A 57671-nucleotide genomic window follows, 5' to 3' on the forward strand; every position below is an offset into this window, starting at 1 on the left:
TATCTAGGGGGCATTGGAGCCCCCCTAGACAGCGTGTCGACTTTGTCGACACGCTGAAAGTAGGAGGCTTCTAAAATGGAAGCCTCCTACTTTTAAAGAGAGAAGAAAAGAGCGAATGATTAACGACGGTTGGTCGAAGCGTTTACGATAAAAGCGTCCAGCACGACCGCCGCGACAAGGATCGCGCCCTGTACGACAAGGCGGGTCGAGGTCTCCGCGCCGATCAGGTACATGCCGTTCGCGAGGCTGCCCATCACGAGCGAGCCGAGCAGCACGCCCCAGATGTTGCCCTTGCCGCCGGTCAGGCTGGCGCCGCCGAGCACGCACGCCGCGATCGAGTTCATCATGATGCTGTCGTCGATCGAGGAGATGGAAACGCTTTGCACGCGGGAAGCCGCGATCAGCCCGGCGAACGCGAATACCGCGCCCGAGATGATAAAGGCCGCCCATTTGGTGTTTTTCACGCTGATACCCGCGCGGCGCACGGCTTCCGGGTTGCTGCCGAGCGCGTACAGATGCACGCCGAAGCGCGTCTGCGTGAGCAGGTAGGAGAACGCGGCGAGCAGCACGATCAGCAGCAGCACCGAAAGGTTCAGGCCCTTATAGCGCCGCATGATCTCCAGCACGGCCACGCCGCCGACGAGCACCGCGCCCGTGGGGATGATGACCTTGTTCACAAACTTGACAGGCAGATTATTTTTGCGCGCCTGCGTGTAGGACTGATAGGTAAGGATGAACAGCACCGCCGTGCCCGCCGCGAGCAGCACATAGGACAGCCAGTTCGGCAGGTAAGTGGTGGTGAACACGGCCAGCGAGCTGTTCATCAGCGAAATCTGGTTGTGCTCGCGCAGAATGACCAGCAGCAGGCCTTCCAGCGCCATCTGCGAGCCCAGCGTGATGATGAAGGCCGGGGCCGAAAACTTGGTGACGATCCAGCCTTGGAGAAAGCCCACGACCGCGCCGGTCAGGATGCAGGCCGCGAAGCCCGCGAGAAAGGGCAATTCAAAGATGACGCAGATCATCGCGCCGACGGAGGCGCTCACCGCGCTTGCCGCCGCGCAGGAAAGGTCCAGCTCGCCGTGCAGCAGCACGAGGAACAGGCCGATGGACATCACGCCCATGTTGACGATCTGCACCGAAAGGGTGGTCAGGTTGCGCGAGCTGAGAAACGAGGGATTGATCGCCGTGAAAATGACCCAGATCACGACCAGCGCGAAGATGACCGGCAGCATGCGCAGCGGGCCGTTCAGAGCTTCCATCACGCGCAGTTTTTTATTTGGTTTGATCTCTGTCGTACGGCTCAGAACGACACTGTCTTTTGTAGTTTCCGCCATGATTACTCCTCCAGCAAAAGCAAAGTTTAGCCGCCGGCCCGCCGATCGGCGGACCGTTATTATTTTAGGGTCTTGGCGACCTCGTCGATCGCTTGCTGCGTGGCGACGCCCGCGTCGACGATCTCCGCCTTGAGGTTATCCTGAGTGATCAGCAGCGTGGGCACCAGAATTTGCGGCAAGCCGTCGGGCGAATCGTTATCGTACACACGGTCGGCCATGTCGGCGGGGCACTTGCCGTCGCGCAGCCAAGTGGCGCAAACCTCGGCGACCTTTTGGGCCTGCGTTTCGTAGTCGGGCAGTACGTCGGCCGCCTGCCAGCCCTCCTGCACGCGGGCCAGTCCCTGTACGGTGGAGTCGCAGCCGCCGAGCAGGGCCACGTCGTGCACCATGCCCTGCTCCTGTAGCGTCGCGACGACGCCGGTCAGCAGGTCGTCGTTCATGCTGATGACCACGTCTACGTCATTGCCGGTCTGCGTCAGCATTTGCTCGGTAACGGGCTGCGCGCTGGCCGCCGTCCAGTCGTTGGTATCGGCTTCAAAGACGATTTCGACCTTGCCCTCTTCCGCCCACTTGTCGAGCGTTGCATGGTAGGTATCCTTGAGATCGTTATAGAACGGGGAGCCGGTCGCGCCCCAGATACCGGCGACCTTGACGACGCCGTCCGCGTTCGGCAGAATGTTTTCCTCCATGTATTTTAGGTACTGTTCCGCGATGGCGGGGAAGGGGGTGGTGACCATCATTTCGCATTTGCCGCCGTAGGGCGTGTGCGACAGCGCGCAGAAGGGAACGCCCTCGTCGTTGAGCAGTTGCAGCGCGCCCGCCGCGCTGAGCTCCTCGGCCGGGGCGTAGACCAGAAAATCACAGCCCGCGGTGATCGCGCCTTCGATTTGCTGCAACTGCTTTTGCGCGTCGCCCTCCGCGTCCAGCACCTTCAGCTCCATATTGGGCGCGTAGGTTTTCAGCCACTTTTCAATGAAGGGCGCGTCAAAGTTGGGCCAGCGGGAGATGGTGCCGTCGGGAATGGCGAAATAGACCGTGCCCTCGCCGTCGTAGATCACATCGCCTTCGGCCGGTTGCCCGCCGCTCGGCGTGCCGGACGGCACTGCGGTACTTCCCGCCGCGTCCGGCGCTTTGCCGGAGGAACAGCCGGTCAGCAGTAACGTGCAGGTAAAGCAGAGCATGGATAGCAGCGCGAGCGCGCGATGGAACTTTTTCATGAGAAGCCTCCCTTTCTTTTTAAGACGAATGGATACCCGTAATGTGCGCGACCAGATCGTCGCGCGTAAACGTGCCGCCTTCCAGCACGCTTTCGATCTCGCCGATGCGCAGCACGACCGCGCGGTCGGCGGATTTGACGACCTCGTCCAAATCCTGCGACACGACCACGACCGCGTGTCCGGAGTCCCGCAGCGAGCGGGTCAATTTGGATACCTGCTTGCGCTGGATAACGCCGAGCGCGGCGGTCGGCTCGTCGAGCAGCACCACCTTGGAGGGCAGCAGCAGCGCCTTGGCAATGGCGACCGCCTGCCGCTGGCCGCCCGAGCGCGTGCCGACCGGGGCCGAGGGGTTGGGCACGTTGGAGCCGATCTCCCCGAACAGGTCGCGCGTCCGGCGCTCCATGCTCTCGTGGTTCAGGCGCGCCGCGCGGGTCAGTTCGTTGCCTAAGAAAATGTTTTGGAACGCGTTTAAATCGTTGCAGAGCGATAGGTCCTGATATACCGTGAAAATGCCCATGCCCTGCGCCTGCTTGGGGGTCGCGATGCGGACGGGCTTGCCCTTGAAGAGGATTTCGCTTTCCGCGTTCGGCATGACCGCGCCGGAAAGAATGTTGACGAGCGTCGATTTGCCCGCGCCGTTGTCGCCGACGATAAACAGCAATTCGCCCTCGTGAATGGACAGGCTCACATCGTTTAAGGCGCGCACGCCGCCGTAATCCTTAGTCAGGCGCCGCAGCTCCACGATCGGTTTTTCATTTCTCATGCGCGTCTCCTATTCTTCGTCGAGGAAGGTGTTCGAGCCCGTGATCTCCGCGACGACGCGCTCGGTCGTGATCTCGGCCCGCTGTATTTCGGCCACTTTTTCGCCCAGACGGAATACGACCACCTTGTCGCAAATGGGGAACACTTCGGCCAGATCGTGCGAGACCACCACCACGCCCACGTTTTTTTCGCGCAGGCCCATGATGAGCTTGGAGACCTGCTGCCGCTGCTTGAGACCAAGGTTGGCCAGCGGCTCGTCCAGCAGCACCACGTCGGGCGCGCCGAGCATGGCCCGCGCGATGGCGACCGCCTGCCGCTGCCCGCCGGAAAGCGCGCCGGCGTTTGCGCGCACGCTCTGTATTTCGATGCCGAGCTCGTCCAGACACTGCTGGGCGACGCGCTCCATCTCGGCCTCGTTCAAACGGCCCGCGCGCGTGATCTCGCGCCCGAGGAACAGGTTCTGCACGATGTCCAGATTGTCGCAAAGCGCCAAATCCTGATATACCGTCTGAATGCCCAGCTCCACCGAATCGAGCGTGTTGTGGATCGAAACCGGCTTGCCGTTGAACCGGATTTCGCCTTCCTCGGGGATGTTAACGCCCGATATGACCTTTAAAAAGGTCGATTTGCCCGCGCCGTTATCGCCCACCAGCACGGTGACTTCGCCGCGGCGCACCTCCATGTCCACATCGATCAGCGCCTGCACGCCGCCAAAGTATTTCGAGATGTGCCGGAGCGATAAAAGCGGCGTGTCGACATGGTCGATGTCGAGGACCGTCGTATGTTGTGCTTTCATAAGTACTGCTGTTCACCTCCAGCTTTCTCACAGCGTTTGCGGGGCGGTCACTTCCGGTCCTTTTTGGGCACGGTGGTAAATTTGGTTTCGCCGAGCAGCACCTTAATGTCGATATCCGCGCTCGGATAGCCCGCGATCAGCACGGCCTGCGCGTGGATGCCGATATCGCCGGTCTGGACCACGGCCTTGCAGCGGTCGCGCAGCTCGTAGTATTCGGGCGCGTAGTTGATCTGGCGCACCTTGTTTTCACCGAACAGCTCGACCAGCGTGCCGTAATCCTTGGGGTTTTGGTCTGGCATATCCTCGGTGATGATCGCGCCCTCGAAATCGCCCGCTTCGGCAAGCGTGCGGACCACATCCTCAAACGTGGGCGAGCCGGTCACCACCTCAAGGTCGAGGTATTCCACGCTCTCGTCCAGCGGGTACAGCGCTTTGGAACAGGTTCCGCTGCCGGAATCCGCGATAAACAGCATTTCGCCGTGCCGGATCGATGCGACGATTGCCGCCAGTCTCTCGTTTAAAATTCTTCTTTTCATGTGAGGTGCCCCCTTAAAAATTTATAATGCAAATGGAATAACGTTTTCATGCCGCCCTAGGCGTCGCGATCGATCGCGAGCACGCGCGCCGGATTGTCCACATTGAACAATCGGCAGGTGTGCGGCTCCAAACCGGCTTCCGCCAGATAACGCTGGAAATCGGTCAGCACGTGGCTGTAGCCCCAGCCGCCGTATTTGCGCAGAAAGTGCTTGAGCCCCTGATCGTGCGACAGCAGGATACGGTCGGCAAAGCCGCGGCCACACAGGCGGCGAATCGCCACGGTGCGCTGCAGATCGGTCGGCAGCACCCAAGAGCCTTGCTCCTTTTTGTAAACGGTCGTGTTGCCGCACAGCTCAAATTCCAGATAGCAGCCCCGGTTGCCAAGGCTTACGATGTAGTCCACGCCCTCGTCAAATTCGATATCCTTATGCGCGAGCGCGAAATCCAAATGACCTAGGATAATTTTATCCGGTGAAACGCCTTCTTCCTTTACCAGAATATCGAGCACCTCGTGTCCGCGCCGCGCGCCGGGGTCAAGGTGGATGGTAATGGCAAGTCCGGTCTCGCGCTGGGCGCGCGCTGCGGCGCGCAGCACCTTAACCTCGTCCTGTGTCATAAGGTAGCTCGTGCCGATCTCGCCGATGACGCCGGGGCGGATATCCGTGCCGTCCAGCCCGTTTCGGATTTCCGCAATATACTGCGCGGCAAGCTGGTCGGCCGAGGCGGCGCGCACATAGTCCGGCAGGGTGGGATCGATGTAGTGGCCCGTGCCGCAGATGATGTGCAGCCCCGTTCGGCGCGATACCTCGGCGAGCCGCCGTACATCGCGGCCAATGCCTTCAAGCGTTACCTCGGTGATCGTGCGGCCGCCGGCGGCTTTGAAAACGGCCAGCTCCTCGAGCGCGGTGTCCATGTCGGTCAGCCGGCATTCGTCGCGGTTGGCGTAGGGATTGACGCGCATGGACCATAGGTTTTGCAGCGTGACCGGCTCCTCCATAAAACGACGTTCCGCTTCGTTTTGCGGCGGCAGCAGAAAACAGGTGAAGTCGCAGAAAATGTGCTCGTGCGTCAAGGTTGGGCCAAGCGCGCTGGGGGATACCGGCCCCCGTACGGTCATTGCATGTGCCATGGTCATTCCTCCTGTTTTTTTGTCTTGCATGCACAAAAAAAGCCACAGATCCCCTTCATCTTGTCCGATGAAAGCATCCATGGCTTATCACTTTGTCCGCCGGCGCGGCAGTCTTGACCGCGCCTGACGCTCTATGCACTTTTGTTATGGCTATATTAACACCACCCGTCTTTTTTGTCAATGATTTATATCTCATTTAATTTAATGGATATAATATTTGGTGAACCTGCATGATTCACGGGTTTTTAACTTGTTTAAAACGTTCATACAGTTGCGGCGCCGTTGTCCAGCGGCAGGGGGGACAGGCTGGCGCGGCGGGGAAAGCGCACGTTTGCCTCAGTGCCGTGCGGCGAAGCGGGCAAATAGGTAAGCGCGCCGTTTAATTCGCGGAGGATGCTGGTGATGATGCTCATGCCCACGCTTTCGGCCGCGTCCGCCTGAAAGCCCTCCGGCAGGCCCGCGCCGTTGTCCGCGACGGAGAGGATGACCATCGTGCCGGTATTGCGCAGCGTGATCCGCACGCGGCAGCCGCTTTGTCCGGGTAAAAACGCGTGGCGCACACAGTTGCTGATCAGCTCGTTTGTGACCAGCGCGATCGAGATCGCGTCGTCATAGGGCACGCTGGTCTCCTCAAGCTGGGTGTCGAGCGTGATCGACAGGCCGTGGTAAATATGCAGGATCTCAAGGATGAGCGTTTTCAGGTTGACCACATTGCGCCCGAACCAATCCTTGCACAGCAGCGCGTGCACCGTGGCGATGCACTTGATGCGGTGCATCGCTTCGTCCAGTATTTCGCCCACGTTGGGGTCGGGCGCGGCGAGCGCGTCCGCCTTTTGCAGATACAGCAGGTTGTGCACCATTTGCAGGTTGTTTTTGATGCGGTGGTGGGTCTCTTGCAATAAAACGGAGTTGCCCATCAGGCGCGAGGTCTCGATGGCGACGGCGACCTCGCGCGCGTACATTTTCAAATAGATCGGCGCTTGCGGCGCGGGCACGCGCCCGGCGGAAAACATCACCTGAATCAGCGCGTTCTTTTTTCCGTCCAGCCGCACCGGGTAGCAGAATATATGTCGTATCGCATCGCTTTTGGAGAAAAGCGCTTCAAATCGCGCCTCGCCCGCGCGAAATTGCAGCACGCCCTTCTGCTGAAGCAGCGCCAGCACGTCGGTGTGCGGCAAAAGGGGGAGCGGCGGCGCGCCGTCCCCGCTGGAGATCACGTCCACCACGTTCATGCGCGATTCGTCCACCAGATACAGCACCGAGCAATCCGCGCCGAGCGCCTTGACCAGATCGCCCGCGATGTGCTCCAGCACGCGCTTGAGCTCGCCGTCCGACTGCATGATATCGTCGATATTGCTGATCGCCTGCAACACGGAAAGGTCGTCCTCCTCGGTGCGCGATTCGATGAGCGGCTCCCACCCGGAAAGCAGGTAGGCGATTTCGCTGGGGTTTTTGCGCACTTCCTCCGTGGGAAAGGTGCCCTTGATCGTGCCGCCGTCCAGAATGGAGATGCGGTCGCCCAGCCGGAGCGCCTCCTCAAAGCTGCTGGTCATATAGATCACGCCGCAGCCCGCTTCGGTGAGAAAGCGCAGCACCTTGGGGAGCAGCCCGCGGCTTTCGCCGCCCAGATAATTGATCGCGTCGAAAAACACCGCGACAGGGGGCGCGATCGCGCATAAACGCAGCATTTCCACGGTTTTGCATTCGTCCACGCTCATCTGCGACGGGCTTTTGGACAGATCGAGCGAAACGCCCACCCGCCGCATCAGCTCCGTGCACTGGTCCAGCGCGCCGCGCTTGACGCAAAAGCGGGGCTTGAGGCTGGCGATCAGGATATTTTCCGCGACCGAGATAGAAGGGCAGAGCATGGGCGCAAGGCCGATAAACTGAATCTCGCGCTCCAACCGGCGGCGTTTTTTGTAGGGTTGGCCCAAAATATCGTAAGCGCCCGACAGACCGAGCACGTCTCCGCACAGCAGGTCGCAAAAATTGCGGTGGTCGTAAATGTAGGTGCCGAGCAGCACGTGCGTTTCGCCCGGCCTTAGGTCGAAGCGGAGGTTTTGAAGCCGCCGCCCGCCGTGCGCGAGCGAGGAGAGGTTTTCCATGCGCAGCAGCGGCGCGCGGCTTTTTTTCTGCGTCCCCCTTGTCATTTGATCAGCTCCTCGCGGCGCAGGATATCCTGCGCGACCAGTACCAGCTTGCGGTTTTCGTTCCGGCTTTTGCGCTGCAAAAAGCGCATCGCGTCCTCGTCGCCAATGCCGAATTGATCCATCAAAAGCCCCTTGGCGCGTTCGATCACCTTGCGCTCGGAAAGGCGGTTGATGGCCTGATCGCGCTCGCTGATGGCGGCGCGCTGCTCGGCGTAGCGCGCGTAGGCGATGGACAGCGCGGATTCGATCTCGTATTCATCCACCGGCTTTTGCAAATAGCCGAACACGCCCGCCGCGCTGACGCGCTCGGTCACCTTGGAATCGCGGTAGCCCGTTATGACCACCGCCGGGATCTGAAAAACCTTTTGCACGGTCTCGATCGCGGTAATGCCGTCTATTTCGGGTAGGTTCACGTCCATCATCACGATATCGGGCCGCAGTTCCAGAATACGTTCGATCGCAAGCTTGCCGTTGCCGGCCGTGCCCACCACCTCGTGTCCGATATTGGCTACCATCTTCTGAAAACCGAGCCGCACGAGCGGCTCGTCCTCTGCAATAAACACGCGCACGGTATTTGCCTCCCCCCTCAAGTCAGTCTGTTTCCAGCGGCCTGTCCTCCCGGCGCAGCGCGCGGGCCGTGGCCGAATGGGGACAGTGTACGAGCCCCGCGGGCGGGCCTTCGTACAGCACCTGCCCGCCGTTTTTGCCGCCCTCCGGCCCCATGTCGATCACCCAATCCGCCCGGCGGATCACATCCAGATCATGCTCCACCACAATGGCGGAAGCGCCCCCCTCGATCAGGCGGGCAAGCAGCTGCATCAGCTGCTCCACATCCGCCCCGTGCAGGCCGGTGGCCGGCTCGTCCAGCAGCAAGACGCCGCCCTCGCCGCCCAGATGGCTGGCCAGCTTGACGCGCTGGCACTCGCCGCCGGAAAGCGTGCCGGTCGGCTGGCCGAGCGTCAGATAGCCAAGGCCGACGTTTGCCAGCATACGCAGCTTGGCGCGGATTTTGGGGCTTATAAAAAATTCCATGGCCTCGTCCACCGTCAGCGCCAGCACCTCCAGAATCGTTTTGCCGCCAAAGCGGTGGGAGAGCGCTTCTTCGCTGAACCGCGTGCCGCGGCAGGCTTCGCACGGCTGGGTCACCGGGTCCATGAAGGCCATTTCGGTGGTGACAAAGCCCTTGCCCTTGCAGACCGGGCAGGCCCCCTTGGAGCTGTAACTGAACAGCGCCGCATCCACGCCGTTTTCGCGGGCGAACAAGCGGCGTATCTCATCCATTATGCCCAAGTAGGTCGCCGGGGTCGAGCGGGAGCTGGCGCCGATCGGCGCGCTGCTGATGTGCTCGGCCTGCGGGTACAGGCGCTTCAGTTCGCCGCAGACGAGCGAGGTCTTGCCCGACCCGGCGAGCCCGCTCACCACGGTCAGCACGCCGAGCGGGATATCGACCGATACGTTCTTGAGATTGTGCAGCGTCGCGTTCCGAATGTGCAGCCAGCCCTTTGGTTTTCGCGGACAGGGATTGAGCGGCGTTTTCTTGCGCAGGCTCAGCCCGGTCAGGCTGTCCTGCTCCATAAGCGCGCCGACCGGCCCCTGAAAGATCACCCTGCCGCCGCCGGTACCGGCGGCGGGCCCCATGTCGATTACCTCGTCCGCCATGCGGATCACGGCCTTGTTGTGCTCCACCACCAGCAGCGTGTTGCCCCGGTCGCGCAGGCGCAGCAGCAGGCGGCCCAGCCTCGTAACGTCCGCCGGGTGCAGCCCGGCGGAGGGCTCGTCAAAAATATAGGTCAGCCCGGTCAGGCTGCTGCCCAAATGGCGCACCATTTTCAGCCGCTGCGCTTCGCCGCCGGACAGGGTGCGGCAGGGGCGGTTCAGGCTCAGGTAGCCAAGGCCCATATCGGTTATGCTGTGCAGCACGCGAACCAGCCGCCGCGCGAGGGAAGCGCCCACCGGGTTTTCCAGCCGTTCCAGCACGGCGGAAAGGTCGCCGATCTCCATTTCGCCCAGCTCGTGGATGTTAAAGCCGAAAAGGCGGCTTTCGAGCGCAGCCGCGTTCAGGCGCGCGCCGCGGCAGGCGGGGCAGGCGCATTCGGTGGTGAAATCGCGCAGGATGCGCTGCGCGGCCTTGCTGCCCGCGTTCACGTCCCGCTTGAGGTATAGCCGCTCGATGCGGTCGAGAAAGCCCTCGTAGGTGAGCGTGTAATCGTTCCAGACCTTGCCGGTCGTGTTGCGGATGGGCACGATCACGCCCGAGCCGTGCAAAAAGTCCTGCCATTCCCGCTCGCTCCACTGGCAAAGGGGCTTGTCCGGGTCCAAAAGGCCCGAATTGGCGTAAAGCTGCCACTGATAGGCGCCCACCTGATGGCCGGGGAACAGGATCGCGCCTTCGTTTAGCGATTTCTCCGTATCCAGCAGCTTGGCGAAATCAAAGCGCACGGTCTTGCCAAGGCCGCTGCACACCGGGCACATGCCTGAGGGATCGTTAAAGGAATAGGCGGAGGACGGCCCGGCGCTCGGCGTGGCGCAGCGGGAAAAGAGCAGGCGCAGCAGGGGCGCCAGATCGGTCATGGTCGCCACGGTCGAGCGGATATCGCCATGAAAAGGCTTTTGGTCGATCACGATCGAGGTGGTCAGCCCGTCGATCATGTCCACGGCGGGCATTTCGTAGTGGGGCAGGCGGCTGCGCAGATAGAGCGGGTAGGTGTCGTTCAGCTGTCTCGACGCTTCGACCGCGATTGTGTCGAACACCAGCGAGGACTTGCCTGAACCGGATACGCCGGTAAAGACCACCAGCCTGCCCTTTGGAATGGAAAGGCTTATGTGCTTCAAATTGTTTTCATGCGCGCCCGAAAGGACGATCGCGTCGCGTGCGCGGGGCATACCGCATTCCTCCTTATCTGTCGGCGTTTCATTAAAAATATTATAGCACGGCTCGAATGGTGCGTAAAGCGCTTGCTAACTATAATTTTTCTAAATATAAAAAATATTATTTTAAGCATTGACAAATTGAGTGAAACGGCTTATCCTGATAGTGGAGGGCGTTCCTCAGGCGCCTTCGATCTCTTTCGTTTTCCTGCCTTGCCCGCCGGTGGGCGCGCCAATGTTATTTTGTTAAGGGAAACGCATAGGAAAAAAACAAGGGATTCACCGAGCTAGTAGGGCGCGAGAAGGTGAATTGGCCGAAGGCCAAGAGAAGCTGGTCTGGACCACGCTCTCGACGCGCCGTCTCGAAGGGACGTAACACTTTCTGAGAAACCATGTCCCTTCTCTCGGCCGTACCGGCCTGTTTGATGCTCTCACTTATCCCGGTGCTTCGCTCTCGGCGCGCCGAGGGCGTCGCGCCCTACTTTTTCTGTGTTTGCGTTATTTTTTTGTCTTGCCTGACCTTATATGAATAACATTGGTGGGCGCGCCTCTCCCTACATACATGCGGCGTTTTAAGATCCGGCTGTCCTCCGGGTCGTTCGCCGGCCGGGCAAGGGAAACGCAGAGCCAAGCGGCCGCAGACATACGCTGTCTGCGGCCGCTTGGTTTTATATCGGGGGACTGTTAAACGATAAAGGGGAACAGGGTGGAATCAAGCGTCAGCCGGATTAGGCCGAGCGCGTAGTTTTCAAACGTGTGGCCGTCGGTACGGAGCTCGGGCAGGTGCTGCGGGCCAAGCACCTTGCCGCACAGCGCGCGGATCTCCTCCGCGTCCGCGTCGCCAAGGCTGTTGCTCAGCAAAACAACGCTCGCCGGGTTGATGGTGCAGCAGATGGTTGTGAGAATCTGGGAGGCGAACCGCAAAAACGCGGGCCGGTCGTTCAGCAGGCGCGCCTGCTCGTCCGGCGAAACGCCGAAGGCCTCCGCCACATGCCAGACCGAGCCGGACAGCATGGTGGAGCCGGTCAAGGAGTGGCCGTTTACGATAAAGCCGCTGCCGACATAGCCGCTGGTCTCCGGGAAGTAGATGGCGGCGAAATCGCCGCGTCGCTCGGCCTGTTCGTGGTAAAGGTAATAGGTGATGATGTGCATATCGTTCTTTACGATCACCTGCACGCCGAACCGCTCGCTCAGCGAGCGGACAAAGTCGGCCTTTTCCAGCCCCTTGATGTCGCAAAACTCGATCACGCCGTCGCTCACCACGCCGGGAATGCCGATGCCCACCGTGCGGATGAGCGGGTCCGCCGCGATCCGCTCGGCGACCAGCTCCTCGATGGTCTGCTGGGACAGCTCGCCGGGCGTGAGCTGCCGCTGTTCGATCACGCCGCCAAGCGCGTCCGCCACGGCGAGGTCCAGCGAACCGTGGTCCGCGTGCGTGTATACGCAAATACTCAGCACGTGCAGATAGTCCCGGTTGTAGGAGAACAGATCGGAAGGACGGCCAATGCCCGCGCCGATCTGATCGACCTTGAGGATTTCCTTTGCCTCAAGCATTTCATTCAGGGCGGTCGAGCAGGTGGCCATGCTCAGATCGGTCTCCTTGACGATGTCGGCCTTGGTGCAGGTCTCGTGCTTCTGGATGGCCTCGCGGATGCGTTCCTTGTTGCGCTGGCGGATTTCGATTGCGCTGGTAATCATTTGTTCTAACCTCGATTCAGCGGGCGGCGCGCAAGCCAAGTTCGCGCCGCCCGCATTTCAATTTATTGTGCAGCAATGGGTATTAAAATATATCATATTATAATAATATAATATCCTAAATCTCCCTTCTTGTAAAGCCTTTTGAAAAAATTGCCCGCCGGATGAAAATAGATATTGCTTTATTTTGGTTGATAATATAAACTAAATAAAATACAAGAAAAGAATTGCGTGAAGCAAGGCATGGACAGGGGGAGAGCGACGTGCGCGCAAAGGTAAGAGAAATGACGAAGGGCAGGCCGATCAGCCTGATCTTCTTTTTTTCGCTGCCGCTGATGGTGGGCAGCGTGTTCCAGCAGCTCTATATGATCGTCGATTCGATCATCGTGGGCCGGGGCGTGGGCGTGCAGGCGCTGGCCTCGCTCGGCGCGGCGGATTGGATCAACTGGATGCTGCTCTGGGCAATTCATGGGTTCACACACGGTTTTTCCGTCTTGGTGGCCGAGGTGTTCGGCGCGGGCGACCATAAGCGCCTGCAAAAGGTCATCGGCCAGATCGTGCTGCTCAGCCTTGCGGTCGGCGTGGTGCTAACCGTGGTGGGGCTGCTCGCGATCGATCCGCTGCTTCGCCTGCTCCAAACGGAGCAATCGATCATCGGCGGTTCCCGGCAGTACTTACAGGTGTTGTTCGTGGGCACGATCATCGTGTTGGGGTACAACATGTCCGCCGCGATCCTCCGCTGCATGGGCGACAGCCGCACGCCGCTGGCCGCGATGGTGGTGGCGGCGGTCGTCAACATCGGGCTGGACCTTTTGTTCGTCCTGCAATTCCATATGGGCATTTTCGGCGCGGCGGTCGCAACGGTCATCGCCCAGCTCTGCTCGCTGCTGTATTGTCTGGCCGCCATGCGGCAGCTTCCGGCCTGCTGCCTGTCGCGCGAGGAGCTGCGGCCCGACAAGCCCCTGCTGCGCCGCCTTTTCAGCCTTGGCGCGCCCACGGCGCTGCAAAACGCCGTGATCGCGGTGGGCGGCATGGTCGTGCAGTTTGTGCTAAACGGCTTCGGCATTGTGTTTGTCGCGGGCTTCACGGCCACCAATAAGCTGTACGGCGTGCTGGAAAGCGCGGCCATCGCGTTCGGCTACGCCATGACCGCGTATATGGGGCAGAACCGGGGCGCGGGCCGCACCGACCGGATCGACGCCGGCATACGGGCCGTTGTCACGCTTTCGGCGGTGATCTCGGTCGTGATTTCGGTTTTCACCATTGCATTTGGCAAGGGGCTGCTCAGCCTTTTCGTTTCCGCGGAAGAAAAAAACGCGGCCGAGGTGATCGAGATCGCCTACCATTATCTGTTCATCATGAGCTGCCTTCTCATCATCCTGTTCCTGCTGCACGCCTACCGTTCCTCGCTGCAAGGGCTGGGCAACATGCGGGTGCCGATGGCGTCCGGCGTGGTCGAACTGTTCATGCGCATCGGCGTGGCGCTGCTGCTGCCGCCGCTGATCGGCAGGGAAGGCATCTTCTACGCGGAGGTAGCCGCTTGGACGGGCGCGGCCGTGTTTTTGGTGGCGTATTATTACACGCATATCCGGCGGATCAAGGCTGGGATCGATGCGGAGCGTAAAATTATAAAGGAATAAAAATAATATTTGAAAAAATATGCCGCAACGCCTTGACACTGCCGCGCGGCGGTGATATCATGCAGTTAAACGGAAGGAAAGGAGCGCGGGAGACTGCTCTTCCGCAACATGCATGATGGGCAAGAACATACTGATCCTGACCGCCAGCGCGCGGCAGGGAGGAAACAGCAACCTTATGGCGCGGGCGTTTCGGGAGGAGGCCGAGCGCGCGGGACATACCGTGGAGGTGTTTGACACGGCGGCGCATCGCATTTTGCCCTGCCGCGCCTGTGACCAGTGCTTTTCGGCCGGGCGCGCCTGCGTCTTTGCGGACGATTTCGCGCTGCTCTCGCCCCTGCTGGAATGGGCGGACACGCTGGTTTTGGCCATGCCGCTTTACTGGTATACCTTCCCGGCCTCGATCAAGGCGGCGCTCGACAAGCTCTATGCGTTCATCGTCGGCGGCAAAACGCTGCCGATCAAGGAGGCCGTGCTGCTCATCTGCGGCGAGATCGCGGAGGAGCGGGTGTTTGAAGGCGCGGTGCGCTCGTACGAGCTTATTTTGGAGGACCGCGGCTGGAAGGACAGCGGCCGTCTGGTCGTGCCCGGCGTGAACAAGGCGGGCGAGATCAAGGAAACGGACGCGCTGGACCGCGCGCGGGCGCTGGCCCGTTCGCTGTAAGGGGGCGGGACAATGAAAAAGAATGTTTTGGTGCTGACCGGCAGCCCGCGTCCGCACGGCAACAGCGACCTCATGGCCGATGCGTTCATACAGGGCGCGCGTGAAGCCGGGCACGAGGTGACGAAGTTCGACTGCGCGCATCATCGCATGGCGGGCTGCATCGCCTGCGACGTTTGCTGGAGCCACGGCTCCGCCTGCGCGGTTCAGGATGATTTCCAGCAGCTGATCCCGCTGCTGGAAGCGGCGGATGTACTGGTTTTTGCGTTTCCGCTTTATTGGTCGTCCATGCCGTCGCAGATGAAAGCGCCAATCGACCGGCTATACGCCTATTGCGCGCCGAACTGCCGCACGCCGCTGAAAGCAAGCGAAAGCGTGCTGCTCGTCTGCGGCGAGGCGGAGGACGAATCCTACTTCCGCGACGCGGTACACATGTACAGCGATATGGCGGACTATTTCAAGTGGCGGCAGCGGGGCAATATTCTGGCGCCCGGCGTCCGCGAAAAGGGCGAGATCGAGCACACGGACGCGCTTGCCCGCGCGCGTGCGCTTGGGGCGGCGCTGTAATTCAAAAAACAAAGGAGCGCTGTAGCGAAAGCTGCGGCGCTCCTTATTTGGGCTTCCCCCGACGAGGGGAAGCTGGCACGGCGAAGCCGTGACTGAAGGGGGGCGTAAGGGTGGGCGGCCATGATGTGCGTGCATTCTTGGTGGCTCGCTTTGCTCGCGATTTAATGCGCGGCGGTAGCCGCGGGGGAACGATGCGCCGCCCGGCGCGGGGGCCAAGGGGAAGGGAACACCTTACGGTTTTCCCTTCCCCTTGGAACTCCATTCTTTTCCCTTCTCCTGTATGGGGGCGGCACGAGCCGCCCTTTTGTCATATAAACAATTTGTCGCGGTGCCGGATCGGGTGCCGGGGGATTCAGTGGACGGGTTGCTTTGCTCGGCCGGACCGGCCTAGTTTCGCGCGCCCACATTTGCTGGCGCTCCGTTTAGTTGGTGGCTCGCTTTGCTCGCGATTTCATGCGCGGCGGTAGCCGCGGGGACGATTGCGCCGCCCGGCGCGGGGGCCAAGGGGAAGGGAACACCTTACGGTTTTCCCTTCCCCTTGGAACTCCATTCTTTTCCCTTCTCCTGTATGGGGGCGGCACGAGCCGCCCTTTTGTCATATAAACAATTTGTGGCGGTGCCGGATCGGGTGCCGGGGGATTCAGTGGACGGGTTGCTTCGCTCGGCCGGACCGGCCAAGTTTCGCGCGCCCGCATTTGCCGGCGCTTCGCTTTCGGCGGGCTGGGTCAGCCCGCCCTACGCCGGCCAAGCGTCCCCGCTTGTAGGGCGGAGTGACCCACTCCGCCGCTCGGCATGCTAAACTACAGTTGCTCCAATGCGCTGCGCACCATAGCGGTGACAATTTGAATTTGAACAGGCGTTGCGCTCTGCCATAGATCCGAAAGTACGCCAAAATCGCTTAGTTCGTTTTCTATCAGCACTTCGGTAAGTAAGTAGGTTGGCGATACTTTAAGTTCGTCGCATAAGCTGATAAATACCGGCAGACTGGGCGTCTTTCGCTCTGCTTCGATTTGGCGAAGATAAGTCGCATTGATGTGACATAATTCCGCTAATTGTTCGCCGGTCAGTCCACGGCTGATTCGCGCTTTTTTCAAGCGTTGCCCCATCAATAGCTTCATGTTTTGCCCTCTTTTTAGCTTTATTGTAGCTTCATTATAACCTGTTTTGTATCTTTCATGTTTCGTGATATGGAAACATTGGGCTGTCATGAGAAACCGAATATAAAAAACGCGGCCGTTGGGCGGGCTGCCCCAGCCCGCCGAAAGCGAAGCGCCAAGACAAGTGGGCGCGCGAAACTAGGCCGGTCCGGCCGAGCGAAGCAACCCGTCCACTGAATCCCCCGGCATCCGGTACGGCACCGTCAAAAATTGTTTACATGACTAAAGCGCGGCTCACACCGCCCCCAAGCAGGAGAAGGGAAAAGAATGGAGTTCCAAGGGGAAGGGAAAACCGTAAGGTGTTCCCTTCCCCTTGGCCCCCGCGCCGGGCGGCGCATCGTTCCCCCGCGGCTACCGCCGCGCATTAAATCGCGAGCAAAGCGAGCCACCAAGAATGCACGCACATCATGGCCGCCCACCCTTACGCCCCCCTTCAGTCACGGCTTCGCCGTGCCAGCTTCCCCTCGTCGGGGGAAGCCCAAATAAGGAACGCCGCTCAGGTGTTCGTCCCCGCGCCGGGCGGCGCGTTCGTCCATCGCGGCTACTGCCGCGCATTTTATCGCGAGCAAAGCGAGCCACCAAAAAAAGGGCACGCCGCAAAAACACGGCGTGCCTTTTTCATACAGTTGCTTACATATCCTTCATTTGCTCCGCGACCTGCGCGCGGAAGTTGGACAGGAAATCGCCCATGCCGTCGGCATGTTCGTACAGGCGCTCCTTGGGGGAAACGTCGCAGAAGCCGTAGGTCTTCAGGCGGGTGAACTCGGCGCAGGAGTAGCCCGCGCCCTCGTTGCCGATGCCGGTGCCCTTGCAGCCGCCGAACGGCTGGTCGTTATGGCGCAGCGCGCTGGAACCGTTGACCCATACCGCCGAGGATTCCACGTGCTCGGTGTAGTAGAAGGACTTCTTCAGGTCCTTGGTGATCACGCACGCGGACAGGCCGTACTGGCTCTGGTTGGCGATCGCGACAGCCTCTTCGTCGGTCTCAAAGGTGATGATCGGAACGACGGGGCCGAATACCTCCATATCGCACGCGATATCCATGTCCTTGGTCACGTTGTCCAGAATGGTAACGTCCATTTCGGGGCCGTTGCGCTTGCCGCCGTAAAGGAGCTTCGCGCCCTGATCGATGGTGTGCTGGATCTGCTTCTCGACGCGCTCGGCCGCCTTGGTGGAGACCAGACGGGTCAGCTGCGCTTCGGGATCGGTCGCGTGGCCGCGCTTGAGGGTGGAAACAAAGTTCACAAGGCACTTGACGAACACATCGTGCGCCTTCTTATGTACGATGGTGCGCTTGGGGGAGGCGCAGACCTGCCCGTTGTTCTCGTTGATGCGGCCCCAGCACAGGCACTCGATCGCCTTGGCGATCAGCTCGGGATCGTTCGCGGCTTCCTCGGTGATGATGAGCGGATCGTTGCCGCCCAGCTCCAGAATGACCTTCTTGATGGTGGGCGCGGCGTCGTGCATCATCTCGGCGCCGGCTTCGGTGCTGCCGGTCATGGCGATGCAGGCGACCTTCTTGTTGGTCAGCAGGTTTTCGGTGCAGTCCTCGCGGCTGCCGGTGACGAATTGCAGCACGTCCTGCGGCACGCCGGCTTCGATCGCCAGATCAATCAGCTTCTTGACGCAGCAGGGGGCCGTGGTGGATGCCTTGACGATCATGGTGTTGCCCATCAGAAGCGCCGGAACGACCTTTTGCAGGGTCAGCTCGACCGGGTAGTTGAAGGGGATGACCGCCGCGACGACGCCCAGCGCCTCGTGACGGACCATGACTACGTGATCCTCGTAGCCCTCGGAGCTGTCGCACAGCACCTCGCCGTACATGTGCTTGCCCACTTCGATGTTGGCGCGGCCGATCTCGGCGGCGTAGGTGGTCTCCGCGCGGGACTGAAGAATGGGCTTGCCCATTTCGCAGGACATGTAGTTTGCGATCTCCTCGCGGTTCTGGTCGATCAGGTCGCAGAACTTATAAAGGATCTGGCCGCGCTCGAACAGCGGCACCTTTTCCCAGCGGGGCTGCGCCGCGTAAGCGACGTCTACCATTTTCGCGATCTCCTTGCCGTCGTAGTGCGGCACGCTGCCCACTACCTTGCCGGTCGATTCATCGATGATTTCCATCATGCGCATGATTTTGTTCCTCCTATTTGACGATTGTAGTATGGTGGAGCGACGTTTGACCGCCGCTTTTTATTAGCTTTAATTTAACACATAAAATAAAGTCTGTCAATGAATATTTATAGGTTATTTTAAAAATCGAAGAAAATATGCCTTTGTTATTAAATTGTTTAAAATAAATGTTGACAAAAGTCGGCGCGGGTGCTATAAAGAGAATATACGGAAAGACAATGTTATTCAGTTAAAGCATTTTCGTAAGTTTGTCATCCTGAGCGAAGCGAAGGATCTCGCGCGAACGCGCGGAATCTACCGAAAATCGCGCGTCCGCGCGAGATCCTTCGTCACCATGTTCCTCAGGATGACAATGGGGTAGCTTAACTTCATGACATTGGACGGAAATATCCTTCTATTCTAGTTTCGACCTATTCTTCCTTTTTTCTTCTTCTCTCGGGAAAGCGCCGCAGGCAACACGTCCTGCGGCGCTTTTCTATTATTCAAAAATTTTCACGGGGATCTGTAGCTTGACCAAAATATTGTTGTTGCAGTAATCAAAGATCGACATCTTGGCGATGACCTCGCCAAGGTATGGGCCGACGATCTGGTAGCGCTTATCCCGGATGAACTGCAGCAGCTTATCCAGCCCGATACATTCCGAGCGGCCGTCCATGGCGATATAGTTGCGATAGATACAGGCGTAGGTGCCGGCCTGCACGATCGTATGGGGAATGCTCGCCTGCATGGGGCCGTCGATCAGAAGCAGCGCGCCGCCGCACAGATAGTCTTCCTCCAAAAGCGCTTGCTGCGTAATGGTGCAGCAGGCCTGATTGAGCAGGGAAGCGGAAAGGTTGTTTTCCTGAAGCGCCTCCTTGATCTGCACCAGCACCTTGGACCAAGGCGAGCCGTCGCAATAGCTTTGCCGCAGGTCATACGGTTCGATCTCAAACGCCAAAGCCGCCCGCTTGGGGATGAACTCGATGAACGCGGAATCCAGAACAGGGGGATTGCGCATGTGGGCGCAGCTATTGAGCTGCTTGATCAACAGGTCGCGCAGCGTGGTATCCGCCGTGATCTTTTCATTGAGCGTGTCGATCCGCTCGCTGAGCAGCGCTTCAAACACCGAAAGGTTCCGCTCGTCCAGCATGGATTTGATTTGCCGGAGCGACAGACCCACGGATTTCATTTGAATGATCTTTTCCAGCCGCGCGAACTGGTTGCGTGAGTAATAGCGGTAGCCGTTATAGTCATCCACGTTTTGCGGTACCAGCAGGCCCATATCATGATAAAGGCGCAGGGTGCGCCGTGAAATGTTGAAAATCTCCGACATATCCCCGATACTGTACCGGTCGTTTTCTCTTGAAAAGTACTGATCCACGGAGATGCCCTCCTTCACAAGAATGACGGTCGGAACGATCCCGCCTGACAGAAGGAATCGTTTTGGACATAAGGTTATATATAGCCTAGTAATAGATTAGCATTATTTCCCGTTTCAGTCAAGCGCCGGACGAATCGTAAAACCTTGACGTTGCGGTAGGCCATAGTTAGCCTTAGATATGATGGAAAATTTGATAAACCGCTGGAAACAGCGGTTTTTTTATGCTCTTTTCACAAAAAAAGCAGGGCTATATTTAGCTATTGACCCTATCGCAGGGGGAGTAGGTACAATGGCACTATAAGCAAAGCAGGGAAACGCCGATAACGGCGGCACGCTTTCTGCAATGCCGTTCAACAAGGATAAGGAGGCATACAAAATGAGAAACACCAAATTTGACGGGGTCATGACCGCGCTGATCACGCCGTATAACAAGGATGGCTCTGTAAACGCGGAAATGCTGAGGGCGCACACGGACTTTGTGATCGAGGGCGGCGTGGACGTCGTGATCGCGTCGGCCGGCAGCGGCCAATACGTCAACATGAACGCAGAGCAGCGCGCGTTTACCGTAAAAACGGTCGTGCAAGCGGCAGCGGGCCGCGTGCCGGTGATCGGCGGCGTGTTGGAGCCCGGCTTCGCCGAAGCGGTCATAAACGGCAGAAACGCGCTCGACGCGGGCGCAAACGCGCTGCTGGTGCTGCCGCCCTATTATGTAAGCGTTACGCAGCAGGGTATTTACGATTATTTTCAGGCGCTGTATCAGGCGCTGCAAGCGCCCATGATCGTATATAACTATCCCGGCCGCATCGGCACAAACGTCATGCCGGAAACGCTCGCGCGCATGCTGCGGGAGATTCCGGGCGTGATCGGCTGCAAGGAGTGTTCGGATTATACGCAGTTTTTAAACGCGGTGCGTCTGGCGGGCGACGACGGATCGATCTACAGCGGTTCCGATCTGGCGTTTGCCGATCAGGTTCTGGCGGGGGCGCGCGGCGGCGTGATCGCGGCATCCTGCGTGCTGCCCCGCGAATATGCCGAGATCTACAAGCTGGCTCGGAGCGGGGAATCGCAAAAGGCGCACGCGCTCATCTTCCAGTATTTCGGTCTGGTAAAGGCGCTGTTCGGCAACGGCATGCACCCCTCGCCCCTAAAATACGCCATGCAGCTGATGGGGCAGGAGACCGGCGCATGGACCGTGCCCGTGAACGAACCGGACGAGGAGACAAAGGCGCTTTTGCGTGCCGAGCTGGAAAAGCACGGCATGCTCGCGTAAAGGAGGAAAAATAGGATGAATCAGTTGCCTACCCTTGGTTTTGTCGGTACCGGCGCGATCACGACCGCGATGGTCACCGGTTTTTGCAGCCGCGCGGCCGATGTTCCGTACCCCATCGTCGTTTCGCCGCACTATGAAAAAAACGCCGCCAAGCTGAAGGCGGATTACCCCGACCGCGTCACCGTGGCCGACAGCATTCAGGCCGTGGTGGACGCGGCGGATTGGGTCGTTCTGGCCGTGCTGCCCGAAGCGGGCGAGGAGGTTTGCCGTTCCCTGCGTTTCCGCCCGGCGCATAAGATCATCAACGTCATGTTCGATAAAACGGTGGAGCAGATCGCCGCTTGGATCAACTGCAAGGTGGATACCATGCTGCATATGGTGCCGTTAACGTTCAACGCCTTTACCGACGGCCCGATCGTGCAGTGTCCGCCAACACCCGAGGCGGCGGAGATTTTCGGCCACATCGGCAAGGTCATTTCAGTCGAAAAGCGGTACCAAGCCGCCGTGTTCGGCGCGATTACCGGCTGCGTGACCTCCATGTTCGCCGTCATGGATCAGCTGATCGGTTGGGCGCAGTCCGAAGGGCTGAGCGCCGAGCAGGCGACGGGCTATGTGACCAATTTCTTTGCCGCCGTTTGTCAGGAAGCGATTCGGCAGGATCGCACGGGCGTGCATACGATGGCCACCGTCTCAACGCCCGGCGGCATCAATCTGCAAAATTTAGAGCTGATCGACGCGGCGGGCGGCATCAAGGCGTGGGCCGATGCGATACGGCCGGTTTTTGCCCGCACGGTCGGCGACATCCCCAAAGACTGATAGGAAAGGCGAGGGAACACATGATGCATACCATCGTACTGATCGAACCCACCATCCACCCGGCGGGCGTTCAGCTTCTTCAAGAAAAGGCCCGTGTGGTCATGGCGCCGGACGGCGGGGAGCAAACGCTGATTCGCGTCATTCAGGAAAGCGGGGCGCAGGGGCTGCTGCCCCGGATCGAACCGATCACCCGCCGAATCATCGAAAGCTGTCCGACGCTCAAGGTCGTCGCGGAGCCCGGCGTCGGTCTGGATAATATCGACGTTGCGGCGGCGACCGAACACGGGGTGCAGGTCCTCCATGTACCGGATGGCAACTATACCACGGTGAGCGAGCACGCCATGCTGTTTCTTCTCGCCTCGGCGCAAAACCTGATTCGCGCGGATGCGAATGTGCGACGCGGCAACTGGCGGTACCGCGACACCAATTTGCCAAGCGACATTGCCGAGAAGACCCTGCTGATCGCCGGTTTTGGGCGGATCGGCCGCGAGGTCGCCCAAAAAGCGCAGGCGTTCGGCATGCGGGTGCTCGCGTATGACGCGTTCGTGCCTGCCGGCCAGATGCTGGAAGTGGGCGCGGAAAAGGTGGAGGTGCTGGAGGACGGCCTTGGGCGGGCGGACTTTGTCAGCATCCATCTGCCGCTGACGGCCGAGACGCGCGGCCTGTTTTCCACCGCCCAGTTTGAAGCCATGAAGCAAAGCGCCTATCTCTGCAATCTGGGCCGCGGCCCGGTCGTCGATGAGGCGGCGCTCTATCGGGCGCTCGTCGGCGGGCGCATCGCGGGCGCGGCGCTCGATGTTTTCGATCCCGAACCGCCGTTTGCGGAAAATCCGCTGTTCCAGCTCGACAATGTGATCCTGACTCCGCACAGCGGCGGCGATACAAGGGAATCGCGCGAGCGCCTCGCGGTCAGGGCGGCGGGCGCGCTGCTCGCCGCGCTGGACGGAGAAACGCCGCTGGTCAACTGGGCAAACCGCCGCGACATGGAAGCGCGCTGAAGCCTTCCCACACGCGCGGCCGACAGGGTCCCGACAACCATTAGGAAAAGGAGTATTCGCATGAAAAGATTTCTTTCTCTGCTTGCCGCCGCCGCGCTCTTCTCCACAATGCTTACCGGCTGCGGTCCTCAAACGGGCGTGCCGTCCGGTACGGGCGGCGCGGACGCGAACACAGATGTGGCGGTGCAAAGCGAAACCACCGGCCCGGCGCAGCCGCTCGCAGGCGCGAGCGTGGTGCTCAAACTGAGCCACGGCGATAACGACACCAGCATGCTAAAAAACACATGGAATTGCTACGCCCGTGTGTTCAAAAAGTCCATCGAACTGTATTCCGGCGGCGAAATGACGCTTGAAATCTATCCAAACGATTCGCTTGGCAGCACGACCTCGTGCTTGGAGCAGTGCTCGCAGGGGACGATCGATATCGCGCTGTCCGCCTCGGTCGGCGCGTTGGCCGGTTGGGTGCCGAACGTGAGCGTGTTCGATATGCCCTACCTGATCGAAGACATCGATGTGTGCAATCTGGTATGCGAGGGCGAGATCAAGGACGAGCTGAGCGCCCAGCTGCAAAGCGCCGCGAATATGCGCCTGCTCAGCCTGATCCAGACCGATTTCCGCAACCTCGATACGTGGAAAGCGCCCGTGCGTTCGCTGGCCGACATGGCCGGCATGAAAATGCGCGTGCAGGAGATCGATCCGCACATCGCCATGGTGGAAAGCTGGGGCGCGGTACCGTCCTCGGTCGCCTTCACGGAGCTGTATTCCGCGGCCTCGACCGGCGTGATCGACTGCTATGAAAACTGCAATTACACCCTGTTCATGAACAACCTGTACGAAACGGTCAAATACATCACCGAGACCAAGCACGCCGCGAACGTTTGCATTTGCGCCATGAACGAGGATTCTTGGAACAAGCTGACCCCGGAGCGGCAGGATATCATCCTGCGCGCCGAGATGGACGCGCGCCGCGCCACCAGCGGCGTGGTGGCCGCGAACAATGTGGATAACCTAAACGTTTTGGAAAGCAGCGGCATCGAGATCGTTTCGCTTACCGATGAAGAGCGCGCGGCCTTCCGGGACGCCTGCTTTGAAGCCGGCAAGGCGGCTGTGATGAACAAGGTGGACCCCGCGTTCTACGACCGCTTTACCAAGGCCTATGACGCCGCCGCCATGCTGATGGGACGCGCGTGAGCGGCCGCCGCTTTGTGAGGATTACGCTATGGATAAAATCAATAGGGTGCAAAGCGCGATCGCCCGCGTCTCGCTGGCGATCGCCGCGGCGGGTCTTTCCACCATCGCGGTATCGGTTTTTCTTTCGGTGCTGTGCCGCTATGTGCTGAAGATCAGCGCGATGTGGGTGGAGCAATATACCCGGTACATGCTGATCTGGGTCGTGTTTCTGGCGGCCAATGTGCTCATCTACAAAAACACGCTCATGCGGGTGGACTTTGCGGACAAGATCTGGCCGAAGGCGTTTCTCCGGGTGCGCGAAGGGCTTTATACCGTGCTGTTCGTCGTCATCCTGTGCACGCTGACGTGGCAGGGCTGGCTGCAGGCGCAAAGCTACTGGGGCGTTCCCGTGACCGGGCTGCCGGTGGATAAGTTCTGGGTCTACCTGTCCGTGCCCGTCGGCTCGTTTCTGATGCTGGTGCAGTATTTGCTGAATTTGGCGGCGCTTTTTTGCGCACACAAAAGCGGAGGTGCGAACGAATGAGTATGCAACTGATTCTGGTGCTGGTGATCCTGTTCGGCCTGCTCCTTGTCGGCTCGCCGGTGGTCATGGCGATCGGCACCGCCGCGATGAGCTACTTTGTGTTCAAGCCGGACATGCTGGGCAACCTGATGATGTACGCCCACCGGCTGTTCACCGGCATGGATAGCTTTATTTACATCTGCATTCCGCTGTTTATGCTCTCCGGCGAGCTGATGGGCCTGACCGGCCTGATGGACCGCGTGGTGGACTTTTGCCGCATCTTTGTCGGCCGCCTGCGCGGCGGCGTGGCGTATGTCAACGTGCTGGCCAGTATGCTGTTCGGCGGTATTTCGGGCTCCGCGCTGGCCGATATCGCCGCGCTTGGGCCGATTGAGATCTCCATGATGGAGGCGGACGGCTACGAGCGGGATTTTGCCGCCGCGCTGACCGCGACCTCCGCCATACAGGGGCCTGTGATCCCGCCGTCGATCCCGGCGGTCATGTTCGCCAGCCTGACGGCGGTTTCCGTGGGCGGCATGTTCATCGGCGGCGTGGTGCCCGGCATTATGCTGGGTCTGGGCCAAATCCTCGTGATCTTCTTTCTGGCGCGTAAGTTGCATTTTCCCAAGAGCGATGTCCGTTACAGTGCGAAAGAGGCGCTGCTTATCACGCTCAAATCCTTTTCCGCCATTTTTATGATCGTGATCGTGCTGGGCGGCATCATTTCGGGCGTTTTCACCGCGACGGAAGCCTCGGCGATCTCGGTGGCCTACGTGCTGCTGCTCGATCTGCTGGTCTACCATAAGCTGAAGCCGCGCGATTTGTGGTCTTCCCTCAAAAACGCGGCGACCGGCTCGGCCTCGATCTTTCTGATCATCGGCTTTACCTCCATTATCAGCTGGATCTTGACCATGGAGAGCGTGCCGCTGATGATCAACAACTGGGTGGCCGCCGCCAATATTTCGCCCTATCTGCTGCTGTTTCTGGTCAACCTGTTTTTCCTGTTCAACGGCATGTGGATCTCGGATTCCGCGCAGCTCGTGCTCTTTGCGCCGATCTTTGCCCCGATCTTTCAGCAAATGGGCATTCATCCGATCCACTTTGGCGTAGTCATGGTCGTAAACGTCATGATCGGCCTGATCACGCCGCCCTTTGGCGTGGGCCTGTACACCGCCGCCAGCGTCAGCGGCTGCGAGCTCAAGGATATCGTAAAGGCTTCGCTGCCGTTTACCGCGTCCTGCATCGTGGTACTCCTGCTGATCACCTACATCCCGAATCTTGTTTTGATGCTGCCGTGGCTGGCCGGGTATATTTGATCCTTCTACAAAAGGCTCCCTGTTTCTAAAACAGGGAGCCTTTTGCAGTTTTCAAATATTAATATGAATATATAGACAAATTCAAATGAATGGATCAAGTTAATGGAAAAAGAGCCATCGATTAATGGACAATATGCATAAAATAAAAGCAAAAACAATGAGATAATATACGAAAATGCGAGTGATGGGTTGACATAATTCATATTATAAAATACTATATAGGCACAACGTAACATTAATAAAATTTGAACGGAGGAATGTTTCATGAAACCGCTATTTCAGAATGTCCGGTTCGGCGCGCACCCGATCTGCTGGTGCAACGACGACATGCTCGACCTTGGCGACGAGTACTCCTTTGAAAACATCATCGACGAGGCGGCGGAAGCGGGCTATACCGGTATAGAGCTGGGCCGCAAATTCCCCAAGGAACCAAAGGCGCTCCGGCAGGCGCTGGACGCGCGCGGCCTGCAGTTGACTTCCGGCTGGTGCGATACCATGTTCGCCTGCGCCGAGCTGCGCGACAAGTATTTCGACATGTTCCGCGAAAAGGCGAAATTCCTGCGGGATTGCGGCTGCGACGTCGTCGTCGCGGCGGAGGGCACGGGCTCGCGCTGCTGGGACCCGCGCGAATACCGCGCCAAAAAGGGCGTGGAAAAGCTGGACGACGAACAGTGGAAGCTGTTTTTGGACGGCCTGAATGAAGCCGGGGATTTTGTAAACAGCCTTGGCATGAAGCTCGTCTACCATGTGCACACAGGCACCTGCTGCGAGACCTATGAGGAGACCCAGCGCCTCTGCGCCGGCACCGACCCGGACAAGCTGCACCTGCTGGCCGATACCGGGCACCTGCACTACTGCGGGGTCGACCTTGCGCGGTTCTTCCATGATTTCGCGGACCGCATCGCCTATGTGCACTTGAAGAACATCCGCGAGATCGTGCTCGACGTGGTGGAGGATTATGACATGGATTTCAATTCCTCGGTCAAATGCGGCATCTTCACCGTGCCGGGGGACGGCGGCATCGATTTTAGACCCATCATGCAGATCTTGGCGGACAAGGGGTACGAGGGCTGGATGATGGTGGAGGCGGAACAGTACCTGCCCAGCCCCAAGGCCCTGCACTTTATGAAAATGGCGCGCGCATACCTGCGCGAGATCACCGGCGTTTGACGAAAACGGAACCGATAAAAAGGAGGCTGGAAAAAATGAATGTACTGGCAATCGGCGCGCACCCGGATGATATCGACATTTACGCGGGCGGCACCATGCTGCGCTATGCGGAGCGCGGCGACACGGTAAAATTCTGCGTTGTGACGAGCGGCAACATCGGCCATTACGACTATGACCGCGCGGAGCTGGCCGCGAAGCGTAAGGCGGAGCAGCTGAACTCTGCGGCGGTCGCGGGCGCGGAGACCCTGTTTCTCGGCATGGACGAGCGCATCGTGGACGACAACCCGACGCGCGACGCGATCGTGAACGCGATCCGCTGGGCCGATCCCGATGTGATCTTCACGCATTGGCCCGACGATTCCAGCGTGGACCACCATGTGATCGGCACGATCGTAAAGCAGGCGCTGCTGTGCCTGAAATGGAAAAACCAGAAGACCGAGTACCCGCCAATCAGCAAGCTGCCCAAGGTGTTTTTCTGGGAGCCGAACGGCGGCTTCCACTACCAGCCCGAGCAATATGTCGACATCACGGATCAGATGGAGCGCAAGCGCGCTATGCTGGCCTGTCACAAATCGCAGGTGGAGCTGGAACAGGACTATATGCACGCGATCGAGGCAATGGGCATGTACCGCGGCTTGCAGGCGGGCTATGCCTATGCGGAAGGGTTCAAGGCGCATCTCTCGTTTGAGAATCCGCCTGACTATAAGCTGCTGCCCTAGGGCGGCGCGCCGAACCGGGAAAGGAAAGAAACAAACCGCGTGATCGAAGGAGGGAACCCACATGAAAAAAAGACTATTGGCATTGGGACTGAGCTTGGGACTGATTCTGGCGTGCGCCGGCTGCGGAGGCGGCGACGGCGCGGGCGACGCGCCGCAGGGCGAACCGCAGGCCGACGCGCCTAAGGCTGCGGAAAAGCTGCTGCTCGGCGTATCGCTGCAAAACACGGGCGACGTGTTCGACCGTATCCTGTACGAAGGCATGATGGCGTACGGCGAGGAGCATAAGGACGAGATCGACCTACAGATTCTAAACGCCCAAGGCGACGTCAACACCCAGTTGACCAACGTCGATCAGCTGATCAACTCCAAGGTCAAGGCGCTGGTGCTGTGGCCGCGCGACGTGGACGCGCTCACGCCCGCGGTGGAGGCGGCGAACGCGGCCGGCATTCCGGTGGTCTGCGTCAACACCCGCACCAACGGCGGCGCGTATACCTATGTCGGCTCGAACGATGAGGAGGCCGGGCGCATTCAGGGCGAGTGGCTGGCCGAAAAGCTGCCGGAAAACGCGAAGTACTGCTATCTGATGGGGCCGATCGGCCATTCCGGACAGATCGGCCGGAAAAAGGGCATGCAGGCGGTTTTGGCAGAAAAACGCCCGGATATCGAGCTTTTGGCCGAACAGACCGCCGAGTGGGACCGCGCGAAAGCGATGAATATCACGGACGACTGGCTCAAGAGCTTTCCCGAGGTGACCGCGATCGTCAGCCAAAACGACAACATGGCGCTCGGCGCGATCGAAGCCGTGCGCACGGCGGACAAGCTCGATTCCATCCTCGTCACCGGCACCGACGCGACCGAGGAAGCGTGCGCCAGCATCAAGGCGGGCGATCTGGCCATGTCGGTCTACCAGAACGCGCACGATCAAGGCTATTTCAGCGCCGACGTTGCGCTGAAGCTCGCGCGGGGCGAATGGACGAAGGGCGATATGGATATTCCCTTTGAAGCGGTGGACGCGGAAAACGTCGACCAGTACATTGTGCAGTATGAGGCCGCCGAGTAACGGCAGGTCCGGCGGCGCGCCATGGAGACGGCCTCGAATGGAGGGAACGGCATGACCGATCAAGCTGATGTGATACTCGAGCTGAAAAATATCGAAAAATCCTTTCCGGGCGTTCGCGTGCTCAAGCAGGTGTGCTTTACGCTGCGCAGGGGCACGGTGCACGCGATCGTCGGGGAAAACGGCGCGGGCAAATCGACGCTGATGAAGATTCTGAGCGGCATGTATCAGCCCGACGCCGGAGAGATCTGGCTGGAGGGCGAGCGGGTGCGCATCGCCAATGAAAGTCAGGGCATCGCGCGCGGCATTTCGATGATCTATCAGGAGCTCAATTCGGTGCTCGATATGACCGTGATGGAAAACGTGTTTCTGGGGCGTGAGATCACGCGCTTGGGGCTGACCGACAAGGCCGAAATGCGCCGCCGGACGCGCGAGGCCCTCGCGGGGCTGGACATGGCCATCGACCCCGATACGATGATGCGCAGCCTTTCGGTGGCCAGCCGCCAGATGATCGAGATCGCCAAGGCGGTCTCGCGCGAAGCCAAGATCATCGTCATGGACGAGCCGACCTCCTCCATCTCGCAGCGCGAGGTGAGCGAGCTGTTCCGGCTGGTGCGGAAAATGAAGGCGCGCGGCATCTCCGTCATTTATATCTCGCACCGGTTGGAGGAACTGCCCGAGATCGCGGACGAGATCACGATCATCCGCGACGGCGCGTGCGTTTTTGGGGGCGCGGCGAACGCGGTGACGGAAGGCGAGATCATCCGCCACATGGTCGGGCGCGAGCTGAACGACCTGTTCCCCAAGACCGAGGTGCCGATCGGCGAGGAGCTGCTTCGCGCCGAGAATTTTTCCAGCGCGGGCGTGTTCCGTCAAATCAGCTTTTCCGTGCGCCGCGGCGAGATACTCGGCTTTTCCGGGCTGATCGGCGCGGGCCGCACCGAGGTGATGCGCGCGATCTGCGGGCTGGACCCGTGCGATTCGGGCAGCGTGTTTCTGGCGGGCCGCCAAAAACGGATCAAAAACCCGACGGACGCGATCAAAAGCGGCATCGCCATGATCTCGGAGGACCGCCGCCGGTACGGTCTGGTGGTCATCCGCAGCATCCGCGAAAACATGATGCTCGCGCATATGAGGGCGTTTGCCGGCAAGCTGGGCCTGCTGAACAAGCATAGGGAGACCGGCGTGATCGGGGAGCAGATCGAGCGGCTGCACATCAAAACGAGCGATATCGAACTGCCCGCCTCGACCATGTCGGGCGGCAACCAGCAAAAGGTGGTGCTCGCCAAGTGGATGGTCCGGCCGCCGCAGGTGCTGATCATGGACGAACCGACCAAGGGCATCGACGTGGGCGCTAAGTATGAGATCTACAAGCTGATGTGCGAGCTGGCCGGGGCGGGCATGGCGATCATCATGATCTCCTCCGAGCTGCCGGAAATTCTGGGCATGAGCGACCGCATCATCGTCATGGCGGATGGAGAAAAGCGCGGCGAACTGACGCGGCGCGAGGCCACACAGGAAAAAATCATGGCTTTATCAGCGGGAGGGAGCAGGAAATGAAAGCGAAACTCGGTGGTTTGAATTTCGGGCAGATGTTCCGAAAATGCGGTATTTACGTGATTCTGGCGCTGTTTATCATCATCAGCACCATCCTGCGGCCCGATGTGTTCCTGACCAAAGCAAACCTGATCTCTATTTTGGTGCAGATCTCCATGACCACGATCTTGGCTTGCGGCGAATGCGCGCTGATCTTGGCCGGCAGCGTCGATCTGTCGGCGGGCTCGCTGGTCGCGCTCACCGGCACGGTCATGGTGGGCATGTATGAAAGCACGGGCAGCATTCTGGCCGGCCTTGCGGCGGCGCTGGTCATCGGCGCGGCGATCGGTCTGGTCAACGGTTTTATCATCACCCGGTTCGCGCTGCCCGCCTTTATCGTCACGCTGGGCACGCAGATCCTCTCGCGCGGCCTTGCGCTGGTCTACGCCAACGGCATGCCGATCCCGGTCACGGGCAGCTCGTTCCGCGTGCTGGGGCAGGGCAAGCTGTTCGGCCAGATCCCGTACCCCATTTTAGTGTGCATCGCGGTGGTTCTCTTTTCGCTGGTGCTGGTCAACCGCACGGCCTATGGCCGCTCGCTCTACGCCATCGGCGGCAATGAGGAAGCCGCCAAGGCCTCGGGCATTAAAACCGCGCGCGTGCTCACGGTGGCGCACGTTTTCATGGGCCTGCTCGCGGCGATTACCGGCTATATCCTGATGAGCCGCACCAACGTCGGCCAGCCGTCCGCCGCGCTCAACTATGAGTTCGACGCGATCATCGGCGTGATTCTGGGCGGCACCAGCTTTTCCGGCGGCATCGGCACGGTCGGCGGGGCCGTGGTCGGCTGCGTGGTGATGGGCGTGCTCGCCAACATCATGAACCTGATCAATATCTCGCCCAACTGGCAGTATGTGGTCAAAGGCATCATCATTCTGTTCGCCGTGGTGCTCGATGCGACGACCAAAAAGCTGAGCCTTCGCGCCAAAGCCTGATTTTCCAAAGGAGTGTAAGCAATGAAAATGAAAGCGGTATATATGCACGGCCCGATGGACCTGCGGATCGGGGAGCGCGAGCTCGAACCGCTCCGCGAAAACGAGGTGCGCATCAAAATCGCGCGGTGCGGCATCTGCGGTTCCGATCTGGGCTGTTACAGCGGCAAAAGCAGCGAAGGGCGGTACGATATCGCGCCGTATATCCCGGGCCACGAATACGCGGGCACGGTGGTGGAGACCGGCCCCGCCGTGCGCGACCTTGCGGTGGGCGACCGCGTGACCGGCGATTGCAGCATGGGCTGCAACGCGTGCGAAAACTGCAAAAACGGCAAAATGCCCTCCGCCTGCCTGCACGGGGACGAGGTCGGCTTTCGGCCCTATACGCCGGGCGCCATGGCCGAATACCTGACGCTGAAGGAAGGCAACGTGCATCGCCTGCCACCTGATTGGCCGTTTGAAATGGGTGCGTGGGTGGAAACCTTCTGCGTGGGTTATTTCAGCATTTGGGGCGGCAACGGCCATTTGGACGCCGCGGAGGATGTGCTGATTATCGGCGCGGGCTCGATCGGCCTGTGCGCCGCCATGACGGCCAAGGCTTCGGGCGCGCATGTGATCGCGGCCGATCCGCTCGCCTTCCGCCGCGACGTCATCCTGCGCTACGGCGCGGATGAAGCGCTCGACCCGACCGCGCCCGACTTCGCCGAACAGCTTAAAGGGCTGACGGGCGGCACGGGCCCCAGCTATGTGGTGGAAGCCTCCGGCACGCCCGCCGGCGCGGAAAACGCGGTAAAGCTGGCGGCGGACGGCGCGCGGGTGCGGCTGGTCGGCATGTGCGAGCGGGATATCACCATCAAGCCCACCGATCTGATCTTTAAAAACCTGAGCGTCAGCGGCTTTAACGGCACCAAAAACGCCATGGTGCGCACGATCAAGTTCATGGACCGTATCCGGGACAGCTATGATTTCGCGGCGCTCAATACCAGCTTCTATCCCTATGAGCAGGCCAAGGCGGCGTTTGATTACGCCCTGCAAAACGCGGGGAGCGAGATCAAGGTGATGCTCACGTTCGACTAGGGCGACGGCCGAAGCCCTGTTCCGTACTGCGGCTCCAATCGCGTTACGAGCGGCGAATATGCCTGAAAACGCCCCAATTTGTGCAGAATATTGCGTGCCTTGCTTGAAAGTGCGCCGGTAAATCGGTATAATAAATGGGGACATCATGAATAAATGGAATAAAGTTTGAGGGTAACCGAAAGTGAAAAGAGTAACGCTGAAGGAGATCGCGGACAGGCTGAACGTGTCCGTCAATACGGTTTCGCTGGTGCTGCGCAACCAGCCGGGCATCAGCCGGGACACGCGGGAAGCTGTACTGAAAACAGCGGAGCAGCTCGGTTATCAGCCGCGCGCCGTGGCCGCGTGGAGGAATGTGCTGATCCTTTCCAACATCGAAAATACGGGCGACACCTATTTTTCTAACGAGTTTTTCAAGCAGATCAAGCTGGAACTGGAGCTGAACGGCTGTATCGCCGTTGCGCTGCACAATTTAAACGCGGTCAGCATCGAACGCATGCGCGAGGTGATCGACGAAAAGGGCGTCGAGGGCATCGTGGTGATCGACGAGATCGGCGAACAGCACGCGCTGCTGTTGCAGCAGCTTGGGCTGCCGGTCGTGCTGTACAGCTTTTATTTTCCCAAAATACCGTTCAGCAGCGTGATGGAGGACAATATCAGCGCCATGAGCCTGATCGTGTCGCATCTGCGCGCCAAGGGGTATGCGCGCATCGGCTTTATCGGCAGTTTGGACAGCAGCAAATCCTTTGCCGAGCGCTGGCTGGGCACCATGCTCGCGCTCAAGGCGGAAGGCATGGAGGTGGACATGCGGCGCATGTTTATCGACCATACCTACAGCGAATGCTGCGACGTCGGCTTTTTAACGCAGCTTTTTACCGCCAGCCCGCTGCCGGACGCGCTGCTTTGCGGCAACGATAAAATCGCCATGGCCAGCATCAAGGCGCTGGGGCGGCTCGGCTACGCCGTGCCGCGGGATATCGGCGTGGTCGGGTTCGACAATTCCGAGCTCGCGGGCCTGTGCATGCCGACGCTGACCACGGTCGATAACAATTCGCATTTGCAGGCGCGCACGGTCGTGCGCCGCCTGACCTATATGATGGACAGCGAGCGGCCGGTTCCGGTGGAACGCATCATCACCCCCGTCGCGCTGGTGCTGGGGGAATCCTGCTAAACTTCTCTTTTTCTCTTTCTCTTCTCTAGGGCGCGCGGCGCGGCGGCTTTTTGGGCCCCCGCGCCGCGCGCCCAATGTCATTAAGTTAAGAATGAGCAAGTAATAACTGGGCAGCAAATACCCTTTGGGCTCCCCCCGACGAGGGCATATGCGTAAACTTAAGCAGCGTATGCATAGCGCGCTCTTTGGGCTTCCCCCAACGAGGGGAAGCTGGGCCGCGCGAAGCGCGGGTCTGATGGGGGGCGTAAGAACCATTGGCATTGATGTGCGCAGTAACCTTCCAATGCGCTATTCGTTACGCCCCCCATTCGTCACGCGCCTACGGCGCGCGCCACCTTCCCCTCGTGGGGGGAAGGCCAGAAAACGGTCTTTGCCCCCGCGCATTGCTTAAGTTTACGCATATGCCCTCGTCGGGGGGAGGCCAAAGGGTGGTGCTATGCCGTATTGGAGTCGGTTATTCTTCATTTAATGACATTGGCCGCGCCCCACTATTTTCCGGTGGAAAACTCCATACGGATTTCATAAAACCGTGCTATACTGGTCGAAGAGCGAGGAGGCGATCGCGTGAAGCGGATTTTGGTGGTAGAGGACGAACTGGAAATACAGGAGCTGCTGCTGGCGTACCTGCGCAGCGAGGGCTACGCGGTTACCCCGGCGGGGGACGGCATGCAGGCGGTGGACTTTTTTCGCCGGGAGCCGTTCGATCTGGTGCTGCTCGACGTGCTGCTGCCCAAGATAGACGGCTTCGGCGTGTGCGAGCTGATCCGGCGGGAATCCCGCGTGCCGGTGATCATGCTCACCGCGCTGGACGGCGAAGCCGAACAGCTGCGCGGCTTTGATCTGGAAATAGACGACTATGTGACAAAGCCCTTTTCCATGCCCGTGCTGCTGCGCAAGATCGCGGCGGTGCTGCGCCGCGCGGGCGGGCAGACGGAGAGCAACCTGCTGCGCTACCGCGACCTGCTGCTCGATCTGGACGCGCGCGAATGCACGTTTCAGGGCGCGCCGGTCGAGCTGACCCAGCGCGAGTTCGACCTGCTCTGCGAGCTGGTGGGAAAGCCGGGCCGGGTGCACACGCGCGAGGTGCTTTTGAGCCGCCTGTGGGGCTATGACTTTTTGGGCGACGAGCGCATCGTGGACAGCCATATCAAGAACCTGCGCAAAAAGCTGCCCGCGGATTATATCGAAACCATCAGGGGGGTGGGCTACCGTGCTGCGAAGGAAGCTTAGAGAAAGCCTTACGTTCCGCATTTTCAGCGTCACCTGCCTGCTGCTTCTGCTCGCGGGCGCGGTGACCTTCGGCTTCATCGTTTGGGCAACGCCCACCTCGTATCTGACCATCATGACCAGCGATCTGGATGAAAAGGCCGAGGTTTTGGCCGAGCGTCTGTCCGCCACCGCGTTTGACGACAGCGGACCCCTGCTGGACGCTTTTGTGCGGGACGAGGCGGACGTGATGATCGTCGGCCCGGATGGAAAAATCGTGCAAACGCCGTCCAACCTCGCGGTCAGCCCGGTGTACGAGGATGATGATGAGAATGTCGTGGTCGTTTCCATCGGCGGGGGAGAGGATACGCTCGCCGTTTCGTCTGACGTTTCCGGTGCGGTCGCGGAAACGGTCTCTGTGCTCACCTCGTCGGATGCATCGGGTGAAATGACCTACGCCTTTGAATATCCCGACCGGCAGGGGGAATACACCATGGTGGTGTCGCCCCGCGTGCGGGTGGCGACCAATCAGGCGGTATCGGCGCTCGGCAAGGTCGCGCCTTGGCTGCTGGCCGTTATGCTGGTCTTTTCCGTTTTGTGCGCGCTGTTTTATTCCCGCTATATCACGCGGCCCATCGTGCGGCTGAGCGGCATTTCCCAGCGCATGGCGGAGCTGGATTTTGACTGGAAATGCGGCGAAAAGCGGCTGGATGAGATCGGCGTTTTAGGCCGCAGTCTGGATGAGCTGTCCGGCCGCCTGTCCGCCGCGCTGGGCGACCTGCAAACCGCGAATGAAACGCTCAAAAGCGATATCGACCGCGAACGCGAGCTCGAACGGCAGCGGCTGCAATTTTTCTCCGCCGCCTCGCACGAGCTGAAAACCCCGGTGACCATCTTGAAGGGCCAGCTGACCGGCATGCTCGAAGGGGTGGACGTGTATCAGGACCGCGACGCCTATCTGGCAAAATCCCTGCGCGTGACCGCTCGCATGGAAGCGCTGGTGCAGGAGATTCTCACCGTGTCGCGCATCGAATCGAACGGGTTCGCGCTGCGGGAGCAGCCGACGGACTTGGGCGAAGCGGTAAGCGCCCAGCTCGCGCTGGATGAGGATTTGATCGAGCTAAAGGGCCTAGCGCTCACCGCCGAACTGCCCACGGGCACGATCGTTTCGGCCGACCCCGTTTTGCTGCGCAAGGTGCTGGATAACATATTGTCCAACGCGGTGTTTTACGCGCCGGAGGGGGCGAAGCTGCGCGTCGCCCTGCAAACGGAGCCGGAGGAGGCCGTGCTGACCGTGGAAAACAGCGGCTCGCACATACCGGAGGACGCGCTGGCCCATGTGTTCGAGGCCTTTTACCGGGCGGATAGCTCGCGCAACCGCCGCACCGGCGGCAGCGGGCTGGGTCTGTACATCGTCAAGATGATACTCGACCGCCACGGCGCCGGCTACGCCATACAAAACACGGCGGACGGCGTGCGGTTCACCATCCGCTGGCCGAAAAAACTACCCTAACAAAATAGGAAAGGCTGTTGCAACATGGGTTGCAACAGCCTTTTTTAGCTTATACACTTTGATACACGGTGATGGCCATGGCCACATCCAACACACAGGAGCCGACGCTTTCGTACAGGGTGATCTCGCCGTCGCTTTGGCGGCCGGGAATGTTTTTTACCAGCACGTCGCCCACGCTGCCGCGCACCTTGTCACGCGCGATCAGGCCCTGCGCAAGGGGAATCAGAATATCGCCCGCGGCGGCCCACAGCCCGTCCACATGCTCGGTGACGACAAAGCTTGCTTGCTCAACGGTCTGCGCGTCGATCTCCTGCATCGTGGGGGTGAACGAGCCAATGGCGTTCACATGTGTGCCGGGGCGGAGCGCCGCGCCGTCAAAAACGGGCGTGCGCGAGGGGGTGGCGGTACAGACGATATCGGAGCCCTCCACGCACTGTTCGCCGCTGCCGCACGGGATGATCTCGTACGGGCGGTTGCGGGCGGCGGCGATCCGTTTGGCAAAAGCGTTCATGCGCTCCGTGGAGCGGTCGAAAATGCGAAGCTCGGTGAGGGGGCGGACCTCCTGAATGGCCAATGCCTGCGTAAAGGCCTGCGTGCCGGTGCCGATGATGCCGAGCCTGCACGCGTCCCGCCGCGCCAAAAGCCCGGTGGCGACCCCGGCGCTCGCGCCGGTTTTCAGCGCGGTCAGGTAATTGGCGCCGATCAGGGCCAGCTGCTCGCCGTTTTGCGTGGAATACAGGCTGATGGTGGATTGGTCGCAGGGCAGCCCTGCTTTCACATTGTCCGGAAACACGGCTGAAAATTTGGAGCCGAAGATCGGCATATTGGTACAGACGGCGGTGAGCCATTGCCCCATGTTTTTTTCACTGCCCACCGGCATGACGATGCGGCCGCCGGGGTACATTTCCCCCCTGACGCAGGCGCGGTAGGCGTTTTCCACGGTTTGCAGCGCGGTTTTCATATCGAGCGCCGCGGCGGCCTGCTCTTCCGGGATGATCTTCATGTTTTTCATAAGAAACGCTCCTTTTTACGCCCAGATATCGCCGACCGTAAAACCGTTCGGGAAGGGGTCGGTCGGGTCGAGCACATAGGTGTTGTAGCCGTAGATCCACGATTGTCCGCCCACGGTGGGCACCACCGCGTCGTAATCGCCGATCTTGGTCTCTTCCACCAGTTCGCCGGTGTAGACGATGCCGAGTATGCCCTCGTGCCGGAACTTTTGGTGCAGGGGGAGCTGGCCCTTCGCGTGCAGCACCGCCATTTTCGCGCAGGTGCCGGTGCCGCAGGGGCAGCGGTCGAGCGCGGCGGTCCAAGTGGCGGGATTGTCCAGATCGACAAGGCCGCTGCCGACGCGAACGGAATTTTTCCAGTCTGCCGCCGGGTTATCGGTGGGGCCGGACAGCTCCACATTGGTGATGCCGATGCCGGGATAATCCGGGTGGGCGACCGGAAGCTGCTCCTGCGCCGCGCCGAGGATGAGCGACGTGACGCGGGCGATCTCCGCGCCGTGCGACGGGATCAGCTCCAGCCCCGGGAACTGCCGCACATCCGCGATCACGTAGAACATGCCGCCCCACGCCACGTCCACCGTCACCTTGCCCAGATGCGGCACCTCGATCTCCCGATCCAGATAGACCGCGAAGGCGGGCACGTTGCGGAAGGTGACCTGCGTGACCTTGCCGCCCTGACATTCGGCCTTGATGCGGATCAGCCCGGCGGGGGCTTCCAGCGTAAACTCTGTGACCGGCTCCTGCATGGGCAGCATACCGGTTTCCAGCAGCACGGTGGCGACGGAAATGGTGTTGCCGCCGGACATGACAGGGTATTCCACCTGCTCCATAATGATAAAGCCCGCGTCGGCCTCCGGGTGCTTGGGGGGCACCAGCAGGTTGACGCACATCGGCGGATAGCCCCGCGGCTCGCGGCACATCAGCATGCGCACCTGATCGTCGTTTTGTTCCAGCCATTTCATTTGTTCGTATACGGTGGCCCCGGGAATATGCGGCACGCCGCCTGTGATTACGCGCATGGGTTCGCCGGAATGGGTCTCAACCGTGGTAAAAATCCTCTGAAAGCTCATGACGGTACCTCCTTTTTGATAGTTTTACAATAGTAGACCCGCGGGGGCAAAGCAAGCCGCACTTTGCACAAAACACGCCCTGCTGTTTTTCCACTTTGCACAGTGGCCCAAAGGATTTTGAACCTGTAACGCAAGTGGTCCTTTATTTCGCGTACCACTGGACGTTTCTGTTTTCCACAAATTTTTATGGAAAGCTTCGTGAAATATGCCCAAGGTGGGTGGGAAAACTTGCGGCCCCGTCCGGTACGCCTTATAATGAAAAATAACGGCAAGGGGGATTGTGAAAATGAAACACCAATGTATTGAGGAAGATATCCGGGGCCTGATTCTTTCCGGCGACGGGGTGGCGGCGGACGGGCAGCTTTGCAGCGAGCGCGATCTGGCCGCCCGGTTTCGGGTCAGCCGTTCCACGGTTCGCAAAGCGATTGATTCCCTGTGCAGCCAAGGCTGGCTGATCCGCTTCCACGGCCGGGGAACCTATGTGAAGAATATGAAGGATTTTCACTGTTCCCAGTCGCTCTATTCGGTCACGCGGTGCGCCCAGCACTATGAGGAGCTGGGCATGCAGCCGCTCGTTACGGTATTGGAACAGGCGGTGGTGCCCGCGAACCAAACCATTGCGTCCTATTTGAAAATCGCGGAAGGCGATCCGGTTCTAAAGCTGCAAAAGCTCTATCAGGCGAACCGCCTGATCCTCAATCTATCGGTCTCGTATCTGTCGCCGGCGGATTTTCCGGGTATCGAAAATCAGGATTTTTCCATACCGATCTGTGAGGTGCTCCGCGCCCGGTACGGCGCGTACCCCAGAAAAACGGAAAACACCATCGAAGCCGTGCTGCCCTCTGCGGAGATCGCCAAAAACCTAAAGATCACGGAAACAACGCCCATTTTGCTGTTTGAATCGCTCACGACCGGCATCATGAACGGGCGTTATTTGCCGCTGGAATATTATAAGACCTATCACCGCACGGATCACCTGCGCTTTCGCTTTGATCAGGAACACGAAGCGGTGGACTGAAACCGCCGTTTCTCCACACAAAACACAAATAGGCTTCAAGGGCGGTTCAAAGTCCGGCGGTATCCTTATCTCGTACTCCAAACGAGAAAGGATGCCTGAACCTTATGGAAATCACGATCGATCATCTGAATATGACCTACCCGAACGGCAAGCAAGCGCTGCGCGATATTTCGCTCCAGCTTGCAAGCCCCAATCTCATCGGCCTGCTCGGGCCGAACGGCGCGGGCAAAAGCACGCTGATGAAGCTGCTGGTGGCGGGCCTTATGCCGACGGAGGGCGAGATCCGCGTGGACGGCGCGCCGCTGCGCAGGCACGAAAAGGAACTGAAAAACCGGCTGGGCTATCTGCCCCAGTCCTTCGGCCTGTATGACGAATTGACGGTGTGGCAGTTTTTAGACTATATGGCCGCCCTCAAGAACATACCGGACGCTAAACGCGCGATCGATCAGGTCATCGAAGCGGTCAACCTATCGGAAAAGCGAAAGGCGCGTATCCGCACGCTTTCGGGCGGGCAGCGGCAGCGCGTGGGCGTGGCGCAGGCCCTGCTGGGCGACCCACAGTTTTTGATCTTTGACGAGCCGACCGTCGGCCTCGACCCGGAGGAACGCATCCACTTCCGCAACCTGTTCTCCCGCGCCGCGCAGGACAAGATCGTCGTGCTTTCCACCCATATTATCGAGGATGTGCAGTCCGTCTGCAACCGGCTGATCGTGATGGACCGGGGCCGCGTCCGGTTTGACGGCACGCCCGCCGCGCTCATCCAGCGCGCCGAAGGGCACGTGGGCGTTTTTGAACAGGCGGAGGCCGCGTCAACGGAGGGGCTGCATATCACCTCGCGCGTGAATACGGCGCGCGGTATCCGCTGCCGGGCGGTCGCGGCGTTATTGCCCGCCTTTGTTCAGCCGGTCGAACCGACGCTGGAGGATGCGTACCTCTACTGCATCGCCGGGGAGGAAGCGCAATGAAAACGCTGCATTTCCTTTGGGTAGAGTGGGGGCGGCTGCTGCGCCGCCCGGCGCTGCTCGCGGTAGCGGTGCTGTCGCTTTTGTCGCCCATTCTGGGGCTGACGATCTACCGCCCGCTTTTTTCGGCCAACGCGGATACCTACGCGACCACCATGTCCGGCATGTACATCGCGAACCCCGCGCTGGCGGGCGGCCTGCTCGGCGCGTTCCTGTTCGCCGCGCTCACCGTTTTGGAGCTGGACCGCACGCGGCGGCACCGCGTCGATCTGCTGGTGGACGCGGTGATCTCGCCGCTCACCGCCGCCATCGTGCGGCTGCTCGCGCTCATGGCCGCCGCCGTCACGGTGCAGGCGGTGGTGGCGCTTATTTGGCTGCCCTTTACCATGCTCGCGGTGGGCGCGGTGTTTTCGCTGAAAACCTATTTGCTCTGCTACTTTGTCTTGATGTTCGGCGCGCTGCCGCTCGCTATTTTGTTTGCCGCCGCCGCGTACCAGATCACCGCGCGGGCCGATCTTTCCATCGCGCTGTTTATCGCGTTTGCCGCGCTCAGTCTCACCGTATGGAGCGGTAATTGGCTTCTTCGCTGGCTGAATCCGTCGGTTTTCGCGGTATCGGACGATTTTTCCAACAACCGGCTGTTTTACACCATCCTCTATATGCGCCTAACTTGGCTGCTCGCGCTTTTGGGTGTGTGGATCGTGTCGTACCTGTGCGTGCGGCGGTACGGCCGGGGCGCGTTCGGCTCGCTCCGCGTCAATCTGCGCCGGGCGTACCGGCCCGTCCTCGCGGCGCTGCTGCTCTTTGCGAGCGGCGCGGCCTATGCCCGGCAGCCGTTTTTCGATCACAGCGTGCCCTATGACGAAAACAGCGCGTTTTACCAAACAGAATCGGATGGAGCGGTCACTTGCTCCGCGCGCTATGCCGATGTGCGCCCCGATGTCCGCACGGGCGAGCTTTTCGGAACGGCCACCTACCAGCTGCATAATCAAGGCGGAAAGCCGTGCACGGCCGAGTTTGCGACCGATCCCGGCTACGCCATCGATTTCGTGACGGCAAACGGCGCGCCCGCGCCCTTTACCATCGGCGAATGGGAGGAGCAAAACGCAAAAACCTTTACCGTGGAGCTGCCCGCGGACGCGGAAATAGAACTGCGGATCGCCTACGGCGGTTACCCGCAGGATTGGAACATCGTCAGCGAAATACCGGGCGACCCGGAGATCAGCGATACCTATATGCGGCTGGAAAATTGGGTGCTCGCGCCCACGCCGCAGGATGTGGGGTACGCAGGGGAAGGGCCTGTGCCCGCTATTATGGATCTGACGCTGCCCGCCGGTATGCAGGCCGTGCAGTTCGGCGACGCAAAAACCGAGCGCCGGAGCGAGAACGCGGATGGCACGGCCACTTGGCGCATCACGGACACCGGCTATAACATGATCGTTTACGCGGGCGATTACGTGACCGAGCAGATCGAGGCGGCGGGGCTGACCATCGACCTGTACATCGGCCGCAAGCACAAGGAGATCATGGAGCAGGTGGGCGCGAAGGAATCCATCCGGCGGGTGATCGAGTACTGTTCCGAAAAATACGGCCCGCTTTCCTTCTACGCGGACGGCAGGTTCAAGCTGATCCAGACCCGCGTGGCGGGCGGCGGCTATGCCGGGCGCGGGGCCAGCTCGATGAACGAACTGGATTTCACCGCGAATAATCTTAAGGATACCGGAAAGGGCGGCGTCGCGGGCGAAGTCGTCATTCACGAGCTGGTGCACCAATGGTGGGGCCTTGGCAATATGTTCGATGAAGAAGATTTGTGGTCGTCCGAAGGGCTGACCGTCTACACCACCTATCGCATCGCCAAGGAGCTTTACGGTGAAGCGTACGCCAAGTCGAACTATATCGACCGTTGGCAGGAGCAAGCGGATGATTACTATCAAAATTTCTACGTGCGCCACCCCGAATATCTGGACGCGCTGCCCGAAGCGTTCCAGCTGGGGATCGCCGCAAGCCTTACCGGTACGCGCCGCTACGCCGAAATGCCGCTGAAAATATTAAAGGCGGAGCAGCTCGTCGGCGGGGAGCAAGCCATGGACAAGATCCTTTACGACCTTTTCCAGCGCGAGATCGATTATACGAATCCGTACCTGACCTATCAGCAATTTTTAGACGCCTGCGGGCTGACGGAGGAGGAGCTTGACCTTGGGTAAAATATATCGCTATGAGCTGAAACGCCTGCTTTTCAATAAGTTTTTCATCGGCATACTCGCGGTGACGCTGTTTTACGCCTATCAGGTGTTAACGCTTGAGGTGGTGCGGGGCATAGCCCACACCGCGCCGTTTTCGGCATGGAGCTTTGGGTATTATCTGGCGCGGGTGCTGCCGCTCGTCTGCATCGGCGAATTATTCTTTCTCACCTTTTTTGTTTCCAAGGCGGAAAAGCGCGTGGCGGTGCTGACGAACGCCACGCCCGTAAACGCGCGGCGTTACCTGCTCACGCGCAGTCTGGCCGCGCTTACGGGCACGGCGCTGCTCGCCGGGACCGTGCTGGTTCTGGGCGTGCTCTTTCTTTACCGGCTGTTTGGAGCGCAGGCTTACGGCGCGCTCGTTCTTCCGGCTATTTTGGTGCTTTTGCCCGCCATTCTGTTCTGCTTGGGGCTGGGCTGGCTGCTGGGGCGCGCGCACCCGGCGGGGGTGTACGGGGCCATGGTGCTGGCGCTTTTGCTCAGTGTAGCGCCCCTGCCGATCGAAGCGGGGTTTTCCCTCAGCGCCTTCTTTGCAAAAATGCCGCTCGGCACGTCCATGCTCGACCCGGCGTTCGCCGCGCCGCTCGCCATGCTGCTCATGCGGCTGTGCTATCTGCTCCTCGGCCTTGCCGCGCTGCTTTGGTGCTGCCGGGGCGCGGGTGTCGGTGGTTCGCTTCGCTCCCAATGAAATGCGCGGCGGTAGCCGCGAGGTTGGTGGTTCGCTTCGCTCACAATATTAATGCGCGGAGGTAGCCGCGGGGTTGGAGGTTCGCTGCGCTCACAATATAATGCGCGGCGGTAGCTGCGAGCGGCCGCGTGAGGTCACGCGGCCCTACGTAGGGTGAAACGCTTGTCTATGCGTAGGGCGGGGTGACCTCACCAATGTCATTTAGTTAAGCGTAATGCAAAGGCAAAAGCCGCGAATGACCGAAATAGTAGGGCGCGACGCCCTCGGCGCGCCGAACTCGGGAGAGCGTTACACCATCAGAAACCATGCTTCTCCGCTTGGCCTATCGGCCTGTTTGGTGCTTTCGCATACCCCGCCGCTTCGCTCCCGGCGCGCCGAGGCGTCGCGCCCTACAATCTCAGTGAATCCCTTGTTTTTTCCTATGCGTTTCCCTTATCTGAATGACATTGGCGACTCACCCCGCCGTTGACCGAGGGTACGATTATCACATACAAAAACAGCTAGACTATGTTCCTTTGTAAGAACACGGCCTAGCTGTTTTTTCGTTGTAAAGTTATTCTTGCGCCTGCTCGTCTTCGGTGGTATCCGCGTCTTCGTCCTTACTGGCAAGTGCAATCCCCCAACAATAGCAATTAAACATTTTTGTAGCTATTTGCGCATGCTTGCCGGGAAGTCTGGATAAACGAGATTCAATAGATGTAACATCAGAAATTTCAATTTCATCTTTTATAAGAGCGTCGCATGGTACAAGAAGCACATCGCTTAATCTGCGCAGCACTGGTACAGACAAACCCACAATACCACGCTCGACACCTGAGATATATTGAGGAGTCATGCTAAGGCATTCTGCTAATTGTTCTTGTGTCAAACCTGCCGCCTCACGAGCGATCTTAACACGAAGGCCTGTTTTAATATCTTCCTCTTGTTTATTAGCCAATACTCTCACCTCAATTTATACTTGTAGTTTAGATGAGATTGGGAGTATAATACCAGATATACACAATATGAATTTAAATCATATTTAAAATTGATATGCATCATTTACTGTGCTGCAAGTCGGTGGATTAGGTTTAACAATAGTATCAAATCGTCATATGAGAGCGGACGCATGTCATCCAATGCTTTGCGTATAAGCTGCGGATATAAAGTGTCAGAATCGAAAAATTGCATAGGTGTAATGTCAAAGTATTCACAAATATTTAAAAATTGTGCCATGGATGGTAAAGACTTGCCGGAACTGATTCCTTGAATATAATTTCTACTCTGACCTAAGTCTAAGCTCATTTGATATTCGGAAATGTCTTTTTTCATACGAAGCTCAGTAATTCTATTGCGGATATATGTCGTGTAGTCAGTATTCATTTTGTTTTCACCTCTACACAATCATACGGTTTTTTTTTACCCTAATAGCCAACTTAGAATATGCATATATAGTGAATATATTCGGTATACGCAAAGTTTAAAAGTGAAATTCATATTTGTATAAGTTTTTATTGCTCGATTTAATATTGAAATGATCAAATGGGGAAACAAGGGAGTGAATTGTAATGATAACAAAAATAACACAACAGGAATTGCACCAAATCCGGTATTATGACATGACCGATAAGCTGGTGGGAAAAAGCAATGCCACAGATTATAAAACACTGGTGTGTCAAATGATGGAGCAGTTTCAGGACCACTCGGTATTTCGTGCGGTCATCCGTCGCCTAGACGCTGAATTAAACGACTGGCTGGTGGAATCCAGCGAACAGAATATAAACGCTATATGGCCGGTAAGGGTACACTCAGAAATAAAGCTATGGAAAGTTACATTTTATGATGCTGGTGATAGGATCATCACGGATAAAACACAACCTTGGTGCCCGCATCCCAAAGAAAATCAGCGTGATCTAGTACGGTTTGGCGCTCTCTATTGTGTTTTATCAAACGCGATGGAAGGGGTGAGCCCGATTCTTGCTATACAAAGCAACGCGGCGCATGTACTTTATAACGGTAAAGCACATGTGTCGCACAAAAGGTCGGGAAAACTTTTTGAACAGGCCCTTGCCGAAGACTGGGCGGAAACCGAGAACCTTAAAATAGAGGCGGGGAGGGAAACTAGTGAAGCTGAAAAACAGGATTAACGAACAGTCCCTTGAGGAAGATACATTCTTTTTACCGGATTTCTTAGATTACTGCATGGCGCGATATTGGTATGTGTTCCTGCCCGGCACAGCTATGGGTATTCTTCTGGGATTGCAGATAGACCGCTTCGCTCAGTCACAACCGCTTATCGCTATTTTATATGCCTGTGGACAAATGGATACTTTCGGAGCGCTGGCTACTGGTTTTATTGCTGTTTATATTCCATTGTTCATTTTGTTCTATTTTGTGCTAAAGTTGAAGAAAAAATAAAAGAAAGGATGTTGCGTTTATACCGCAACATCCTTTCTTTCATATAAACGCTTATTTTTCCTCGCTCTGCATCTTTTTCACGATATCCTGAAAGCGGCCTGTGATATAGCCGTAGTTGTTTCGCTGATGCGGCGCCATGCAGGCGCTGCAATCCTTAATGCCGTTTTCGGTATAGGTAAAGTTGCCGCCGCAGTCGCGGCCCAGCGCGTAAAGCGGGCAATAGCAGAACAGGCAGTTAAAATCCTCCGGCTTGTCGGTCTTGTGGCAGGGGAAGAACTCGCACGCGGTGTTTTGAAAAAAGGCGAAGCCCTTTCCGCGCCAATATTCGTTTCCATTTTCCGGACACATGGCTTGGCACCTCCAATAATTTTTTGCAATACTGCACAGTCATATTAGCACAGGCGGGGTAAAATTTCAAGGGGTAAAAATATTGCAAAACCGCGCTATTTTTGGCGATAAGCTATTTACATGCGGGTTATAAAAAGATATAATAAAAAGCGATCGGGAAGCTTCCGCCACTTTGTGGACGGAAGAGGAAGTCGGGTGAGAATCCCGCGCAGTCCCGCTGCCGTATTAGGCGAGCCCTCGCACAAAATGCCACTGGGGTGCTTTGCACCTTGGGAAGGCGTGCGCCGGGCGATGACCCTTGAGCCGGAATACGATCCGATCGATAGGTTTTCACACTCTACGGAAGATAGGGGGGTGTCATTTTTTATGACCAATTTGAACCGGCCCAGCGGCTAAAACGGGCGCTCCGGGAGCGCAAACGGATTTTTTAAGACAAAAACTAACCGCTGACAAAGGAAGGTGCCAAATGAACAAAAAAATAAAAATGCTGTCGCTTTTCGCGGCAGTCGCCTGCGCGCTTACGTTCAGCGCACAGGCCATGCATATCGCGGAAGGGTATTTGCCCGTATCGTGGTGCATCGGCTGGTACGCCGTGTGCATCCCGTTTATCGCGGCGGGCCTGCATTCCATCCGCAAAAAATTGCAGATCAGCCCCCGTTCGATCACCCTGCTGGCCATGTGCGGCGCGTTCGCGTTCGTGCTGTCCGCGCTCAAGATTCCCTCGGTCACCGGCTCGTGCTCGCATATGACGGGCGTCGGCCTTGGCGCGATCCTGTTCGGGCCCGCCGCCACCAGCGTGCTCGGCCTGATCGTTTTGCTGTTTCAGGCCATTCTGCTCGCGCACGGCGGCCTGACCACCCTTGGCGCGAACGTGTTTTCCATGGCGATCGTCGGCCCGTTCGTTTCCTACGGCATTTACCGCTTCATGCGGAAAACCAAGCTGCCCGCGGCTGTGGGCGTGTTCTTCGCGGCGTTCCTAGGCGATCTGCTTACCTATGTGACCACCGCCTTTGAAATGGCCTTTGCGCACAACGCCATCGGCTTTTCCGAAAGCCTTGCCACCTTCCTCGGCATTTTCGCCGTCACGCAGATCCCGCTCGCCATTGCGGAGGGCCTGCTCACCGTCGTGGTGTTCAATGTGCTGGAAAAGTATACGGCAAACGAGCTGCGCGACCTGCGCGTGCTTTGAGGGAGGAACGAACTGATGAAAACAACTGCGATTTGGAAAAAGAACCTGCTGCTCATCCTGCTCGTTATCGTTTTGGCGGTGGCCCCGCTTTACCTGCGCCGCGGCGCCGAGTTTGGCGGCGCGGACGGCGAAGCGATGGACGCGGTGGAAACCATCCACCCCGGCTATGAAAGCTGGGCCGAGCCGCTGCTCGAACCCGCCAGCGGCGAGATCGAATCCCTTTTGTTCGCCTTGCAGGCCGCGCTGGGCGCGGGCGTCATAGGCTTTGTATTGGGCCGCGTGACCGCGCGCGGCAAAAAAGAATGATTGGAACCGACCGCTATTCTTACCGATCGCGCCTAAAGGACGTCGACCCGACGGCCAAGCTCACCGTCAGCTTGGTCAGCATTGTGTTGTGCCTCGGCACCGGCGGCATGCTGGCAAGCGTTACGGCGATTCTGGTCTTTGCCGCCCTTCTTTATTGGAAGGGCGGCACGCCCGCCGGCGATTTCTTCCGGCTGCTCCGCGTGCCGTTCTGGTTTCTCGTGGTCGGCGCGGTTACGGTGGTGCTCGCCCGGTTCCCGGATCGTACGGGGGTTTTATGGGGCGCCGCGATCGGCGGCAGCGTGTACGGTGTGTCGGCCGCGTCGCTCCTCGCGGGCGCGCGGCTGGTCGTCCGCGCGCTGGGCTGTGTGGCGAGCGTTTACTTTACCGTGCTGTCCACACCGGTGACCGATCTGCTGCTCGCCCTCAAGCGCCTGCACGTGCCGAAGCTGCTGCTCACGCTGATGGAGCTGATCTACCGCTTCATCTTCGTTTTGACCGAAACGGCGGAGCGCATGCGCGTGGCGCAGCAGGCGCGTCTGGGCTACGGCACCCTGCGGCAGAGCTTTCACTCGTTCGGCACGCTCTTGGCCATGGTGTTCATGCGCGCCTACCGCCGGGCCGACCGCATCTACGTTTCGCTTGAAGCGCGCGGGTATGAGGGCGAGGTGCAAACGCTGCCGCCCCATTACCAAAGCGGGCGCACGGTTTATCTGTGGTGCGTGGGGCTGACCTGTGCGCAGCTTGCCGCGTACCTGCTGGAAAGGGGGCTTACGCCTGTATGAACGCGATAGAAGCGGAAAGCCTTACCTATGTGTATGAGGATGGAACAAAGGCCCTTTCGGACCTGCGCCTCGCTGCGGCCGAGGGCGAGATCACCGGCATTTTGGGCGCGAACGGCGCGGGCAAATCCACGCTGTTTTTGTGCCTGAACGGGGTGTTGCGTCCCACGGGCGGCACGGTGCGCGTCGGCGGTTCGCCGGTGTCGTACGGCCGCAAGGGGCTGCAAAATCTGCGCCAGCAGGTCGGCATCGTGTTTCAGGACCCGGACGATCAGCTTTTCTCGGCCGACGTGTACCGCGATATTTCGTTTGGCGCGGTCAATCTGGGCCTGCCGGAAAGCGAGGTGCGCGCGCGCGTCGAACGCGCGATGGAGCGCACCGGCGTGATGGCCCTAAAGGACAAGCCGACGCACGCCCTGTCCTTTGGTCAGAAAAAGCGCGTGGCGATCGCGGGCGTGCTCGTCATGCGGCCCAAGGTGCTCATTCTGGATGAGCCAACCGCCGGGCTGGACCCGGAGGGCGTTGCCGATATTTTAAAGCTGTGCCGCGAATTTCAGCGCGATCAGGGCATGACCATTTTGCTCGCCACGCACGATATCGATCTGGTGCCGCTCTACTGCGACCGGGCGTATATCATGGCGGAAGGGCGCATGGCGGCCTGCGGCACGCCGGAAGAGCTGTTCCGCGATCCGGCGCTGCTGCGCGAAAACCATCTGCGCCTGCCCAGAATTTCGCACCTGATGGAGATACTCCACAATGAGGACGGCTGCGCGGTGGATACCGCCGCCGCGACCATCGGCCGCGCCCGGCGCGAGATCAAGCGCCTGACCGGAATAGAGTGATTGGAAAGGAATTTGCCGTGGAGCAGTATGTTGTAAAAAACCAAAAAAAGCTGCGCCGCGGCGTGACCACGGGCAGCTGTGCGGCGGCGGCGGCCGAAGCCGCTGCGCGCCTGCTGCTGACGGGGCGCGCGCCCTCGGCAATCCTTTTGCCCGTGCCCGCGGGCGAAACCCTTGCGCTGACGCCGGAGGAGGCTGCGCTTTTGGAGGGCGCGGCCTCTTGCGCCGTGCGCAAGGACGCGGGCGACGACCCGGACGTGACCGACGGCATCCGCATTTTCGCGCGGGTGGAAAAGCGGCCCCACGGCACCGCGATACAGGGCGGCGCGGGCGTGGGCCGCGTGACGAAGCCCGGCCTGTCGCTGCCCGTTGGCGAAAGCGCCATAACCCCCGGCCCGCGCGCGCAGATCGAGGCGGCTGTTCGCCGCGCGGCGGCGGAAAACGGGTACGGGGGCGGCTTTCTCGTCACCATTTCCGCGGAAAACGGCGCGGAGATCGCCCTGCGGACCTATAACCCGCACCTTGGCATCGTGGGCGGCATTTCAATTCTCGGCACGAGCGGCATCGTCGAACCGATGAGCGAAGCGGCCCTGATGGAGACCACGCATTTGGAGCTGAAAAGCGTTTATGAGCAGGGGGCCCGCGTGGCGCTCCTGTGCCCCGGCAACTACGGGGCGGATTTCGCGCGGGAAGCGCTGGGGCTCGATCTGTCGCGCGCGGTCAAGTGCTCCAATTTCATCGGGGACGCGCTCGATCACGCGGCCTATTTGGGCTTCCCGGAGATTTTGCTCATCGGCCACGTGGGCAAGCTCGTAAAGCTCGCCGCCGGGGTGATGAACACGCATTCCGCCGTGGCGGACGGGCGGCGCGAGGTGTTCACAGCGAACGCCGCGCTGTGCGGCGCGCCCCTGCCCGTGCTGGAAGCGCTGATGGCGGCGGTATCGACCGACGCGTGCATTGAAATACTGGACGCGGCCGGCCTGCGGGAGCCGGTGCTGGCCCGCGTCGGTCTTGCGGTGGAAGAGCAATTATCGCGCCGCCTCGCCGGCAAGGCGCGGGGCGAATATATGATGTTTTCCAGCAGGCACGGCCTGCTCGCGCGGTCGCCCGGCGCGGTGGCGCTCGTTCAAAAATTAAAGGAAACGGCAGGATAGAGCATGAAACAAGGCATTTTATACGGCGTGGGCGTCGGCCCCGGCGACCCGGAGCTATTGACCCTAAAGGCGGCGCGCATTCTGCGTCAGTGCGATGTGATCGCCGCCCCGCGCGCGGGCGCGGGCGCGCAGGCGGCGCTTACCATCGCCGCGCCCTACGCGGCGGGAAAGCCGGTGCTGCACTGTGATACCCCGATGACGCGCGACGCGGAAACGCTTGCCCGCAGCCACGACAAGGCGGCGGACGATATCTGCGCCCTGCTGGGGCAGGGCAAGACCGTCGCCTTTTTAACGCTGGGCGACCCCTCGGTCTATTCGACCTATGCCTATGTGCACGACCGCGTGCGAGAGCGGGGCTTTGCGGCGGAGCTGGTGCCCGGCGTGCCTTCGTTCTGCGCGGCGGCGGCGGCACTGGGCCGCCCCTTATGCGTGGGCGAGGAAATGCTGCATATCATCCCCGCTTCCCACGGGGCGACGGAGCAGGGGCTCGATCTGCCCGGCTCCAAGGTGCTGATGAAGGCGGGGCGCGAAATCCTATCCGTGCGCGACGAGCTTGCGCGCCGGGGCGAAATACAAAACGCGGCGCTCGTCGAGCGCGTCGGCATGGAGGGCGAGCGCATCGTGAACGATCTGTCCGCGCTCGCCGATCCGACCGGCTACTTTTCCATTATTTTGGTCAGGGGGGACAAGGCATGATCTACTTTGTCGGCGCGGGCTCGGGCGCGCCCGATCTTATCACCGTGCGCGGCGCAAAGCTGCTGTCGCAGGCGGATGTGATCGTTTACGCGGGCTCGCTTGTCAACCCCGCGCTGCTGGGCTATCAAAAAGAGGGCTGCAAGGTATACGACAGCGCCAAAATGACGCTGGAGCAGGTGATCGGCGTGATGGCGCCCGCCGCGAAAGCGGGGCAGACCGTCGTGCGCCTGCACACGGGCGACCCGTCGGTATACGGCGCGCACCGCGAGCAGATGGACGAGCTGGACCGGCTGGGGCTTGCATACGAAATTTGCCCCGGCGTTTCCTCGTTTTGCGGCGCGGCGGCGGCGCTGAAAGCCGAATACACGCTGCCCGGCGTCAGCCAGACCGTGATCCTGACGCGCATGGAGGGCCGCACGCCCGTGCCCGCGCGGGAATCGATCGAGGAGCTGGCCGCGCACGGGGCCACCATGGTGATTTTCCTGTCCGCCGGGCAGGTGGACGCGCTGTCCCGGCGGCTGATCGCGGGCGGCTACGCGCCCGAAACCCCGGCGGCCATTGTCTACAAGGCCACGTGGCCGGATGAAAAGGTCATCCGCACGACCGTCGCGGGCCTGCCCGAGGCCGCGCGGGCGGAGGGCGTGACCAAAACGGCGCTCATCACGGTGGGCGGCTTTCTGGGCGATCATTACGACCGCTCCAAGCTGTACGACCCCGCGTTCACCACGGGCTACCGGAAGGCGGAAGCATGACGCATCTTAAGATTGTTTCGTTTACCGACCGGGGCGCGGCGCTGGGCAAGCGCCTCGCGGGGCTGCTGCCGGATGTGCTGACCGAGCGGTACGACCGCGCGGGCGACCCCTCTTTGCGGCAAACGTTTTTATCGCGCTTTGCGCAGCAGGCCATGGTGGATTCGGGCGGCATCGTTTTTATCGGCGCGGCGGGCATCGCGGTGCGCGCGGTCGCGCCCTATCTCGCGGGCAAATCGCTCGACCCGGCGGTGCTCGTCGTCGACGAGGGCGGTCGGTTCGTCATCCCGCTGCTGTCCGGCCACCTTGGCGGGGCAAACGCGCTGGCGGAGCGCATCGCGGCCCTTTTGGGCGCGTTGCCCATTATCACCACCGCGACGGACGGGCGCGGCGCGTTCGCGGTCGATACATGGGCCAAGGAAAAGGGCCTTGCGGTCTATGACCCGGAAAATATCAAATGGATTTCGGCGGCGCTTTTGCGGGGCGAAACGGTCGGCCTTGCCTCGGCCTTCCCGGTGGAGGGGCGGCTGCCGCGCGGCGTCAGCCTTTCCGGCCCGGCGCAGTGCGGGTTTGCGATCGGGTTCGACCTTGCCGCAAAGCCGTTTCCGCACACGCTGCATCTGGTGCCGCGCATCGTCCATCTGGGCGTCGGCTGCCGCCGCGGCGTGGACCGGGCGAGGATAGAAGCGGTTTGCGCCGAAGCGCTGCGCGCGGCGGGCGCGCCGCTTTTGGCCGTCGCGGGCGTGCACTCGGTCGACCGTAAGCGCGACGAAGCGGGGCTGCTTCACTTCTGCGACGGGCTGGGGCTGCCGTTCACCGTCTATACGGCGGCGCAGCTCTCGGCGGTAAGCGGTACGTTTTCCGCGTCGGCGTTTGTAAAGGAGACCGTGGGCGCCGACAATGTGTGCGAACGCGCGGCGGTTAAGGGCGCGGGCGGCGGGGCGCTCATCTGCCGCAAAACGGCGCGGGACGGGGTTACAGCCGCCGTCGCCGTTTCGGATTGGAGGGTATCGTTTTGAATCTTTTGATGGTGGGCGTGGATTTTACGCGCGCGGATATCGCGCTGCGCGAGCCGCTCTCCTTTGTGCGCGGGCAGGTGCTGGCGCTGCTGCCGCGCATTGCGGAAAAGCCCGGCGTTTCGGGCTGCGCGCTGCTGGCCACCTGCAACCGCACCGAGCTGTACGTGCATCTTATGGACGGGGCCGAGGCGGACGCGCTTTCCTTGCTTTGCGCCGCCGCGGGCGTGCCGCCGGAAAGCTACCGCGCCGCGGCGCAGGTGCTGCGCGGCAACGCCGTCGCGCGCCATCTGGCCGAGGTCGCCGCGGGCGTGCAGAGCCAGATATATGGGGACGACCAGATCGTTTCGCAGGTGCGGGACGCGGCCGCGCTCGCGCGGCAGGCGGGCGCGATGGACGCGGTGATGGACACCCTGTTCCGCCGCGCCGTGACCGCGGGCAAGCGCGTGCGCACCGAAACGCGGCTGCGCGGCGTGCCGCCCTCGGCGGCCCAGCGCGCGATAGCGCGCGCGGAAACGTTTTTCGGCGGCCTTGCGGGCAAACGGGCCGTGGTGATCGGCAACGGCGAAATGGGCCGCCTGTCCGCCGCGCTGCTGCGGGACGCGGGCTGCGCGGTCACGATCACGCTGCGCACCTACCGGCACGGCGAGACCGTGGTGCCCGCGGGCTGCGCCACCCACCCGTACGACGACCGCGCCGCCCTGCTGGACGGGGCCGATCTCGCCGTTTCGGCGACGACCAGCCCGCATCTGACCATCGCGGCGGAGCAGGTGCGCGCCATGAAACACCCGCCGCGTTTGCTGATCGACCTTGCCATGCCGCGCGATATCGACGGGGCGGCGGCGGGCGGGGGGGTGGCGGTTTGGAACCTCGACGATCTGGGCCGCGCGGCGGATGAAAACGCGGCGGACCGCGCCAGAGCCATGGAGATCGTCGGGGAGGAGCTCGCGGCGTTTGCCGAATGGCACGCTTACCGCCGGTCGCTCCCCGTGATCGACGAGGTAAAGGGTACCGCCCTGCGGCGCCTGCGGTTCGACCATGACTTTTCGGCGCTTTATGAGGAAAACGATGTGGACGGTCTGCTGGAGCTGGCGGTCGGTAAAACGGTCGATTTGCTTTTGGGCGGCATGAAGGAAGCGGTCAGCCCCGAGCGGCTGACCGACTGTCTGGCCCGTATGAGAAAGGGAATGAACGGATGATCTATGTAATCGGCCTAGGCCCGGGCGGCGCGGCGCAAATGACGGCGCGCGCGAAAAACGCCCTAGCCCGGTGCGACACCGTGGCGGGCTACGGCCTGTATCTGGACTTGATCGAAGAGCTGACGGCGGGAAAAACGCGCATCGCCACCGGCATGACGCGCGAGACCGAACGCTGCCGGCAGGCGCTGGATGCGGCGCGGGCGGGGCATACGGTGGCCGTTGTTTCCTCGGGCGACGCGGGCGTTTACGGCATGGCCGGGCTGGTTTTGGAGCTGGCGGGCGAGCGGCCAGACGTTGCGATCGAAGTCATCCCCGGCGTAACGGCGGCGCTTTCGGGCGGGGCCGTGCTCGGCGCGCCCATGACGAACGATTTCGCGTGCATCAGCCTGTCCGACCTGATGACGCCGTGGGCGGTTATCGAAAAGCGCCTGCGCGCCGCGGCGGAGGGCGATTTCTGCATCGCCCTGTACAACCCGATGAGCAAGAAACGGCGGGATCAGCTGCCGCGCGCCTGCGATATCCTGCTTGCCGCGCGCGCGCCGGAAACCGTGTGCGGGCTGACGCGAAACATCGGCCGCGAAGGAGAAACATATGATTTGTTAACGCTCCGCGAACTGCGGGACGCGGCGGTCGATATGCTGACCACCGTGTTCGTCGGCAATTCGCAGACCCGCGTGATCGCGGGCCGCATGGTGACGCCCCGGGGGTACCGGATCGAATGAGCGTTTTTGTTTTTGCGGGCACGAGCGAGGGGCGCGCGCTGCTGAAATTCCTTTCCGCGCGCGGCGTTTGCGCCACGGCCTTCGTGGCGACGGCGTATGGCGAGCAGGTGCTCGAACCCATGCCCGGCGTTACCGTGCACGCGGGCAGGCTTTCGCAGCCGGAAATGGAGCGGGTGCTCGCGGCGGGCGCCGTCTGTATCGACGCGACGCACCCCTACGCGAGCGAGGTCAGCCGCCTGCTCGAAGCGGCGTGCGCGAATACGGGCGCGGAATATTTGCGCCTTGTCCGTCCCGCGCTTACGCGGCAAGGGGCCGATACCGTGCCCGATACCGAAAGCGCCGTTCGCTGGCTGAACGACCACCCCGGCCGCGTGCTGCTGACGACGGGCAGCAAGGAGCTTGCCGCCTACACGGCGGTAAAGGGCTTTGCGGAGCGGATATATCCGCGCGTGCTGCCCACGGCGGCGGTGATCGAAGCGTGCGTGGCGCTGGGCTTTCCGCCCGCGCATCTCATTGCCATGCAGGGCCCGTTTTCGCGGGAACTGAACGCCGCCTTGCTGCGGCAGGTCGGCGCGGAGATTCTTGTTACCAAGGATACGGGCCGCGCGGGCGGCTTTGCGGAAAAACTTAACGCCGCGCGGGACGCGGGCGCGCGGGTGCTGGTCGTTTCCCGGCCGCGCGAGGAAGCGGGCCGCACCCTTTCGGAGATGCGGGACTATCTGACCGCGCGCCTTGGTCTCGCCAAGGCATTGCCGGAAGCGCCGCGCTTTCCGCTATTTGTTTCGCTCGCGGGGCGGCTGTGTGTGATCTTCGGCGCGGGGAAAATAGCGGCGCGCCGCGCTTCTGTCCTTCGGCGCTTTGGGGCGGAAGTGCGCGTGATCGCGCCCGAAAGCCCCGCGGGGCTTGCCCTTTACGCGGCGCGCGGGTACGAGCCGGGCGATCTGACGGGCGCGTTTCTCGCGGTCGCGGCGACGAGCGACCGGGCGGTGAACGCCCGCGTCGCGGCGGACTGCCGGGCCGCGGGCGTGCCGTGCAGCGTGGCCGACCGCGCCGGGGAATCCACCTTCTTTTTCCCGGCCATCTGCGAGGGGAACGGCCTTGTCGCGGGCGTGGTGTCGGACGGCGCGCACCACGAAAAGACCGCCCTCATGGCAAAGCGCATCCGCGCCGTATTGGAGGAAACCGATGAAAACGATTAAAATCGGCAGCCGGGACAGCCGCCTTGCGGTGTGTCAGGCGCAGGAGGTGCTGAACCGCCTTGGCGGCGGCACGCTCACCACCATGAAAACGCTGGGCGATAAGATTCTGGACCGCACGCTCGACAAGGTGGGCGGCAAGGGCCTGTTCGTCAAGGAGCTGGATCTGGCGCTGCTCGACGGGCGCATCGACCTTGCCGTGCACAGCCTGAAGGATGTGCCGATGGAGCTGCCCGAGGGCCTTACGCTTTTGGCCTTTCCGCCGCGCGCGGACGCGCGGGACGCGCTCGTTTTGCCGGAAAGCGGCGTTTGGGATCAAACGAGGCCCATCGGCTGCTCGGCGGCCCGGCGGCAGGCGCAGCTTGGCGCGCTGTTCCCCGAAATAGAGGTGCGGCCCGTGCGCGGCAACGTGCAAACAAGGCTTGCAAAGCTGGAAGCGGGGCAGTACGGCGCGCTGGTGCTCGCGGCGGCGGGGCTGCAGCGCCTTGGTCTTTCGCACCGCGTCAGCCGTGTGTTCACGCCGGAGGAAATGCTGCCCGCCGCAGGGCAGGGCATTCTCGCGGTGGAGGGCCGCGCGGGCGAGTGGGCGGAGGAGACGCGCCTTTTGGACGATGCGTCCGCGCGCGCCTGCGCCATGGCCGAGCGCGCCTTTGTCCGCACGCTGGACGGCGGCTGCTTTTCGCCCATCGCGGCCTATGCCGAAACCGAAGAAGGGCTGCTGCACCTGCGCGGCCTGTATGTAACGGGCGAGGGGCGCGCCGTGCGCGGCGCGCTGACAGGCGCGTGTGACAGCGCCGAAACGCTGGGCAGAACGCTTGCCCTACAACTCAAATGGGAAGCGGAGGGGCGCATATGACAGGGCTTGTCACACTCGTCGGCGCGGGGCCGGGCGATAAGGGCTTGCTGACGCTGGCGGGAGCGGAAGCGCTCCGCGCGGCGGAAGCGGTCGTATTCGACCGGCTGGTCGATCCTTCGATCCTCGCGCTCATCCCGGCGGGGGCCGAAACGGTCGATGTGGGCAAGCGGCAGGGCAGCCACCCCGTGCCGCAGGATGAGATCAACAGGGTTCTCGTCCGGCTCGCTGAAAGCGGCAAAAACACCGTGCGCCTTAAGGGAGGGGATTGCTATCTCTTTGGCCGCGGGGGCGAGGAATGCGAGTATTTGCGGGAACACGGCGTGCCGTTTCGCGTCATTCCGGGCGTTACCTCGGCGCTGGCCGCGCCCGCGTTCGCGGGTATCCCGGTCACGCACCGCGATTTTGCTTCCTCGGTGCATCTCATAACGGCGCACGCGCGGGCGGGCAAGCCGCTCGAAATAGATTTTGAGGCGCTCGTGCGCCTGCGCGGCACGCTGGTGTTTTTCATGGGTCTTGCGGCGCTTAGCGATGTGATGCGGGGCCTGATTGCCGCCGGTATAGACCCCGAAACGCCCGCCGCCGTCATTGAAAACGGCGCGCGCGCCCGTCAGCGCAAGGTTGTGGCGACGGCTTCGTCGCTCACGGAAGCGGTGCGCGCGGCCGATGTGCAAAGCCCGGCGCTCATCGTCGTCGGCCCGGTTTGCGGCCT

The 57671-nt window shown here is 60.5% G+C and carries 55 protein-coding genes and 1 riboswitch (1 of these 56 running past the window's edge); of the genes, 37 read left to right on the forward strand and 18 right to left on the reverse strand.

Translation table 11 applies throughout. The features are described 5' to 3' along the window. Nucleotides 1-119: 119 nt before the first annotated feature. From NE562_RS07930 to NE562_RS07980, 10 genes are all read right to left on the reverse strand, one after another. On the reverse strand, nt 120-1334 hold the full coding sequence (locus NE562_RS07930) for a sugar ABC transporter permease (protein WP_280961867.1): 1215 nt from the start codon (nt 1332-1334) through the stop codon (nt 120-122). A gap of 59 nt (nt 1335-1393) precedes the next feature. Continuing rightward, complete coding sequence (locus NE562_RS07935) at nt 1394-2551, reverse strand: substrate-binding domain-containing protein (protein WP_280961868.1); 1158 nt, start codon at nt 2549-2551, stop codon at nt 1394-1396. A 19-nt stretch (nt 2552-2570) separates the two neighbouring features. Beyond that, complete coding sequence (locus NE562_RS07940) at nt 2571-3314, reverse strand: ATP-binding cassette domain-containing protein (protein WP_280961869.1); 744 nt, start codon at nt 3312-3314, stop codon at nt 2571-2573. Between the two features lie 9 nt (nt 3315-3323). Continuing rightward, nucleotides 3324-4109, reverse strand: coding sequence for an ATP-binding cassette domain-containing protein (locus NE562_RS07945; RefSeq protein ID WP_280961870.1), 786 nt, complete (start codon nt 4107-4109; stop codon nt 3324-3326). A gap of 47 nt (nt 4110-4156) precedes the next feature. Beyond that, nucleotides 4157-4645 (reverse strand): RbsD/FucU domain-containing protein, encoded by a 489-nt coding sequence (locus tag NE562_RS07950; RefSeq protein WP_280961871.1) that lies wholly within the window; start codon nt 4643-4645, stop codon nt 4157-4159. Nucleotides 4646-4701: 56 nt separating this feature from the next. After that, complete coding sequence (locus tag NE562_RS07955) at nt 4702-5775, reverse strand: phosphotriesterase family protein (RefSeq protein WP_280961872.1); 1074 nt, start codon at nt 5773-5775, stop codon at nt 4702-4704. A gap of 263 nt (nt 5776-6038) precedes the next feature. After that, a complete protein-coding gene (locus tag NE562_RS07960) occupies nt 6039-7925 on the reverse strand; it encodes a histidine kinase dimerization/phosphoacceptor domain -containing protein (protein WP_280961873.1) in 1887 nt (628 codons plus the stop codon). Beyond that, on the reverse strand, nt 7922-8494 hold the full coding sequence (locus NE562_RS07965; protein WP_280961874.1) for an ANTAR domain-containing response regulator: 573 nt from the start codon (nt 8492-8494) through the stop codon (nt 7922-7924). The genes NE562_RS07960 and NE562_RS07965 overlap by 4 nt, the downstream gene beginning before the upstream one ends. A gap of 22 nt (nt 8495-8516) precedes the next feature. Next, nucleotides 8517-10808: an excinuclease ABC subunit UvrA gene (locus NE562_RS17665; protein ID WP_305147410.1), complete on the reverse strand. Its 2292-nt coding sequence runs from the start codon at nt 10806-10808 to the stop codon at nt 8517-8519. Between the two features lie 669 nt (nt 10809-11477). Continuing rightward, on the reverse strand, nt 11478-12491 hold the full coding sequence (locus NE562_RS07980; RefSeq protein ID WP_280961875.1) for an ROK family protein: 1014 nt from the start codon (nt 12489-12491) through the stop codon (nt 11478-11480). Nucleotides 12492-12751: 260 nt separating this feature from the next. Here NE562_RS07980 and NE562_RS07985 point away from each other — a divergent pair, with 260 nt between their 5' ends. The 3 genes from NE562_RS07985 to NE562_RS07995 all read left to right on the forward strand — a co-directional run bounded on the left by NE562_RS07985 (nt 12752) and on the right by NE562_RS07995 (nt 15353). Further along, nucleotides 12752-14128 carry an MATE family efflux transporter gene (locus NE562_RS07985; protein WP_280961876.1) on the forward strand — a complete coding sequence of 459 codons (1377 nt, stop codon included), beginning with the start codon at nt 12752-12754 and terminating at the stop codon, nt 14126-14128. 112 nt (nt 14129-14240) lie between these two features. Next, nucleotides 14241-14789: a flavodoxin family protein gene (locus NE562_RS07990; protein WP_280961877.1), complete on the forward strand. Its 549-nt coding sequence runs from the start codon at nt 14241-14243 to the stop codon at nt 14787-14789. A 12-nt stretch (nt 14790-14801) separates the two neighbouring features. After that, complete coding sequence (locus tag NE562_RS07995; protein WP_280961878.1) at nt 14802-15353, forward strand: flavodoxin family protein; 552 nt, start codon at nt 14802-14804, stop codon at nt 15351-15353. Between the two features lie 800 nt (nt 15354-16153). On the opposite strand, the gene NE562_RS08000 is transcribed toward NE562_RS07995, so the two are convergent. From NE562_RS08000 to NE562_RS08010, 3 genes are all read right to left on the reverse strand, one after another. Continuing rightward, entirely contained in the window at nt 16154-16471 is a 318-nt protein-coding gene (locus NE562_RS08000; RefSeq protein ID WP_280961879.1) for a helix-turn-helix domain-containing protein, read from the reverse strand. Between the two features lie 669 nt (nt 16472-17140). After that, nucleotides 17141-18637, reverse strand: a complete 1497-nt coding sequence (locus tag NE562_RS08005) for an aldehyde dehydrogenase family protein (protein WP_280961880.1) — start codon at nt 18635-18637, stop codon at nt 17141-17143. A 478-nt stretch (nt 18638-19115) separates the two neighbouring features. Beyond that, the gene (locus NE562_RS08010; RefSeq protein ID WP_280961881.1) at nt 19116-19997 is read right to left on the reverse strand and encodes a MerR family transcriptional regulator; all 882 of its coding nucleotides are present in this window, start codon (nt 19995-19997) and stop codon (nt 19116-19118) included. Nucleotides 19998-20373: 376 nt separating this feature from the next. On the opposite strand from NE562_RS08010, the gene NE562_RS08015 reads away from it, so the two are divergent. The 15 genes from NE562_RS08015 to NE562_RS08085 all read left to right on the forward strand — a co-directional run bounded on the left by NE562_RS08015 (nt 20374) and on the right by NE562_RS08085 (nt 36528). After that, the gene (locus tag NE562_RS08015) at nt 20374-21267 is read left to right on the forward strand and encodes a dihydrodipicolinate synthase family protein (RefSeq protein ID WP_280961882.1); all 894 of its coding nucleotides are present in this window, start codon (nt 20374-20376) and stop codon (nt 21265-21267) included. A gap of 15 nt (nt 21268-21282) precedes the next feature. Continuing rightward, the gene (locus NE562_RS08020; RefSeq protein ID WP_280961883.1) at nt 21283-22083 is read left to right on the forward strand and encodes an NAD(P)-binding domain-containing protein; all 801 of its coding nucleotides are present in this window, start codon (nt 21283-21285) and stop codon (nt 22081-22083) included. Nucleotides 22084-22103: 20 nt separating this feature from the next. Then, a complete protein-coding gene (locus NE562_RS08025) occupies nt 22104-23081 on the forward strand; it encodes a hydroxyacid dehydrogenase (protein ID WP_280961884.1) in 978 nt (325 codons plus the stop codon). Nucleotides 23082-23141: 60 nt separating this feature from the next. Beyond that, nucleotides 23142-24272: a TRAP transporter substrate-binding protein gene (locus tag NE562_RS08030; protein WP_280961885.1), complete on the forward strand. Its 1131-nt coding sequence runs from the start codon at nt 23142-23144 to the stop codon at nt 24270-24272. 28 nt (nt 24273-24300) lie between these two features. Further along, the gene (locus NE562_RS08035; protein ID WP_280961886.1) at nt 24301-24795 is read left to right on the forward strand and encodes a TRAP transporter small permease; all 495 of its coding nucleotides are present in this window, start codon (nt 24301-24303) and stop codon (nt 24793-24795) included. Next, nucleotides 24792-26090, forward strand: a complete 1299-nt coding sequence (locus NE562_RS08040; protein ID WP_280961887.1) for a TRAP transporter large permease — start codon at nt 24792-24794, stop codon at nt 26088-26090. The genes NE562_RS08035 and NE562_RS08040 overlap by 4 nt, the downstream gene beginning before the upstream one ends. 264 nt (nt 26091-26354) lie before the next feature. Next, the gene (gene iolE, locus NE562_RS08045; protein WP_280961888.1) at nt 26355-27260 is read left to right on the forward strand and encodes a myo-inosose-2 dehydratase; all 906 of its coding nucleotides are present in this window, start codon (nt 26355-26357) and stop codon (nt 27258-27260) included. Between the two features lie 35 nt (nt 27261-27295). Next, nucleotides 27296-27979 carry a PIG-L deacetylase family protein gene (locus tag NE562_RS08050; RefSeq protein WP_280961889.1) on the forward strand — a complete coding sequence of 228 codons (684 nt, stop codon included), beginning with the start codon at nt 27296-27298 and terminating at the stop codon, nt 27977-27979. Nucleotides 27980-28040: 61 nt separating this feature from the next. Beyond that, nucleotides 28041-29039: a substrate-binding domain-containing protein gene (locus NE562_RS08055; protein WP_280961890.1), complete on the forward strand. Its 999-nt coding sequence runs from the start codon at nt 28041-28043 to the stop codon at nt 29037-29039. Between the two features lie 51 nt (nt 29040-29090). After that, nucleotides 29091-30596 (forward strand): sugar ABC transporter ATP-binding protein, encoded by a 1506-nt coding sequence (locus NE562_RS08060; RefSeq protein WP_280961891.1) that lies wholly within the window; start codon nt 29091-29093, stop codon nt 30594-30596. Next, entirely contained in the window at nt 30593-31567 is a 975-nt protein-coding gene (locus NE562_RS08065) for an ABC transporter permease (RefSeq protein ID WP_280961892.1), read from the forward strand. The genes NE562_RS08060 and NE562_RS08065 overlap by 4 nt, the downstream gene beginning before the upstream one ends. A gap of 21 nt (nt 31568-31588) precedes the next feature. Further along, a complete protein-coding gene (locus NE562_RS08070) occupies nt 31589-32641 on the forward strand; it encodes a zinc-dependent alcohol dehydrogenase (protein WP_280961893.1) in 1053 nt (350 codons plus the stop codon). 181 nt (nt 32642-32822) lie between these two features. Continuing rightward, nucleotides 32823-33809, forward strand: a complete 987-nt coding sequence (locus NE562_RS08075; protein ID WP_280961894.1) for a LacI family DNA-binding transcriptional regulator — start codon at nt 32823-32825, stop codon at nt 33807-33809. 564 nt (nt 33810-34373) lie between these two features. Then, nucleotides 34374-35039, forward strand: coding sequence for a response regulator transcription factor (locus NE562_RS08080; RefSeq protein ID WP_280961895.1), 666 nt, complete (start codon nt 34374-34376; stop codon nt 35037-35039). Beyond that, nucleotides 35020-36528: a sensor histidine kinase gene (locus NE562_RS08085; protein WP_280961896.1), complete on the forward strand. Its 1509-nt coding sequence runs from the start codon at nt 35020-35022 to the stop codon at nt 36526-36528. Before NE562_RS08080 ends, NE562_RS08085 begins: the two co-directional genes overlap by 20 nt. Nucleotides 36529-36577: 49 nt before the next feature. Here the strand turns inward: NE562_RS08085 and NE562_RS08090 are convergent, their stop codons facing one another. After that, nucleotides 36578-37540: an ornithine cyclodeaminase family protein gene (locus tag NE562_RS08090; RefSeq protein WP_280961897.1), complete on the reverse strand. Its 963-nt coding sequence runs from the start codon at nt 37538-37540 to the stop codon at nt 36578-36580. A gap of 15 nt (nt 37541-37555) precedes the next feature. Then, entirely contained in the window at nt 37556-38608 is a 1053-nt protein-coding gene (locus NE562_RS08095) for a proline racemase family protein (protein WP_280961898.1), read from the reverse strand. 286 nt (nt 38609-38894) lie between these two features. Between NE562_RS08095 and NE562_RS08100 the strand changes: the two genes are divergently transcribed. From NE562_RS08100 to NE562_RS08115, 4 genes are all read left to right on the forward strand, one after another. Then, on the forward strand, nt 38895-39626 hold the full coding sequence (locus NE562_RS08100; RefSeq protein WP_280961899.1) for a GntR family transcriptional regulator: 732 nt from the start codon (nt 38895-38897) through the stop codon (nt 39624-39626). A gap of 104 nt (nt 39627-39730) precedes the next feature. Continuing rightward, entirely contained in the window at nt 39731-40591 is an 861-nt protein-coding gene (locus tag NE562_RS08105) for an ABC transporter ATP-binding protein (protein WP_280961900.1), read from the forward strand. After that, the gene (locus NE562_RS08110; protein ID WP_280961901.1) at nt 40588-42792 is read left to right on the forward strand and encodes a M1 family aminopeptidase; all 2205 of its coding nucleotides are present in this window, start codon (nt 40588-40590) and stop codon (nt 42790-42792) included. Before NE562_RS08105 ends, NE562_RS08110 begins: the two co-directional genes overlap by 4 nt. Continuing rightward, on the forward strand, nt 42785-43516 hold the full coding sequence (locus NE562_RS08115; RefSeq protein ID WP_280961902.1) for a hypothetical protein: 732 nt from the start codon (nt 42785-42787) through the stop codon (nt 43514-43516). Before NE562_RS08110 ends, NE562_RS08115 begins: the two co-directional genes overlap by 8 nt. Nucleotides 43517-44069: 553 nt before the next feature. Here NE562_RS08115 and NE562_RS08120 read toward each other — a convergent pair. After that, complete coding sequence (locus NE562_RS08120) at nt 44070-44453, reverse strand: helix-turn-helix domain-containing protein (protein ID WP_280961903.1); 384 nt, start codon at nt 44451-44453, stop codon at nt 44070-44072. Nucleotides 44454-44557: 104 nt separating this feature from the next. After that, a complete protein-coding gene (locus NE562_RS08125) occupies nt 44558-44878 on the reverse strand; it encodes a helix-turn-helix transcriptional regulator (RefSeq protein WP_280961904.1) in 321 nt (106 codons plus the stop codon). 185 nt (nt 44879-45063) lie between these two features. Between NE562_RS08125 and NE562_RS08130 the strand changes: the two genes are divergently transcribed. Next, nucleotides 45064-45642 carry a hypothetical protein gene (locus tag NE562_RS08130; protein ID WP_280961905.1) on the forward strand — a complete coding sequence of 193 codons (579 nt, stop codon included), beginning with the start codon at nt 45064-45066 and terminating at the stop codon, nt 45640-45642. Next, the gene (locus NE562_RS08135) at nt 45620-45913 is read left to right on the forward strand and encodes a hypothetical protein (RefSeq protein ID WP_280961906.1); all 294 of its coding nucleotides are present in this window, start codon (nt 45620-45622) and stop codon (nt 45911-45913) included. Before NE562_RS08130 ends, NE562_RS08135 begins: the two co-directional genes overlap by 23 nt. A 51-nt stretch (nt 45914-45964) precedes the next feature. Here NE562_RS08135 and NE562_RS08140 read toward each other — a convergent pair whose 3' ends face one another. Next, nucleotides 45965-46261, reverse strand: coding sequence for a cysteine-rich small domain-containing protein (locus NE562_RS08140; RefSeq protein ID WP_280961907.1), 297 nt, complete (start codon nt 46259-46261; stop codon nt 45965-45967). A gap of 137 nt (nt 46262-46398) precedes the next feature. Next, nucleotides 46399-46596, forward strand: a riboswitch (cobalamin riboswitch). Nucleotides 46597-46727: 131 nt separating this feature from the next. Between NE562_RS08140 and NE562_RS08145 the strand changes: the two genes are divergently transcribed. The 13 genes in view from NE562_RS08145 to cobA are tightly spaced (at most 17 nt apart) and all read left to right on the forward strand, a layout consistent with a single transcriptional unit that may run on beyond the window. Further along, a complete protein-coding gene (locus tag NE562_RS08145) occupies nt 46728-47450 on the forward strand; it encodes an energy-coupling factor ABC transporter permease (RefSeq protein WP_280961908.1) in 723 nt (240 codons plus the stop codon). A 15-nt stretch (nt 47451-47465) separates the two neighbouring features. After that, complete coding sequence (locus NE562_RS08150; RefSeq protein ID WP_280961909.1) at nt 47466-47756, forward strand: energy-coupling factor ABC transporter substrate-binding protein; 291 nt, start codon at nt 47466-47468, stop codon at nt 47754-47756. After that, nucleotides 47753-48538 carry a cobalt ECF transporter T component CbiQ gene (cbiQ, locus tag NE562_RS08155; protein ID WP_280961910.1) on the forward strand — a complete coding sequence of 262 codons (786 nt, stop codon included), beginning with the start codon at nt 47753-47755 and terminating at the stop codon, nt 48536-48538. The genes NE562_RS08150 and cbiQ overlap by 4 nt, the downstream gene beginning before the upstream one ends. Continuing rightward, a complete protein-coding gene (locus tag NE562_RS08160) occupies nt 48535-49377 on the forward strand; it encodes an ATP-binding cassette domain-containing protein (RefSeq protein WP_280961911.1) in 843 nt (280 codons plus the stop codon). The genes cbiQ and NE562_RS08160 overlap by 4 nt, the downstream gene beginning before the upstream one ends. A 17-nt stretch (nt 49378-49394) precedes the next feature. After that, complete coding sequence (gene cbiD / locus NE562_RS08165) at nt 49395-50528, forward strand: cobalt-precorrin-5B (C(1))-methyltransferase CbiD (RefSeq protein WP_280961912.1); 1134 nt, start codon at nt 49395-49397, stop codon at nt 50526-50528. Nucleotides 50529-50531: 3 nt separating this feature from the next. After that, entirely contained in the window at nt 50532-51224 is a 693-nt protein-coding gene (gene cobI / locus NE562_RS08170; RefSeq protein WP_280961913.1) for a precorrin-2 C(20)-methyltransferase, read from the forward strand. Then, nucleotides 51221-51976 (forward strand): precorrin-4 C(11)-methyltransferase, encoded by a 756-nt coding sequence (cobM, locus tag NE562_RS08175; RefSeq protein WP_280961914.1) that lies wholly within the window; start codon nt 51221-51223, stop codon nt 51974-51976. Before cobI ends, cobM begins: the two co-directional genes overlap by 4 nt. Beyond that, nucleotides 51973-52992 (forward strand): cobalt-precorrin 5A hydrolase, encoded by a 1020-nt coding sequence (locus NE562_RS08180; RefSeq protein WP_280961915.1) that lies wholly within the window; start codon nt 51973-51975, stop codon nt 52990-52992. The genes cobM and NE562_RS08180 overlap by 4 nt, the downstream gene beginning before the upstream one ends. Continuing rightward, nucleotides 52989-54188, forward strand: a complete 1200-nt coding sequence (gene hemA / locus NE562_RS08185) for a glutamyl-tRNA reductase (protein ID WP_280961916.1) — start codon at nt 52989-52991, stop codon at nt 54186-54188. The genes NE562_RS08180 and hemA overlap by 4 nt, the downstream gene beginning before the upstream one ends. Beyond that, the gene (gene cobJ / locus NE562_RS08190) at nt 54185-54910 is read left to right on the forward strand and encodes a precorrin-3B C(17)-methyltransferase (RefSeq protein WP_280961917.1); all 726 of its coding nucleotides are present in this window, start codon (nt 54185-54187) and stop codon (nt 54908-54910) included. Before hemA ends, cobJ begins: the two co-directional genes overlap by 4 nt. Beyond that, the gene (gene cobK / locus NE562_RS08195) at nt 54907-56109 is read left to right on the forward strand and encodes a precorrin-6A reductase (RefSeq protein WP_280961918.1); all 1203 of its coding nucleotides are present in this window, start codon (nt 54907-54909) and stop codon (nt 56107-56109) included. Before cobJ ends, cobK begins: the two co-directional genes overlap by 4 nt. After that, on the forward strand, nt 56096-56962 hold the full coding sequence (gene hemC, locus NE562_RS08200; protein ID WP_280961919.1) for a hydroxymethylbilane synthase: 867 nt from the start codon (nt 56096-56098) through the stop codon (nt 56960-56962). Before cobK ends, hemC begins: the two co-directional genes overlap by 14 nt. Continuing rightward, on the forward strand, nt 56959-57671 hold the 5' end (the start) of the coding sequence (gene cobA / locus NE562_RS08205) for a uroporphyrinogen-III C-methyltransferase (RefSeq protein ID WP_280961920.1). It continues 784 nt past the right edge of the window; the window shows 713 of its 1497 coding nt (coding positions 1-713); its start codon is at nt 56959-56961; its stop codon lies off the right edge, out of view. The genes hemC and cobA overlap by 4 nt, the downstream gene beginning before the upstream one ends.

Origin of the sequence: Butyricicoccus faecihominis (assembly GCF_024462775.1) — a bacterium.
GTDB classification, from domain to species: domain Bacteria; phylum Bacillota; class Clostridia; order Oscillospirales; family Butyricicoccaceae; genus Agathobaculum; species Agathobaculum faecihominis_A.

Bases quoted from the DNA above. Each gene is read 5' to 3' on its own strand.
- NE562_RS07930 (WP_280961867.1), bottom strand. From the start codon at position 1,334: ATGGCGGAAACTACAAAAGACAGTGTCGTTCTGAGCCGTACGACAGAG.
- NE562_RS07935 (WP_280961868.1), bottom strand. From the start codon at position 2,551: ATGAAAAAGTTCCATCGCGCGCTCGCGCTGCTATCCATGCTCTGCTTT.
- NE562_RS07940 (WP_280961869.1), bottom strand. From the start codon at position 3,314: ATGAGAAATGAAAAACCGATCGTGGAGCTGCGGCGCCTGACTAAGGAT.
- NE562_RS07945 (WP_280961870.1), bottom strand. From the start codon at position 4,109: ATGAAAGCACAACATACGACGGTCCTCGACATCGACCATGTCGACACG.
- NE562_RS07950 (WP_280961871.1), bottom strand. From the start codon at position 4,645: ATGAAAAGAAGAATTTTAAACGAGAGACTGGCGGCAATCGTCGCATCG.
- NE562_RS07955 (WP_280961872.1), bottom strand. From the start codon at position 5,775: ATGGCACATGCAATGACCGTACGGGGGCCGGTATCCCCCAGCGCGCTT.
- NE562_RS07960 (WP_280961873.1), bottom strand. From the start codon at position 7,925: ATGACAAGGGGGACGCAGAAAAAAAGCCGCGCGCCGCTGCTGCGCATG.
- NE562_RS17665 (WP_305147410.1), bottom strand. From the start codon at position 10,808: ATGCCCCGCGCACGCGACGCGATCGTCCTTTCGGGCGCGCATGAAAAC.
- NE562_RS07980 (WP_280961875.1), bottom strand. From the start codon at position 12,491: ATGATTACCAGCGCAATCGAAATCCGCCAGCGCAACAAGGAACGCATC.
- NE562_RS07990 (WP_280961877.1), top strand. From the start codon at position 14,241: ATGATGGGCAAGAACATACTGATCCTGACCGCCAGCGCGCGGCAGGGA.
- NE562_RS07995 (WP_280961878.1), top strand. From the start codon at position 14,802: ATGAAAAAGAATGTTTTGGTGCTGACCGGCAGCCCGCGTCCGCACGGC.
- NE562_RS08000 (WP_280961879.1), bottom strand. From the start codon at position 16,471: ATGAAGCTATTGATGGGGCAACGCTTGAAAAAAGCGCGAATCAGCCGT.
- NE562_RS08005 (WP_280961880.1), bottom strand. From the start codon at position 18,637: ATGCGCATGATGGAAATCATCGATGAATCGACCGGCAAGGTAGTGGGC.
- NE562_RS08015 (WP_280961882.1), top strand. From the start codon at position 20,374: ATGAGAAACACCAAATTTGACGGGGTCATGACCGCGCTGATCACGCCG.
- NE562_RS08020 (WP_280961883.1), top strand. From the start codon at position 21,283: ATGAATCAGTTGCCTACCCTTGGTTTTGTCGGTACCGGCGCGATCACG.
- NE562_RS08025 (WP_280961884.1), top strand. From the start codon at position 22,104: ATGATGCATACCATCGTACTGATCGAACCCACCATCCACCCGGCGGGC.
- NE562_RS08030 (WP_280961885.1), top strand. From the start codon at position 23,142: ATGAAAAGATTTCTTTCTCTGCTTGCCGCCGCCGCGCTCTTCTCCACA.
- NE562_RS08035 (WP_280961886.1), top strand. From the start codon at position 24,301: ATGGATAAAATCAATAGGGTGCAAAGCGCGATCGCCCGCGTCTCGCTG.
- NE562_RS08040 (WP_280961887.1), top strand. From the start codon at position 24,792: ATGAGTATGCAACTGATTCTGGTGCTGGTGATCCTGTTCGGCCTGCTC.
- iolE (WP_280961888.1), top strand. From the start codon at position 26,355: ATGAAACCGCTATTTCAGAATGTCCGGTTCGGCGCGCACCCGATCTGC.
- NE562_RS08050 (WP_280961889.1), top strand. From the start codon at position 27,296: ATGAATGTACTGGCAATCGGCGCGCACCCGGATGATATCGACATTTAC.
- NE562_RS08055 (WP_280961890.1), top strand. From the start codon at position 28,041: ATGAAAAAAAGACTATTGGCATTGGGACTGAGCTTGGGACTGATTCTG.
- NE562_RS08060 (WP_280961891.1), top strand. From the start codon at position 29,091: ATGACCGATCAAGCTGATGTGATACTCGAGCTGAAAAATATCGAAAAA.
- NE562_RS08065 (WP_280961892.1), top strand. From the start codon at position 30,593: ATGAAAGCGAAACTCGGTGGTTTGAATTTCGGGCAGATGTTCCGAAAA.
- NE562_RS08070 (WP_280961893.1), top strand. From the start codon at position 31,589: ATGAAAATGAAAGCGGTATATATGCACGGCCCGATGGACCTGCGGATC.
- NE562_RS08090 (WP_280961897.1), bottom strand. From the start codon at position 37,540: ATGAAAAACATGAAGATCATCCCGGAAGAGCAGGCCGCCGCGGCGCTC.
- NE562_RS08095 (WP_280961898.1), bottom strand. From the start codon at position 38,608: ATGAGCTTTCAGAGGATTTTTACCACGGTTGAGACCCATTCCGGCGAA.
- NE562_RS08100 (WP_280961899.1), top strand. From the start codon at position 38,895: ATGAAACACCAATGTATTGAGGAAGATATCCGGGGCCTGATTCTTTCC.
- NE562_RS08105 (WP_280961900.1), top strand. From the start codon at position 39,731: ATGGAAATCACGATCGATCATCTGAATATGACCTACCCGAACGGCAAG.
- NE562_RS08110 (WP_280961901.1), top strand. From the start codon at position 40,588: ATGAAAACGCTGCATTTCCTTTGGGTAGAGTGGGGGCGGCTGCTGCGC.
- NE562_RS08125 (WP_280961904.1), bottom strand. From the start codon at position 44,878: ATGAATACTGACTACACGACATATATCCGCAATAGAATTACTGAGCTT.
- NE562_RS08130 (WP_280961905.1), top strand. From the start codon at position 45,064: ATGATAACAAAAATAACACAACAGGAATTGCACCAAATCCGGTATTAT.
- NE562_RS08140 (WP_280961907.1), bottom strand. From the start codon at position 46,261: ATGTGTCCGGAAAATGGAAACGAATATTGGCGCGGAAAGGGCTTCGCC.
- NE562_RS08145 (WP_280961908.1), top strand. From the start codon at position 46,728: ATGAACAAAAAAATAAAAATGCTGTCGCTTTTCGCGGCAGTCGCCTGC.
- NE562_RS08150 (WP_280961909.1), top strand. From the start codon at position 47,466: ATGAAAACAACTGCGATTTGGAAAAAGAACCTGCTGCTCATCCTGCTC.
- cbiQ (WP_280961910.1), top strand. From the start codon at position 47,753: ATGATTGGAACCGACCGCTATTCTTACCGATCGCGCCTAAAGGACGTC.
- NE562_RS08160 (WP_280961911.1), top strand. From the start codon at position 48,535: ATGAACGCGATAGAAGCGGAAAGCCTTACCTATGTGTATGAGGATGGA.
- cobI (WP_280961913.1), top strand. From the start codon at position 50,532: ATGAAACAAGGCATTTTATACGGCGTGGGCGTCGGCCCCGGCGACCCG.
- cobM (WP_280961914.1), top strand. From the start codon at position 51,221: ATGATCTACTTTGTCGGCGCGGGCTCGGGCGCGCCCGATCTTATCACC.
- NE562_RS08180 (WP_280961915.1), top strand. From the start codon at position 51,973: ATGACGCATCTTAAGATTGTTTCGTTTACCGACCGGGGCGCGGCGCTG.
- cobJ (WP_280961917.1), top strand. From the start codon at position 54,185: ATGATCTATGTAATCGGCCTAGGCCCGGGCGGCGCGGCGCAAATGACG.
- cobK (WP_280961918.1), top strand. From the start codon at position 54,907: ATGAGCGTTTTTGTTTTTGCGGGCACGAGCGAGGGGCGCGCGCTGCTG.
- hemC (WP_280961919.1), top strand. From the start codon at position 56,096: ATGAAAACGATTAAAATCGGCAGCCGGGACAGCCGCCTTGCGGTGTGT.